Raw genomic sequence first — 45237 nt, forward strand, 5'->3', positions numbered from 1 at the left:
GTCATGTCACCCCACACCACTGCTTGATCTTACACTGACGTATCCTGACAACTCGATTGGCGGCGGCACGTGAATACAGACCAACGACTGACGCCTGCCGCGACAAACGGCGGTTTGGTTATAATGGTTACCGCGACGTCGCGCGCCGCTTTATGTTTAGAGCGCACGACAAGCCACACCATCCCATACGGTGAGCTCTTTCAGTTTCGTCGCGTATAGTCTAAATAGTCAGTCTCAATGATACTCTGGTCGTACGGCAACGATCACTTCATAGGTTAAAACATGGCAACGGGTACTGTAAAATTCTTCAACGATGACAAAGGCTTTGGATTCATCACGCCCGAAAATGGCGGACAGGATGTGTTCGTACATGTCTCTGCGCTGGAGCGGGGCAATTCGCTTCGAGAGGGTGACAAGGTAACCTTTGAAGTCGGGCAGGACCGCAAGACAGGTAAGTCCAAAGCTGAGAACGTTTCGGTAATCTAGGCAAACGAGCGACGGTATTTCAGTAACAGCCGACCTGGTCGTGAAACCTGGGCTATCTCCACCTTGGTTTCTCTATCTGGCCTTTTTTAACGCTCCCCCGCCCATAGCCTCCAGGACAGACCGATAGGTTGCCGGACGGCACACAATGACAGCTTGGTCCTACAAGGTATACCGTCCGGTAGCCCCTCGGCTTTTCTGGCTTATGGAGTTCTTCTTGCCACGGTCGTGGCACTACTGACGATAGTGCCGCGTTTCAACGTCCATTGATCTGTGTGGTTAGGATCGGTCTAGTCGATCAGGCCACGGAAGAGCACCTGCCCAATCAGTTCCTCGAGATCGGCACCTGGGACGCTCTGCGTCATCGCTGCAAGCCTGCCATCAATGATTAACGTCGCCAACCCGTGCATCAGGGACCAGCGGGTGCTCGCGACGATCAGCTTTTCAAGGCCGTTCTCTTCTAACATCTCTCCAGTACTTTGGCTCGAAAGGAGTGCAAAAGCCGCCAGGCCTGCGACTGACAAGGAGGGAGAACACCAATCTAGTCGCTCCGAGCGGAACATCAGCAGAAAGATGCCTGGATGCGCGCGAGCAAACCGAATGTAACCGCGTCCAAGCGCTGCACTATAAGCGGATGGCCCGGCCTGAGCGGCCGGGTTGTTTACCTCTGCCAGCACGGTTTCTCGAAGCCGCACGAAACCTGAGGCTGCCAATTCTGTCAGCAAACCGGCGAGATCGCCAAAGTGGTGGGCTGGCGCACCGTGGGAGACGCCCGCTTCTCGAGCGGTGGCGCGCAACGTCAGCCCGTCGATGCCGTCGCGGTTCACAATGGTCTCCGCGGCGTCCAGCAGAGACTGGCGAAGTGATCCGTGATGATAAGGCTTCATACGCAATCCTTACACTGACTAGATTGTTCTTGACCAGAGTCAAATTTGCTGCCATCAATTTAGACAGTGTCTAGATAAGGACGCTTGAATGTAGGCCGTGTGCTCATGCGGCACCGATCGGCTGGAAGGATGACAAATGACAATGGTCTACATATCGATCACCGGCCTTCGACTCAAAGGACGCCGCCATTTCTTCAAGTTCTGGTGGCACGCAATCAGATCAATGGCACAGGCGAGAGGAGCCGAAGGTAACATCGCCGCAGATGCGCGCCTGATCAATGGCGTCCATCACACCAGGACAGTTTGGACGGACGAAGGTGCCATGCGCCGATATCTCATCGCTGGCGCCCACATGAAGGCAATGAAAGCGTTCGGATCCATCGCGACAGGAAAGACACTTGGCTTTTATTCTCAGAGCGTTCCTGATTGGAGCGACGTGCATGAGACATGGCAAACAAGCGGCAAGCAAGTCAGATAATCAAAGACTACTCCCCCTGGTAGGCATCCGGCGAACCCTCCTTCCGCAAGAAAGTAACCGATGAACGCGTTTTCCACTTCATGCCCACTTCGCATCGCCGTGATTGGCGTTGGCGGCATCGGAAGCACTTTCGCCTTTCACCTGGCCAGTCGTGGTGGCCACGAGGTTATGGTCATTGCAAGACCAGGTTCCGACCGCCTTCGACAACTGCTGGCCGATAGCGGGATTGTCAGTACAAAGGGCGAGCATGTTGCAGTCGGCGTCAGTGACAAACTGGACGAAGATCAGCCCTACGATCTTGTCATCGTAACGTTGCTTGCCCATCAGGTCGATGCGGTGCTGCCGGCATTGCAAAGAAGTGCGGCCCGAAACATCCTCTTCATGTTCAACAATTTCGAACCCGAACGCCTCCAGGACGCGATCGGTACAGAGCGCAGCGCCTTCGGAATGCCCTTTGTGCAAGCCAGTTTCGATACTGATGGCAGACTGAAAGCCGTCGTCGGGGCCGCCGGACAGAAAACGAAACTGAGCGACCAGCGCTGGGTCGACCTGTTTTCGCAAGCGGGCCTCCCCGCCGTGCTCGAAACTGACATGCTGCTTTGGCTTCGATGCCACGCGCCGCTCTGCGTCGCATTCGAAAGCATCTCCATCGCAGGTGTAAGGCGTGGCACAGGCGCATCGTGGAAAGAAGCTTTGAACATCGCGCATGGCGTCTACGAGAGCTTCAGGCTGGTAAGAGGGCACGGCTACAGGCTCTATCCTTCGGGAAAGGCGTGGCTTGATAGAAGCCCGGCTTGGGTCCCCGCCAGTATGCTATGGTCCCTTTCGCGCATCCGTTCTTTTCGCGAACTTCTGGCCACAGGCGCAGGAGAATGCCGCGCATTGATTGATATAATGGCAGAGGCGGCTCCCCGCTCCGATAAAGCAATTTCTGTGGCAAAAATCCTGGCTATGAAACCGGCTGATGGCTGATCCGGGCGCGCGCAGACCTCACCACGGTTGAACTGTGAATAGTTCGGCTTTGATCACAAGTTCGGACGGCGTGTGCTATCGAACAGAAGCGGAAGCGTCGATCTTCAGCTCTCGCCATTCATCATCCCGCCGACAAAACGATATCTGGCCCCGTCAGTAAGACGGAGCCTAATCCGAACTCAGTAATTGGCACTGTAAACTAGCGGTACCCAGTCGTAGTTCACCTCGTCGCGCCGGACATGGCCAATGCCAGGAAAGGCGTGATGGGCGCCGCCCACGAGATATTCCTGATCGGCTGCCTCGGCAAAAGCAACGGAGCGTGCGGCGGCCGCCATCGTCTGGTCCACGTCGAAATCGACGGTGACCTCCGGATGGTCATATTGCAGCACGTCACCATGCGCGATATCACCCCAGAAGACGATCTTCTCGCCCTGACTTTCCACGAAGACGCCACTGTGTCCTGGGGTATGGCCAGCGCGCAGCACCGAGCCAAAACCAGGTAAAGGGGCGGCATCATCTTCAAAGGTTTTGAACTTCTTTGCATCTACGTAAGGGCTGACGCATAGCTCGGCCTGAGCAATCTGCGGACCCAAAACCTTGTCAGCCTTGGCTTGGGCATCGGCTTTCAACCAGAACTCGGCTTCGCGACGGTTGACGTGCAGGATCGCGTTTTCGAACACCCGCTTGCCATTGGCAATAAGTCCGCCGGAATGGTCAGCATGGATGTGCGTGAGGATGACGTCGTCAATCTGATCCGCCCTGTAACCCGCGGCCTCGATGTTGGAGACGAGTTTGCCAAGCGCCGGTCCCATAAGATCACCCGTGCCAGCGTCGATCAGAACGAGCCTGTCGCCGGTGTTGACCAGAAAAGCGTTGACCGAAATTTCCGAACCCGCCTGAAAATGACCGGCGAGATAGGTTTCTGCGTCACTTTCGGTGATGTGCTTGTATATTTTCGACATCGGCAGCTTCACCGTACCGTCAGAGAGCGCGGTGATCTCGTAGTCACCGAGTTTCATGCGATAAAAGCTGGCGGCTTGTTTACCAACCATTGGCGCCTTGGCCAAGGCGACGGCTGGCAAGCTGGTCATGGCACCTGCAGCAAGGGCTGCGCCTGCTGTGCTGATGAGAAGGGAACGACGGGTCTGCATGGGAACTCCTGGGCGCTGCGCGGCTTGTTGACGATAAGGTCTTGGAACTGACCTGCAGAGCACGTATGTATCGCGGCACCAGCAATCAAATCGATGTGGCTCATGACGACTATCGATCATTTCAATCTGCGTTCTTTTGATCTCAACCTTCTCGTGGCCTTCGACGCCCTCATTGCGGAGGGGAATGTCACCAAAGCCGCTCGACGGCTGAAGATTCAGCAGCCTGCTATGAGCCATTCCCTTTCAACGCTTCGGGTCCTGCTGCAGGACGAATTGTTTATTCGGGTCGGCCAGGTGATGCAGCCGACAGCTCGGGCGCGCAGCTTGGCCGCCCCTGTCCGCCATGCCCTTCGCCAGGCACAGATGGCGCTGACCGGCAACTTTGCGTTTGATCCTACGACGGAAGAACGGACGTTTCGCATCGCCATGTCTCCCGAAATCGAGTTGCTGCTGATCCCCGAACTGACGATGCGCCTGCGACGCGACGCACCCGGCATCAAGGTTCTGGCCAGGGTCTTTCCATATGAGGCGATGGAGCCTTCGCTCGAAGATGGCAGCATAGATGTCGCGGTCGGATGTACCTACACGAAGACGAGCCGACGGTATTTTGAGACACTCTACGAACCGGAAATGGCTTGCTGCTATAATCCAGCGTTGCTGGCCTTATCGAACCCGGTGGAACTCTCGGACTATTTATCAGCAGAGCATGCGACCATCTCCCAGAACGAGACATTACAGGGTTGCATCAAGGACGCCTTGGAATTGGCCGGTGTCGAACTGAACGTGATAACAGCAGCACCCGGCTACATGTCGGTGCTATCGACGGCGCAGGTCGCACCGGTGATTGCCACCGTGCCGAGCAGGATTGCAGATCGTTACGCTGCACTTCTCGGCCTCGAAGTCAGCCCGGTACCCGTGAGGCTGTCGTTTCCGGCGGTGAGAATGGTCTGGGCGAGCCACGCCGATGGCGATCCTGCAAACGGCTGGCTTCGGCATCAAATTCGCGACATCCTTGGCAGCACCGTAGACCGCCACCAGAATTCAGATGTCCCGGTTAGCGGTGACAGCGTCGTTCCCCATCATTCGTGAAATTGTCATGGTTCTCACAAAGATACGTCGCTTTCACACCGATAAGAGATAACAATATATCGCCTTGAATGAAATCGAACCGCCGACCCTTAGTTCAGTGGTTCTGTCTGTCTGAAATTTCGAATTTCCCAACTATTTGCTCTTCGAAATGGCCGACTTGGTTCGGCGATCTTCACAGCTTTGCGCCCATTGCGGTCATTGTCAGCAATGTCAAAACGCGCGAAGAAAGCGATATTTCGAAACGGAATTTTACATGAGGAAATGACAATGGGCCGCTTTAACGACAAACGGATTCTAATCACCGGTGGCACAAACGGCATGGGTTTGGCCGGGGCACGGCGCGTCATCGCCGAAGGTGGTACGGTCCTTTTGACAGGATTGAACGAGGAGCGTCTCACGTCTGCGAAACTGGAGTTTCAAGAAAACGCTGTAATTATTAAAAACGACGCTGCAGAAACGACGGCTACGGCTTTGGCGCAAGCTGTTGCTTCGGTGGGTCCGTTGGATGGTCTATGGCTCAACGCTGCTTTTGCAGCGCTCGGTTCGCCGGAAGAGTTGGTCGCTAGCGAGTTCGACCGTATGATGGCAACGAACGTGCGCGGCCCGATGCTTCAACTCGCCGCACTTTCTCCCCACCTTTCAGACGGAGCGTCGGTTGTCGTTACATCGTCCAGCTCGATCTACGAAGGTGCGGCAGCAACTGGTCTCTATGCCGCAACAAAAGGAGCAGTTGTCGCAATGGCTAGGTCGTGGGCTACCGCCCTCGCTCCGCGTGGAATTCGAGTAAACACGCTTGTGCCCGGACCGATTGAGACGAATTTTCGAAGCTTTCTTCCGGAGGAAGCACGACAGGGTTTCGAGAGCTTTGTCGTGAATCAAGTTCCTCTTGGCCGAGTTGGCACCCCCGAGGAGGCTGCTGCCGTCGCCCTTTTCCTTCTTTCCTCGGATTCGTCCTACGTCACGGGAAGCCAATATGCAGTTGATGGCGGGTTGATCATGCAATGACGGTCTGGGCCACAAGTCGTCATGGCCCGAATGCTTCAATGGAGACAAGGCTTCACATATTGATCTCGGTCGTAGGCCCCATCGCCGGAAGCGGTGGGGCCGATGATTGGTTTGCCGGAGGCGTTGGTGTCTCACGACTTTCGCCTGTGACAGCCGGGCTCCTGGCGCAAATCCTCGCGCCCTTCCGGAACAGGCGATCATAAGCGCGATGACGAGCAGAACGGTCAGTGCCCATGGAAACGCCGTAGGGCCATAGGCGTCCAAAAGAATGCCGCCCATATCGAGACAGCTCTGAGGCTTTCAGGACAGACGCAAACCGACAAGACGCACCCGCCAGGATGCCTAACGATCCTCGGGGGCCAGCAATTGCGCGCCGAAAAATCATCACGTAGATGATCTGTTAGCAGCCGACCGGATGCGAAATCGTGCGGCCATCGAAACTTGCATAAGGCGTGCGGTCGATGCGGGAGAGCTTGTCAGCAGCACGAATGTTCGGGCTGGCGAGCCTGTTTCATACCTTTCTAATGAGAATCGCACGTGAAGCACGTGACGGCGGTGATGGCGGCGATCTCACCGATGCCGTCACGGAACTGATGCAGATATGGGATTTGCACATGGCGGCGTGAAGGCTGGCCCTTAGCTTGGCCAAAGTGCCTGGGCGGCCGCCATCGTCGGAAAGATCATCTGATAGGCCAAGGTGACCCAGCACAGCAGGAGAGACTTTGGAAGTTAATCCATTGAACCTTGACGAACCAAAGTGGTTCAACGATATTCAAGGGGAACAAGAGGGTGTCTTTTCATGACCGCATTCACGATCCGCGTCCCAGACGAGGTGGCCAACCGCCTGAACGAGATTGCTCAAAAGCTCGACCGTTCCCGCTCTTACATGGCAGCGCAGGCCATTGAAGATTTCGTTTCACGCGAAGAATGGCAGCTTGCGGAAATTGAAGCCGGAATTGCCGAGGCGGACCGGGGCGAATTCGCAAGTGATGAAGACGTGGCACGCGTAATCGGTAAATATATCAAGGCGACTGCTCAGTCATGAAGCAGAAGCGCATTCGCTGGACAGTGCGCGCGTTGCAGCGTCTTGACGAAATTGGTGCGTACATTGAGCAAGAAGACCCCGATGCCGCTGCGCGGGTCGTTGCACGGATTGTAGCGTCCGTCGATATGTTGGCAGAGCATCCGACCGCTGGTCGTATCGGTCGCATAACCGGCACGCGCGAAGTTGTTTTGTCCGACATTCCCTATATCATCCCTTATCGAGTTCGGCAGGACATCGAGATTATTACAGTGATGCACGCCTCGCAGAAATGGCCGAAAAGGCTGTAGAAACAGTGCGTCACGTGGATGGACGTCGGCAGTTAGGATCTGCCAACGCCTTGAAAGGAATCGAACCGCAAACGTCTTAATCCGAAAGCTATCAGGCTTAGGCTAACTGGTTGAAAGAGCTTCAGGCCATTCCTGAGCCCCGTGCAAGACACGCAGTACTCGAACCGTAGCTTCTGTGATTGTGTACGCTGCGACGTAAGGCGTTCCGCTGATTACAAGCTCACGTGTCCCAGCAATTCTCCCGACTCTGCCACTTGCTGGAAAATCGATCAGGCGACGGACTGCGACGACGATACGTTCGTCGACCAAAATGGCGGCGGCCGGGTTCTCCAACTCGATAAAAGTAAAAATTGCATCGCGATCCGATAAGGCAAACGCAGACCAGGTTAGTCTCAAGACGTTATACCCGCCGCCTTATTGCGCGCAGTCTGCCGACGCTTTTCGAAATGAGCCTCGACTTCATCGTCGGAAATATCCGGCCTTGTATCATTCAGCGCCTCAAGCACCTTGGCACGAAACCAAGTATCATGAGCCTCGCTGCCTGAAATAAGTTCAAGCGGCAATACGCCCTCGTTGGCGGTTCTCGTCAGCAATATGCGAACCGCGTCTGACACCGTAAGTCCCATACCTTCAAGAACTAGGGACGCCCGGTCACGAACGTCAGCATCGATACGAGTTTGGACGAGCGCATTGGCAGCCATCACTATCTCCAGATTGATATCTAATAGTAATGCAATTGAATTACAAAATCTAGTGTTCGTCTTTTCGCCAATCTACTTTTTAAGTGCGATACCAAACTGCGACGATAGCTGCTCAGAAATATAAGCGACAGAAACTGCTTCGCGATCTCGAAGGTGCCTCCTCCCGCCTTTTTCAAAATAGCGTTGGTATGATCCCAAACATCTTTGCGTCTGACACTGTCTAGGAACTCGTGGCCGCTCCAACTCAGTCCACGAAAGGTTATTGAAATTGAAGGCTGCTTTTTGATCCTCAACGGCATAAGGAAACCGGCATCATCCAGCAAGTGTAGATGATAATGGACAACGTTGTCGCGGTACCCCTCAACGGCAACCTCAGGACTACTCCCCGTTAACAATAGACCGCCGGGCCATCAATTTCTGTGGTTTCTAACCTAAGCAAAAGCTCTCGGACCAGCGCCATATCGCGCGTCATGATTTCTTATCTCCTGCCCATAATGGTGAAGCTAGCACACCCGAAAACCTACTTAAACGGAAGTGCCTTCGTTCAAAATTGCGCCTCACATATATTCTGTTGAGCAATCTTAGGCTGTTAAGATCTCGTTAACCTCATTCCCTTAGCCAGCCGCCCCCGGGCCGGGCTGTCATCTGCAAGGGAAACCTGAATGAGCATAGATCAATCGGCAATCGTCTTTCGGCGCAAGATATCCAGCTTCTGCGACATGAAGTTGGCGCCGCTCACAGACGCAAGACAATTTCGCGCACTTTCAGAATACATGACCCGGCTTATTGACGACCGGATGCCTCCTCCAATGCTCGGCAGGCACGCCAACTGGGAAGAAATCTCGTTCGCATGCGGTCTTGAGCAAACATCGGCGAAGTTCAGAAGAGTTGCGCAGTACGGTTTCGATGCCATCTCGCGCTGGCTTGGTGATACGGGGCCAAGCCATAAAAAATCTTCAATCATCCGCAAGGAAACAAAGACATGCAGCCGCGCAAAAGGTCTCTCAAGCAAACGCACCCCTACGACGGCTAAAGCGAGAAATCGCCTGAAACCTGGTCCGAAGGCGAAACCCATTGAAGAGTTTCCCGAACCGCTCTTCGAGACTTACAACGAACCGGTGTCTTTTCAGGCAGCCCTCCAGTTCCATATCGACCGCTTCGGTGAGAGCTATTACCATTTGCATCGCGCCATATTCCGGGACGGCGATACTCTTGAAGCCACGACATTGCTGAGCTGGCTGAAGGGAACGAAAGTGCCACGTAGTGTGGCAAATCTGGAAATCCTCAATCGAATAGAACGCCGTTACCGATTGCCACTCGGTTATTTCAAGGAGAAGCTTCCGCATCAGTCTCGCGCCGGGGTCGGATATGACGTTGGTGACGATGTCTCGCCCGCAGAGCGTCGACGTCTCGCATGGCATATGCCAGATGATTTCAATTCATTACCGGAGGAAAAGCGTGCTGAAATTCTTGAATGGGTGAGGCGCGTGATCTTAACCGGTGCGACGGACTACCGTCGTTATCAGGCGCTGGCGACGAAGCAACGTTATGCCATCCGGTTTCCTGGCGTAACCTACGGCGGCTCTCATAGACCGATGACGTCACCACGCACTGTGATTGAAGAAACTAAAGAGGAACTGGAAGACCCCGATATGCTTTCAGGGGTAATCGACGCACCTGCCCAGCTTGCGCTCGAAATGGCCAATCTGATGTCATTCAAGACCGCGACCCTGACGGCAGTCGGCTTCAAACGCAATGGAGTATGGGGCGAGGAGACGGCTTCTCAGAAGCTAGAACATCTTGGCTTGATGTTTGGCGCTCTCGCTGCGTCACCTGAGGGCAAAGTTGCCGGTCGAGGCGTGCCGCTGAACGCATTGACCTTCGGCCTCCTGGTTTTTCCCGGTGTGTGGGATTGGTATCTACAGTGGCGTGAGCGGCGACGCGGCTTCTACACGGCTTGGGAAGCGGACATGCTCAGCATCTCATTATCGCTTACCCGGGAGGAAACCGGTTGGATCAGGCAGCATCCTGAACTCATCGAGCGCGTGGTGCTGGTAAGTGGCTTGGTTACAAAGGAACAGATTGCCTTCGCCCGGCGTGATTGGCACGCTTGCTGCGATGCGTTTCATTCCCATGCGAGAAATCGCATCAGGGAAATCCAGCGGGTCATGCGGGTCCACCGAGACCCGTTCGAGCCAATCATGTGCGTGCTTGAGGCGCCGAGCCCTCTTGCAGAATATCGCAAGATTACGGACGAAATCCTTCTCCGTATGCCCGACAAAGACCGCTACCCAAGAGCTGCAGCAGAATGCGTACGCTCGTTCCTCATGCTGCGATTGGGCCTCCATCTCGGCCTACGTCAAAAGAACCTGCGGCAACTCCTGTTTTGCCCGCGTGGACACTTCCCCACCTCTGAAAGGCGACTTGAAGAAATGCGGCGCGGAGAAATCAGGTGGAGCGAGAGAGAGCGAGGTTGGGAAGTATTGATCCCGTCGGTGGCGTTCAAGAACGCCAACTCGTCGTTCTTCGGATCGAAGCCATTCAGGCTGATCCTGCCTGACTTGCTCGACCTCTATCATTACATCAACGCCTACATCGGATGTCATCGTAAGGTTCTACTCGGTCAGGCTATCGATCCGGGTACTTTCTTCGTCAAAACCGTCAAGCTATCGAGCGCTGACGCGGCCTATAATCAGACAACATTCTATGAAGCCTGGCGTCTGATCATCCAACGCTACGGCATCTATAACCCGTATACGGGTCGCGGAGCGATCAGTGGCTTGCTGCCACACGGCCCGCACAATGTCAGGGACGTGTTGGCAACGCACATTCTGAAACTCACCGGCTCATATGAGCAGGCGAGCTACGCCATTCAGGATACGCCGGAGATGGTTAAGCAGCATTACGGACGTTTCCTTCCACAGGACAAGGCAGCACTTGCGGCAAAAATACTGAACCAGGTGTGGGAAGCTGCTTGAAGAGAAGTAGGCTGGCGATGCCGCAAACATCGCCAGCGTTTCAGTGATTAGATCCACTGATCCAGCGAACTGCTTTCTCACTGATTGCACTGCGAGCTATGGATAAGAAAGGGGCATGAACAGGGGTAGCTCTTGAAAGGGATCGAACCGAAGGCAAGATAGTTTATAGCCAAAAGTATAAAATACTGCTGAGTTTCTTTGTCATGGAGGTCAATGTAATTGGCGGCGGGGACTGTCCTCGCCGCCAATCTCTAAATCGTGACTGATTTTTTACATTGGCGGCACGACACCGTTTGTGCCGACCACGACGCGGCCGCTCGTCATCGAACCGTCAGCTGCCTTTTCCGATGGCACGAACACTGTAGCGCCTGCCTTGATATCGGTTTCCACGGCAGAGGCGAATGTGACGACCGGTGTGCCTTCCGGGATCGAAATCTTCTTTTCCTTGCCTTGATAGGTGACAGTAACGGTATGGCCGTCCACCGATTTGACCGCGTCAGCGACCGTGGCATTGGTCATGGAGCTGTTCGGTTTCAAATCCCAGGCATAGCTGCCTTCACCGGTGCCTTTCATGGCCGCCGGGAAAATCAGGACTTCGAGCGCGCCGTCACCCCCACTTGCGGTTGGCAGTGAAGCGATGCCGACAAAATCTCCGGGCTTGATGTCATCGATCGAGGCCTTGGCGACGCTGGAGACTTTCCAGTCGTCCTTGAGCATGATCTTGGCATCGGTGCCTTCGCGCGTTTTGACCGACAGGGTCTTGCCTTCGAGGCTTTCCACCGTGCCGCGAACGCGAACCTGATCGGCGGCATGGGCGGCAAAGCCGGCAGACATCGCCAGCAGAGTGCCTGCGATGACCGACGTACCGGTTCTGGAAATGACCTTGGAAATGGATAGCATATCTTCTTCCTTTCAGAGCCCTATCGTTTTAAACTGCCGGCTGATGCGGGTTGGAAATCTGCCGGCTTTTCACAAGGGATGGCGTGTCACGCCGCCCAGAGAACCAGATTGCTGAACATCAGATGCCAGCGTACCACTCGTAGCCGCGGTCTTCCCAGAAGCCGCCATTGCCGCCATAAAGGTTGGAAAGATCGGCGACCGCCTCGATGCGCAAGAGGTATTTGGCCTGCTTGTAACCAAGCTGCCGCTCGACCCGCAGCCGGAGCGGGGCGCCATGCGGCACTTCCAGGTCGTGACCGTTCATCGAATGGGCGAGGATGGTCTGCGGGTGAAACGCATCGACGAGGTCAATGCTTTCATAATACCAGCCACTGCCATCGAGGGACTTTTCGTATTCGTCCGCGCAGTGGAAAACGATGTAGCGAGCTTCCGGCTTCAGGCCGACCTTGTCCAGCAACGCGCCGAGCGGCACGCCCGTCCATTGGCCGATGGCGCTCCAGCCTTCCACGCAGTCGTGGCGCGTGATCTGCGTGCGCGATGGCAACGCTTTCAGGGCAGCCAGCGACAGTTTCGTCGGACGTTCGACCAAGCCACCGACTTCCAGCTGCCATTGCGAAAATTTCTGGGAAAGCAGCGTCTGATACTGCGCGCCATCGGGCATGCTGGTGCCGTTGGCGCGAAAGGTCGGCGAGATGTCGGCCGAGGTAAATTCGCGGGCAAGCGTGTTGTCACCCAGCAGCAAACGTTGGGTGCGCATCGTCAGGCCTTCTGCCATGCGCAGTGTCTGCTGGACCGTGGGACTTTCGACCAATGCATCGCAGCCGCCAAGGCCGAGCGCGGAGGCGGTGAATGTCGAGCCGATCAGGAACCGGCGGCGCGTGAAAAGACGGCTCATGGCTTTGGCTCCACATGAATAGTGTAACGACCGGTGATCATCGAGCGCATGTTGTTAAGAACGCCGGACACTAGAACCATGGCGACATGGACGACGACGAACGCGACGAGCGCATTGGCAGTGATGAAATGCAGCGTGCGGGCAGATTGCCGGCCGCCGAACACGTCGAGCAGCCAAGGGGCGATGGCGTCAAAACCCGGCGACATGGTGAGGCCGGTTCCGATCATCACGGGCAGTAGCAGGAATATCACCAGCAGATAGGTGAGTTTTTGCAGCACATTGTAATGGCGCGCCTTTTCACCCTTGGGAAAGCGCAGGCGGGCGTGGTCGGCAATCTCATGGCCGAGATAGGCGGGCGTCAGTTCATCTCGCCGCGGCAGCAGGTCGCGGCGGAAATGACGGGCGATAAAACCGTAAGCCATGTAAATCACGCCGTTGATGACGAACAGCCATGCGAAAAAGAAGTGCCAGCGGCGGCCGGTGGCGAGGTCCTGATAACTCGGCAACGTCGCCCAGGTGGGAAAGCCGCGGGCGGTCGGTACGCCATCGACATTGGAAACGCCGAGTACGCCGGTCGTGTTGAATGACAGGCCGCCAATATGGGTGACGCCCTTGACGGAATCACCATCCTCCACCGCTTGCATGGCAATGAAGGATGGATCATTGTCCGCACCATATTGACCCCAATAGAGGCTGGGATGGGCGTTGAATATTTGCAGGCCGCTGAACACAAGCACGGTCATGCACAGAACGTTGAGCCAATGTGACAGGCGCACGGTAAGGCTATGGCGACGGATGAGCTTACGTCTTGCGACGGGTGGCTTGACTGAGGCGTCCATGGCTCTTCCTCATGACGGCTTATGTGAATGTACGACGGTGCCCCCGCAAAAGTTGCAGGCTGCGGGAGCACCAGTCCATTATTTCATCGCGTCGCACGTCTTCATCATGTCGGACTTCTTCATATTGTCTTTTTCCATGCCAGCCTTGTGCATGCAGTCGGCCTTGCTGCCCATCTTCATGTTGTCTTTGCTCATCGTGTCGGTCTTCATCGCATCAGGCTGCTTCATCGAATCCGTGCTGGTCTGTGCCTGGACAGCGCCAGTCGAAAGCGAGAGGCCTAGAAGAGCTGCACAGGCCGCAGTGCTGAAAAGACGGATGGTCATGGTTTTTCTCCCAGTTGATGTGCCCGCCGCATGCCGCGGCTGTGGTTCACAGGAGATCATTCGCGCGTCAGCTAAAGCGGTTACACCAATCACGGCGATGTGATCGCATTTTCATTGATCGCGCGTTCCTCGCTTTTATTTCGGCAGCCATGTAACGATTTGTAGGCAGGACCGTATGAGCCGGAAACGACATGAAGCAGTTGACCGAGTCCGAACTGAAAGCGCTGATGCTCTTGTCCCTCGACGGGGACGAGTTGGCGTATCGCTGCTTGCTCGACATGCTGCGGCATCTACTGACCAATTACTATGCTCGAAGGATTGGCCGCTTGGCGGGGGCCGACGTGGACGATCTGGTGCAGGACACGCTGCTTTCGCTGCACCAGCGACGCATTACCTATGACCGGGAGCGTCCGTTCACAGCGTGGTTTTTCACCATCGCCCGTCACAAGCTGGTGGATCACCACCGACGGGTCGGTGGTCGGTCGTATCTTGGGCTGGAAACGGTCGAGGAGATCGAGGACGGGTACAGCGAAGATGCCGTTTCGGCCAGCATGGACGTCAACCGGCTGCTAGCAAGTCTGCCCGCGTGGCAGGGTGCAATGATCCGGCAGGTGCGGCTAGAAGGCCGTTCTGTGGCGGAAACGGCGGCCAGCGGCGGCAAGACGGAAGCGATGGTGAAGACTGGTATACATAGGGGCATCAAGGCATTGGCTGCGAGATTGAGAGGCGAACGTGGCGAAGATGGATGATTTCATGGATGGCTTGGCCAGGGATTTGCAGCCAGTACGCAAAGGCGCGTTGGGCAGACTGCTGGCCTTCGCGCTTTTGCCGGGCCTTGTGCTTTCGGCAGCGTTTATTCTGCTCGGCCATGGCCCGCGACCCGATCTTTCGACCGCGATGTCCCTGCCCGCTTTCTGGGCAAAATCAGCCTATCCTCTGTCTTTGGCTATCATTGGCGTCATAGCGCTGGTGAAAGTCGCGCGCCCCGGCGGTAGACCAGTCGGAAGCGGCTTTCCTGTGCTGATCATCTATGCGCTTCTGTTTGCACTTGGTATCACGCAGTTGAACGCCACTTCTTCACCGGAAGAGCAGCGCAGGCTGATCATGGGCATTTCGTACTGGTTTTGCCCGTTGATCATTCTGGCGTCCGGTGCACCGCTGATGGTGGCGACCTTCTGGTTCCTGCGGCGCAGCGCGCCCACCCATCCGCGTCTCGCCGGTTTCATCGCGGGCATCACCGCGGGTTCGATCGGCGCTTGGGTCTATAGCTGGGGCTGCATCGAGAACGGGCTGACTTTCGTTGCCCTGTGGTACACGCTGGGCATTGTGCTGTGCGGGCTAGTGGGTGGCATTTTGGGGCGGTCGCTGCTGCGCTGGTAAAGAGCAGGCCTGCGTTGCCCGATCAAGAAAGCCCCGCGATCAAAGGGTCGAATCTCGACCGCGGGTGAGACATGCTCAAGGTTATCGCTGTATGAAACAACATACCTTAGAGATCGAAAACCAAATCCAAATGCGAGCGTAGTTTTCCATCACACTTGTCGGCTGACGGTTAAGGGACACTGCTGGTTACGCCGCAAGACTTGAGTGTTGCCGGCCGTGACTTCTCGTGTCGTGTCCGGATTTTACAGAGTCCGTGTTGGCACCATTAAAATCGAACTGTGCAAGGAGAGCATTGAGGGCGGCGGCCTCACGGGCAAGCCCATGACTGGCCGCTGTCGATTGCTCGACCATGGCTGCGTTTTGCTGGGTTCCCTGGTCCATCACATTGACTGCAGTGTTGATTTCCTGAAGACCGGTCGACTGTTCAAGTGCAGCCTCAACGATAGCTTTGACGTGCTGGCTGATCTCCCGCACCTCTGATACGATCCTTTCCAGAGAGCCACCAGTCTGCTTCACGAGATTGACCCCGCTCTGAACCTGCGTCCCGGATGCGACGATCAATGCCTTGATTTCCTTAGCCGCCTTGGCCGAGCGCTGTGCAAGTTCGCGGACCTCTTGCGCTACAACTGCAAACCCTTTGCCTGCTTCCCCAGCCCGTGCCGCTTCCACACCGGCATTTAGGGCCAACAGGTTCGTTTGGAATGCAATTTCATCGATCACAGATATGATGCTCCCCATCTCGTTAGCCGACTTCTCTATTTCTTTCATGGCCGAGATGGCGTTCTGCATCAGTTGGCCGGAGTGCTCGACCCCTTCGCGGGCCTTGGAAACAAGTTTCCCCGCATCTTCTGCCCGGATTGTTGAATCTTTCACCGTTGTAGTGATCTGTTCCAAGGCAGCAGCAGTTTCCTCGACGGATGCAGCTTGCTGCTCCGTCCGTCTGGAGAGATCATCGGCAGCTGAACGTATTTCATTAGCACCGGCATCAATTCCCTCTGCATTTTGGCCAACGGACCGAAGAACGCTGTGTAGTTTTTCCAGCGAACTGTTGAAGTTTACACGAAGTCCATCCAGCGTCGAAACGAACGGCGTATTGATACGATAGCCGATCTTACCGTCTGCCAGGCGCTCTAGCCCCTTGGCCAGTGCTTCGACAGCAAAGCTCGTACTGGCGGCATCAGCCAGCTTTTGCTTTTCTCTTTCCATCCGCTCAGTTTCCGCAAGTGTGCGGTCAGCTTCGGACTGATTTTCCAAACGCGTTTTTTCAATTGCATTATTGCGGAATATAGCGACTGCCGATGCCATACTGCCAAGCTCGTCGCGGCGATCCGTACCAGGAACTGCATTCTCGATCTGGCCGTCCGCCAAGGACAGCATTCGCATTCGCAGACGCTCGATCGGTCCTGTGATCTCTCGGCGTGTAACAGCGACAGCCACAAGAAGTGCAGCGAAGAAAACAGCGGCGAGGCCAATCAAGGTATACAAGATCGTGGTGTCGGTCTTATCGGATAGCAAATCTGCTTTGACTTTGATGCTTGCGCTATAATTGTTGATCCAGGCTCTCATACTGGCAAGCGTGGTTGCAACCTGTTCGTCAGCCTGCATCAGCAAGGATTTTGCTTCGTCATCTCGGCTTGCTGATCCGGCGGCGACTGCCTTATCAGTGATATCGAAGATCGCTTGAGCCTGCCCCTGAAACTTTAAAAGCGCTTCCCTCTCTTCTGGAAGGGCACTTTCAGCGCTTGATAGCAGTTCTGCCATACGGGTCTTGCTGGCAGCATAGTCATCAGTTGCTCTCTTCATCCCAGTCGTCTGAGGTTCGTAGAGAAAGACCTGATACGCATCGTAGACAACGGCCACCATACGCTGACTGGCAATAGCCATGTCGATCTCCGACCCGCCATCTATGCTGATGAACTCCGAATATTCGGTGTCTGCGGCTTTGTAGTTCTGAGACACATATAGAGACCCTGCCAAGCCGAGGAGGCATGTAGGGACGACGAGAGCAAGGATTTTGCTGCGTATTCGCAAATTGTGCATAAGGGACATGGGATTGTATCCAGGCAAAGAGGTGAGAACATTTTGAGATCTCCTTCAGGGCGAAACATTCGTTTCTGCCGCAGAAGTGGCCTCCACCGCCTCCGCCCATCAAAACCCCTAAGATCACAGGGCAATATTTGCAGGAAGTATTTAAGCTCTCGTTAAGCTTATTCAGGGTTGAAAATGACCCGCTGTTTTAGTGATGCATTACAACTAATATACGCATTCCGCGTGCTCATGGAGACCACCTCCGGCTTCCAATAAGGATTGGATACCTCATCTGCCGCGTTCCCGCATACCGCAATTCACACAATCTGCGTCTTTTAGCGGCGTCGTAACTCGGGAAACCACCCGTACTCACCCCAGAACTGTACCGCGTCGCTTGAACCATGTCAGTCGCGCCGCGCTGTTCCCCTTTCCTTTCGCGTGACAACAGAAATCGACCGCGGTGTCTCCACCAACGGCGTGTCGGTTTTCAGGCCAGAGACCGCTCGTGTTGGAACGATGGTGTCGTTGTCTTCACTGATCGTCTTTCCAGAGCCTTGTACAACGATGGTCTCGAGTTGTGTCGTACCGCCAGCGGCATCTTGTGCGAACGCCATGCAAGGCGTAAAACCTGAGGCCATCGCACCCGCAAGTATTGTCGACGTAAGAAGATTGTGATTTTTCGGGAAATGGTCGAAAGAAAATTTTATTGCCCTGTCCTCTTCCGCAGGCGGAAGATTTCGGTAATGATCCGGAAGGTCACAGATGAAGGGGAGCAGCGACGAAGGTCGCCGAGAGGGATGTTCACCAATCCGACTTATAAGAACTGAGTTTATGACAATCACAAATATGATAAATGAAATAAACTTTTCTGGGGAAAGCTGCAAATTTCCCTGAGACGAGCCCAAACGGTGGTGGCCCAACTCGAGTGAGTATTTCCTACCTCATAGGCACGATAGCATAAACGCAAACTGACCAAGCCTCGACGGCGGTCCGATCTGCGCGCCTTGAAAGGAGTCGAGCTTATGACCCTTTTATTACTTACGAGCATTGGTCTGTCGGAAAAAGGCTGTTTTCCATCCTTGCAATTATGACGCAACAGCAACTGCATGCCCGGTGGTGGGATGGACCAGGACCTCCATTGGAAGCCCGTAGATTCGCTGCAACATTTGGGGCGTTATGATATTTTCCGGTCTTCCGCGCGAAATCATTTTAGCTGAATGCAGGGCGATAATATCGTCGCAGAATCGGGCAGCCATATTGACATCATGCAAGACTAACACGACAGAAAGCCCTCGTTCTTTAGAAAGCCTTTGCACCAGAGACAGAACCTCAATCTGATGGGCGATGTCGAGCGCAGAGGTTGGCTCGTCAAGCAGCAAACACTGCGCATCTTGCGCGACCAGCATTGCGAGCCACACGCGCTGACGCTCTCCGCCCGACAACGTATCGACCAGCCTATTGGCAAGCGGACCGGTATCGGTGAGCACTATTGCTTCTTCAACCTTATCACGGTCGACTATCCCAAAACTTCCAAGCGCACCATGCCATGGGTATCGACCCATCGCCACCAGTTCCCTAACCAGCATTCCGGACGTCGACGGCATCTGCTGCGGCAAATAGGCAATCTTGCGCGCTAGTTCACGAGCGCCCCAGTTGGGTAAAGCTTTCCCCTGAAACAGTATCCTGCCTTCACTCGGTCTGACTTGATTGGCCAGAATTTTTAACAAGGTCGATTTGCCAGAGCCATTATGGCCGATTAGCCCGATTGTTGTCCCCTTCGGCAACTCAAGCGAAAGGGTGTCGAGAAGAATTTTGTCGCCCGCACGCAGGCTGACGCCCGTCAGTTCGAAATTCATGTCACTTAATCCTGTTCGCTAATCTTCGTTCGCCTTTTTTTATGAGCCACAGGAGGCATGGCCCGCCGATAAATGCTGCCAACAGACCCGGCGACATCGGCCACGGCCATATGACATTGCGCCCCAGCCAGTCTGAAAACACCATCAGCAAAGCTCCGAACAAAGCACACCCGACAACAGAGTCTGCCGCTCGGCGAAACCCGGCCATGCGCACAAAATGTGGGATCATCAGACCGACGAAACTCAAGGGTCCGATGACGATGGTCGCAGCCGCTGTTGCAACAGAGGCGGTCAACAGCGACAACGCGCGCGATGTTTTCAAGGGAACGCCGAGACCCCCAGCGGTAGGATCACCAAGAGCGGACAGGTCCAACCAGCGATGACACATAATGGCTGATAAAAGCGCAAGTACCGCAACCACGCAGACCGCTACGGCCTCATCGATGCCAACACCACCGGTCGATCCCGCGAACCAACTGAGTAGCGCGGCAGCTTTCGGGCCGCCGCCAGCCAAAACCAAGATTAGTAGCGAATTCATCGTACTACCGAGACCGACTCCGATCAACAAGGTTCGCTCCGGTTGGAACGCGTTGCGCCACGACAAAACCACGACAAAACCGAGCACGACGATGGCTCCGATAGAGGCAACAGCGAATTTTGGCCAGATACTGGCGGCGGGCAGCAGAATGATTGCGAGAGCCAAACCAAGGCCTGCCCCATGGCCAATACCAAGCAGGTCGGGACTGGCAAGAGGATTGCGCAGAGTTCGTTGCAAGATAAAGCCGGAAACCGCCAGACACGCACCTGCGCCTGCACCCGCAAGCACACGCGGCAGACGCCACGTTACAGCAGACTCGAATTCGGATAGCATGACGATGTGCCACCCGGTTTGGGACTGCCCGACAAAGAACGCGAAAACGAGCGTCATAAGAAGAAGCGCCACCAATGACCCTCTCACCCTGGCCGTAGGTCGAAGGTCAACTGATGGAGATGTGTCAGTCTCGTTATGCGGTATCGAAGCTTTGCGGTGGCGGAGGGCGAGGACAACGAGAAGTGGCCCGGTTAGAAGCCCTGCTGCAGCACCGACTGGAATATCACCGGCAAACTGCGACAGAATGCGGACGAGCTGGTCCGCGAACAGCAAAAGCACCGCACCGGTTACAGCGGACCGCATTAGTCTGGCCTTGCTCTGCGGCCAAAGCGCTCTTGCCAGTGCAGGTGCTGCGAGACCTATAAAGCCGATAATCCCGAAACTTGCCGTAACGAATGCGGCAAGCATCGAGGCACAAGCTAGCGCAGACACCTTCATGGCTGCGGATGACACACCAAGAGATTTCGCCGTCCGATCCCCGAGCGAAAGGAGTGCCATGGGTCGCTGCATGAGAAAAATGGCAGCGGAAACGATGGCAACCTGCGGAAACAGCATCGTTACGCCGCCCCAGCCGCTTTGTTGCAACGATCCGGCCTGCCATCGCAGAAGATCGGTTAGAAAATCGTGGTTGAACAAGACGAGCAGCGAATACAACGCGCCGCAATACAAATTGACCACGACACCTGCCAGAATGAGGGTGTGGGACGCCATGCCACGGCCAAAGGCAACACCGAGAACCAGAACAAGCGCCAGTCCGGCACCTGCCAAGGCAACAATTTCGGGGCCGGAGCGCCACAAAAGGGGTGCATAGAGAAGGCTGGCGGCCAGAGCCAGACCGGCACCGGATGAGACCCCGAGAAGACCAGGCTCTGCCAGTTGATTGCCAAGGATCTGTTGAAAAACGGCGCCACCGAGACCCAGCGCGAAACCAGCGACGAGTGCCACAGTAATCCGCGGTAGCAACCCATAAAAAACCAGCGTTTCCGATGGCGTTGAAACCTTGGCGGAGACGACAACTTGCCACCACCGTAACGGCGGCAGGGACTGAGCGAGCCCGTGGAGAGAGAGTGCAGTTGCAGAAATCGCAAGCAAGAGAAAGATAATGGTGCCCTTTAACGGTGGGCGTTGGCGCATCACTACCGTGGCATCGCTCATTAGCCATCTCCTTCAAGCGCAGCAGTGATGGCCTCGGCGAGATGCAAAGCGGAAACGCAGCCGCCGAAGGGATAAAACTGTCCGATCCAATGCGTGCGGCCCTGCCTGACAGTCGGGAGCGCTTGCCACAAATCACTTGTCTCGAGCGCTCTCGTGGTCTGATGCCTTAGGGCGGGAATATCTATGAGGACGAAAATTGCTTCGTCGATATCAAACAGTGCATCAAACCCTGCCTGAAAAATGCCTGCTGCATTAACGGGCCCCTGCCAGGCGTTTTCCAGTCCAAGACGTTGCAACACAGCATCCGGCATGCTGCCTTTTCCATAGATCACGACACCTCGGCCTGTCTGGTCTGGTAACAGGACACAGATACGGCGTGATCGACCTGGCAGGCGCGCACGCAGGTTGGAAAAATGCTCAAGCCCCTGCGCGGCAACAGCGTCCATACAGAAAGTCTCTAGCCCTGCTGCCCTGCCCGCGTGTCGCAAAATCTCGATCGTAAGATCGTATCGGTCACCAGTGGCGATTTTTTCCGGCACGGTCTCGATACGTGCAATGCGAGCGATATCCGGGATCATGATCAGGCTGGAGCTGTTGATCAAAATGAGGTCCGGGGCAATGTCCGCAAGCAGTTCGCGGTTGATCTCCCAGAAAGGGCCCACATCAAGCACATCGTCCGGTAATGGTAGCGGCATTCTTTGGCGGAAGTATCCCTTATCAGAGACACCTGCGGGTATAACGCCAAGCGCCAGAAGCGATTCCGCCGCTGCCCAGTCTATTGCGACAATGCGAGCGGCATTGCTGGACGGATAGGCATCGCGGTGTGTGCCAAGCAGCGAAATGAGAGAAAGAGCCAAAAAACCCCTTCGCGAATGTAGAGTTTCTCCGGGCGGCGAGCCACCCGGAACCCTATCATGCGTCGCAGTCTTCAAACTCAAAAGTTCACCTTGAGACGGCCGATGACGCTGCGACGATCACCCTCATAGCAAGAAGCACTGTTTTCGCAGGTGGTGTAGTATTCCTTGTCGAACACGTTGGTGGCATTAAGCGAAACGGTGGCGTTCTCTGTCACCTTATAGCTTGCCCCTAGATCAACCAGGGTGCGTCCATCGACTTTTACAGTATTACCGTTGTCGCCGAAGCTGTCTCCGACATAGCGCACACCACCTCCGATCGAAAGGCCCTCGAACATACCGTTATTGACAGTGTAATTGAGCCAAGCGGATGCCTGATGTTCCGGCACGAGATAGGGGGGTTTTCCGACAAAACCGGAATTATCCCGCGTGATTTCGGCATCGGTCCAGGTATAGGAGCTGGTGAGGTCCCAACCCGTGGCAAGGCTGAATTTGCCTTCCAGTTCCAAGCCGCGTGACTGCACCTCGCCTGTCGCTACAGAAAACCCTGTTGCAACACCCGCACCATTTCGCTCGGGTGTCAGAACGTTAGACTTTAGAATATCGAACCAGGCAACGGTAAAGAGCGCGTCGATGCCCTCTGGCTCATATTTTACGCCCACTTCCCATTGGCGCCCAGTCGAGGGATCGAAGCTACTTCCAGAGGAAGATATACCCGTGTTCGGCACGAAAGATTGTGCATAGCTTACATAAGGTGAAAAACCCCATGGCGTTTTGTAAGTCAGCCCTGCCCGACCGCTGAAATTGCCGACGTCGACGGAGGGATTTGCACCCGAAAGTCGATTGTTGGTATCGATATCGACCCAATCGTATCGACCGCCAAGCGTCGCGATCAAATTATCCGTCAGATTGATGCGGTCTTGTGCGTAAAGCCCGATCTGCTGATACGTCTCCTTGTAGTCGGCAAACGCAGTGGTGGGCCGAGATATGCTCACTCCGTAGACAGGATTGTTAGGATTGAGCGTGGGAGCCGTACCACTGTAGCGTTTCACATCGGCGTCGGAGCGGGCATAATCCAAACCGAGAAGCAATTCGTGGCCAAGCGATCCGGTATCGAAGTTCGCCTGTGCCTGATTGTCTATCGTCAGCGCGCCAAGGCTCTCGTCGAACCTGCGGGTGCCGCGTGTCAGGTTGCCGGAAGCATCAATTCCAGTGGCCAGAACATTGTCGAGCGTGAAAGCGGCATGACCGTAACGCAGATTCTGACGAACGGTCCAGGTATCGTTGAACCGATGAGAAAACTCGTACCCAATCGTTTGCTGTTCCTGGACGCTGTTGTTGAAGCTGTGATCGCCGATCAGAGTATTTGTCGGCGTATACATAAGGACTGTGCCGCCGCTCTTATCGCGCAGCGCCTGTCCGCTGACGGTCAGCGATGTGTCTGAATCAGGTGCCCATGTCACGGAGGGCGCGATCATGAGCCGGTCATCGCCGATATCGGTACCATCGGGATAATCAAATTGCGTGTTGCTGTTACGGGCAACGCCGGTCACACGGTACATGACGGACTTGTCATCATTCACCGGACCGCCGATATCAAAGCCCACCTGCGCGCGCTGGTGGCTCCCATATTCAAGCTCTACCTCCCGCATAGGGGTATCTGTCGGTTTCTTCGAGACCTTGTTGACGATGCCGCCTGCGTCGCTTTGGCCGTAAAGCGACGATGATGGACCACGCAGAACCTCTACCGATTGAAGTTGATATGGATCGGTGCGGAAGAAACTGTATCCGCTCGAAATCTGCCGCAGACCATCCAGATATGAACTGGTCGACTGTGCGTTGAAACCGCGCATCATAATCCAGTCATAGCCTTTGGGATCGGGACCATAGGTTTCAATCGTAACGCCGGGGACGTAACGCAAAATTTCTGAAACCGATTGCGCATTCTGTGCTTCGATCTGCTTGCGGCCAACTACGGAAATTGATTGCGGCACTTCGGCCAGCGGTGCATTTGTTTTTGTTCCTGTCGCACTGCGTGTAACAACAAAGCTGTTTTCACCGCTTGTGGCCCCGTCAACCACGATGGTCTCCAACACCGTCGAACCGTCGGCTGCGACATTGGCACCCGAAGCCAGTGGTCCGGAGGCGGCAATCGCCACCGTCGTGGCATTGGGGAAGGAATGAGTCAGACCGGAACCCTTCAAGATACTGGCCAGAGCCTGTTCTCGTGTTCCATTGCCCGAGAAGCCAGGAGACGATTTTCCAGCGGCAATTGATGCAAGATAGGTGATCTGAAGGCCCGTCTGCCGACCAAAGGTCATCAGCGCCTGATTGAGGGGACCGGGACTGACGGAGAAATTCGTTTGGCCCGCAGCCTGCGCAAATGCCGCCCTTTGTGTCATGCCGATCGCAACGCCAATACTGGTGCTCATCATCAGAGCGGCTATCAGCGCCTTGCGCTTGCCACTAGTTTTATGTCCGTTCCCCGACAGCTGCATCGCCCACTCTCTCCTGCTCGATCATATTGCAGGGGTGCGTGCCGCAAGCTTACGAATTGCAACCCCTGTAGCTATTACAAACGGGGTGTCGTTTTTTTCTCTTTTTTCTGAATTATTTTCAGACCGGCGAGATGATCGTCAGATATGATGATACGCGTCTGACACGCGCTCCTGCCGGAAGTACCACGGCCTCAAGCGCGCGTTGTGGATTGCCGAGGTCAAACAAACCACTGACACGCTGCGATCCAATAAACGGGTCAGCAAAGACGATCCTGCCTGGATACCAACGACCGATTCTGGCAACGAGTGCAGCGACCGTTTCGCGCTCCGCGACAAGGATGTTGTCCCGCCAGATAGCAATCTGCCCGGGTTCGCGCGTGCCGCGCTCGATATTGTCGGAGGAAGGGTCAAAAGACATCCATTCTCCTGCCTTCAACCTCTCGCCAGTTCCTAATGCAGAGGCAGACGCGCGGGCTTCAACGATGCCACGGTCGACAGAGACGGTCAGAATACCTGAATCATTGGCAACATCGAATGCCGTGCCTATTGCTGTTGCTGTCAAGCCGCCGACCTCGACCGCAAACGGTCTGCGGCCATCTCCAACAACGTCGAAAAACGACATGCCTGAAAGAAGCACTATACCGCGCTTTTCGGGCGTATAGTTTACCGCGATCGCGCTGTCAGGCCCGAGCGTGGCGACACTGCCATCGATGAGTTCGAAACGGCGAATTTCTCCCTTTGCGGTGAAGTGATCCGCTTTTGCATGAACAATGAACGAGGGGCCATACACAGTCCCAGCAAGCGCTGCCCCCAGACCGACAGAGCCCGCGATGATGACATTGCGGCGTGTCAGGCCAAGTTTCTCCCGCCTCTCGGCTTTTGTGCGGTCCATCAAAATTTTGCCGCTCATGCCGTGAGCATCAGCAACCCTGGACCAAGCCTGCTCATATTCCGGGCCACGCTTGCGCCACGTCCTGATCATTTCGAGGGTAACGGCATTTCCAGGATCCACCTGTAAACGAATGACGAGATCGATAGCCTCGTCAAGCAATCTTTGGGGGTCTGATGGAGCAGCGGTCATTCGTATGGTTCCGGTTTCAGGCGCCAACGGGAACGTCAGCATGCGTCGCCCTTACCATTAGTACAAACGAACGGCCGCGATTTTCTCTTGTGCAATAAAAATAGACTAAATCCCGTCGGTTCGCATGACAATGTGCCGATAGGCATCGCGGATCAAAGCCCAGGTTCGCGTGGTGGACAAACCTATTTCCTGACCGACTTGATTGATGGTGAGATCGCCCAGTCTGTGCAATTCGAATGCCCGACGCGTGCGCTCCGGTAGCTCGGCGAGAGCAATTGCCGTCAGTTTCAATCTTTGACGATCGAACACGACAGTGTCTGGCAACGGATGGGGGTCAACTATATTGGCAATCGTGTCATCGCAAAGGTCAACCCTGTCCATTAATTGTTCACGTCGCTGGTGGTTTATGCCCAAGTTGCGCGACACCTGATAAAGATAGGCGGCTGGATTGGAGTTGGTAACAGTCTCCGTTGGTGGCACCATCAAGACTCGGAGAAAAGTGTCCTGGGTGATGTCCGCAGCGGTCTCTTCGCTCAGGCCCCTCCGGCGCAAAGATCGGGTAATACCACTTGCGTGGCGAAGGAAAAGTTTGTGCAAATCCCAAGCCAATTAGTGAAGGCCTTCTTTTGCAGAGCGCATACCATCCGCTGACAACTTCCCGGAAGTGTCTGGAGCCCAGAGGACGGGCCAATGTGGATTGAGCCCATTATCAAGCGTCATTTTACCCATAAAAGCACTTTTAGTCAGCATCTCGCCGTTATGGCAGGAGCGGTCGAAGTGCTTTAATCCCAAAGGAAAATGTGACGCAAGCATCGTTGGTTAGATTGATTCTAAGGACCCAGATGGAGCTTGTTTCTTGCCTCATTTAAATATGCCAATAATACTCATGTTTTCCCTGCAGATAGGTGATTATGAATATAAAAAACTTTGCCGTCGCGCGAAGTCTTCGACCCCTAAAGGTCCCTTGTATTTCTATGGGAGTGTTGTATTTTTGCAACTAATTTTTAGCGATACACGCCTTGGTCGGCGCGAGAACAAGAGAAGCTTCAGCGCCTTGAACGAATACGAACCTACGATCCGTGAAACATGAAGATATCAGCTGCACTCAACAGGTCGTAGATTTCCGCACCAAATGGTGCTATACGAGCTACTCATTTACGGGAGTTAGAATATGCGATCGACCATAAATCTCGACGACAATCTTATGGAGCGGGCCAAGTCCCTCACGGGCACCAAGGAAACAGCAGCTCTCGTCCGACAAGCGCTGGAGACGCTTGTGCGTGTGGAATCCGGCAAACGCTTGATCGCGCTAGGCGGCTCTATGCCTGAGGCTGAAGCATCGCCTCGCCGACGGAGCGACGTGGCCAAGTGATCCTGGTAGACACCTCGATCTGGATAGATCATTTTCGATACGACGACGCAGAACTACGAAAAATCATCAATGATGACCAGTTGCTTTGCCACCCATTCGTTGTCGGCGAACTGGCGCTCGGTAGCCTAAGAGAAAGAGGCGCAGTTTTAGCTTACCTAGCAGCTCAACGCGAAGCAATGATCGCGACCCACGCAGAGGTAATGACGATGATTGATCGCCATTCGATATTCAGCATGGGGATTGGTTACACAGATGCCCACTTACTGACTTCAACGTTGCTCGACCGGCGATCAAGCTTGTGGACAAGAGATAAGCGCCTAGCGGCCGCAGCGCAAAAAGTTGGTGCGGCACTTTATCCGCACGCGCACGCCTCTCATTAGAACAATAACGCAGGACCGCTCAGCAATATTGAGGGGAATCGAACCCGAGCTATAAAATGGTTAAAGGGATTGCAAGTGCTGTGACTTGTTTGGCGAATGGCTTACTGTAGCGGGACGCAACTGTTCGATATGAGAGGATTAAAAAATGGCCGAAGATGCGGGCGTGATAGCTGTGGACCATACGGGGTTCTCGGTCGCCTCGTTGGAGGAGGCGATCCAGTTCTGGACTGAGGCGATGGGTTTCGACCTTACTCGGCGAGGAGAGATGGGTGGGGAGTTCCTACGGGAGGCCACGGGGGTTGACGATCCGCGTTGCCGAATGGCGCTGGTGACTGCTCCAAATGGCTACCCTATCGAGCTTCTCGAGTATTCGACAGGCCGTACGTTGGGCCAGACACCTCGTAGCGCGGGTGCGATCGGCGCCGCGCACATCGCCTTCACGGTTACGGATATCCGCACGGCCATCGCGCGGGTTGAGACGGCGGGGTGGGCAGTGAAGGGTTCGCCGCAGCCGATACCAGCCGGCCCCCGATGCGGAACAATGGTCGCGTACATCTCCGGCCCGGATGGTATTACCATAGAGCTGATGCAGCCGCCTGTTGAACATTCCCGCGTCGTGTAACGCCCCTTCGGTCCGGGAAAGCTGAACCTTGTGAGGGTTTTCCGTTCCATTGCTAGAGCCCTCTACGCCTACTGGGTTTTTCGCAGCAAGATCGATCCTGACGAAGGATACCACGAATGGTGCCCTTGCGTTCAAAGCGACTATTACGGTTCGTCAGCATCTGGCTGGCGAACTTGTTTTTTCTCAGTGTTTCCTCATTCGCGATCAGAGTAACGATCTCGGAAGAAGGCGTTATACAAACGCCTTGAGAGGATTCGAACTATCGGGCCGCGCTTCTTTCTTACCATGCACGCGCTCTGTGGATGGCGTTGTGGAGGTCGACTTCATGATAGCCAGCGCTGATGGTTTTCCCGAATAAATACGTCCGCTGATTTCGGTGCCTGTCTCGTTAGCACAAACACACAGTCGGTGACGCGGTCTTCATTCCCGTCCTCTATCCACTTATCCATTGAAGCGAGCGTCTGCGCATAATCCTTATCCAGACCACCCGCGTGATATCGCTCGGCAAGTTGATCGACGTCGAGATTCACATGTCGGATGTTACGGCCAAGAATGCTGCTCAGCTTGGACGCAATATCCGCGTAGGACAACGTTTCGTGGCCCGTCAGAATGAAATACCTGTTCCAGGATTTGTCTTCCAGCAGAGCGCTGACAGCCGCTCTGGCGATATCGGTTGCGTCAATGAAGCCAACCCGGCCCGATCCAGTTGCCGAGTAAATGGCATTCTCTTGCCGGATGGTGATCTGGTGCTGTTGGTGAGAAAAGTTCTGTAGGAACCAGGTGGGGCGCTAAACTGTCCACTCTGGAACGTTGTCGGTAAGATAAGCGTGGATCTGCCCCATCATCGGCCCACCGGCTTCCAACGACGACGCGCTGAGCAGGACAAAGCGCCGGACACCGCAGGAGCGCGCAATATCGAGGACGGGCGGGACGACTGCACCATGGTCGCTCGTATTTGTCGGAGCGACAATGTACACCGCATCTACCCCATCAAAAGCTCTCCGCGCAGTTTCCGGCTGCTGCCAGTCAAACAGAACCTCGCTTTCGCGAGACGGAGTGCGCGTGCCTATCTCTGGAATGATCCCCCGCTCTCTCAAGCCCTCCACAACCAATCGTCCGGTGGTTCCGGTTCCGCCTGTCACAAGGATTTTCGCTGACTTATCTTTCTCCATCATTGAGCCTCCGTCGTGACAGGTGAAGGTTTCGTTGCCGAGAGAAGGATAAGCGGGTTCCAGTAATCGCGGTAGCGCGTAATGAGCCCGCCCTTCAAATCGACCACCGAGACATAGATTTGATCGTAGCGTGCGCCTGTCTCGTTGGAATATCCCTTGCAGCTAAATTCGATCGTGGCTGCCTCAGAACCGGTGGCGACGATAACCCGATTTAGGTTCATCGATTCAATTATCAGCAAATCGGCCACAGTTGGAAGATAGGCCTCAAGGGCTGGTTTGCCGACAAGACGCTCGGTAAATCCCTCAGGCGCGTAGGGAAACTCAAAAACGATATTGTCATCGCACATATCGAGAAACGATATCGCTTCAGACGAAACTAGATCGCCCAGAGCCTGCCTCAAAAGAGACGACAGACTTGGGAACAGGTCAGCGTTATGGGTCATAGTGCTTTACTCCTCATGAATGGAACGCTATCGTTCCGTCCAACACATATGGAGCGCCTTGGATGGAACGCAAGAGTATCGACGAAGAAAATCGACGTAAGCCCAGCGGCGCTGCGGTCATGCGTACTGATCTGACGCAAGCCTTGGTTCGGGCGTTCTTTGAAGATTGGGCCCTCTACGGCTACGGCGGAATAAGCCTTGAGCGGGTCGCGATGCGGGCAGGCGCGGGCAAGGCGGCCATATACCGGCGCTGGCCATCAAAGCTTGCACTGGCTTCAGACGCGATAGAAGAGCTTGGTCTGAAGCTCACTGATGTTTCCGCGAGAGGCAGTCTCATCGAAGAACTCGAAGCTTATCTGCTGACGATGAGGCGCGCCCTCCGTCATCGGCTCGTGCGCAGGATATTGCCTGATATTTATGCAGAAGCCGCTCGCGAAAGCGAACTCGTTGTCGCATTGAAGAGGCTGGCTCAGGCGCGTCGCGCTGCGGGATCTGCCCTGATCGAGCGTGCTATCGCACGCGGCGAGCTCAACACAAACATCGACGTCGAAATGGCGCTGGATATGATTCCATCCGCCCTCTATTGGCGCATGATCGTGACAAACCGCTCGATGACCAGAGCCCAAATCAAGCGACAAGCGAGAGCCCTCAAAGCTGCGATGCAATGCCTCTGAGGTTGTACGAGACAAGCGAGCCATAAAGTCCTCTGACAAAGAATTCACATCGCCTACAATTCGAGTTGCAAACCCTCCTCCCCTTGTGCAGGAACCGAACAGCAAATCAGCGCCTCGCCATCTGCTACCGCATAGCCAGGCTCGGAGAGATAACTGACGTCACCCTTGACGATCTTCGTTCGGCAATCCCCGCAGTTTCCAGCTCGGCAGCCATAGGGCGGGCTGAGGCCACTTTGCTCTGCGAGTTCCAGCAAGGAGCCGCCGTCCGGCTCCCACTGCGCCTGATTTGACGATTGAGTGAAGACGACAGGCGTCGGGACCGAAGCGGCAGGCTTGCCCGGCTTCGTCGATACGTGAACGGCGTGGTCGCGCTTCAGGCCGGAGGGGCCGAACGCCTCCGCATGGATGCGACCGTCTGCGATATTCAGCGTGCGCAGCCCGTCATACATCGACTGCATGAAGGACGACGGTCCGCAGATGTAGAAGTCGTAGTCGCCGAACGGCAACTGTGCCTTCAACAGCGTCATGTCGATGCGGCCGATTGCATCAAAAAGGCCGTCGCTGTCGACATCTGGCGCACCGAGCACCTTGATTTCCCGAATCGTCCCTTCGCTGCGCGCGACCAGTTCGCCGATTTCGCGGTCGAACGCTCTTTCGGCAAAGGTGCGTGACGACCTGAACAGCCAAACCTGCCGACGATAACGCGTTCTGTCACCTGTATGGACGACATGACGCAGCATCGACAGCAAGGGCGTTATGCCGATGCCAGCTGCAAGGAGCACAGCCGGACGGCTGCGTTCCATGGCATCGATTGTGAACGCTCCAGCGGGCGATAGCGCCTCGATCTCGTCGCCTTCCCGCATTTTGTGCAGGAGCGTGGATGCCCGGCCCTCTCGCTTCACACTCAGCCGGTAGAAGCCATCCGATGGAGCACTCGATAACGTATAGCTGCGGCGGATCGTGTCCGTCCCCTGCGTGATGCTGATCGGCAGATGCTGGCCTGCCAGATGCTTGATGAGAGCCTCGCCATCGACGGGCGAAAGGTGCAGTGAACGGATCGTCGAGCTTTCCTCGATAGCCCGCTCCACGCGGAAGCGCCTCCAGGTTTTTGCCTGGGCCGCGACCTTCAAGCGACTTGCTGCCTCGCGCCAGTTTCCCGTCATCAGGCTGCTTGGTGACATGCCGTCTTCAAGAAAGCGCCAGCGCAGCGGCAGTGCATCTTTGCGCAGCACGACCTTTTCCGGCATGACGCGCCAAAGCCGCTCGGCGCCCTCGAAGGCCGCGATCTCGGGTGAATCCAGGATGATCTCGACGCTTCCAGCGATCTGCAGCATGTCACCCGTCTCATGATCGACGAACAGAAGCCCGGCGCGCGGGTTGACGGCGAAATTGCCGAGCGTGTTGAAGAACAGGTTGCCGTTAAAATCCGGCACAGTCAGGCCACCGTCGGCATCGACACGAACGAAACCGCGTCGGCCACCACGATGGGAGGCATCCACCTGCCGTCCTTCACCGTCGAGGTCCACGTAGGACGCAACGAAGAAACTGTCGGCGGCTTCGATGATGCCACGCTGATGCGCGTCGAGCCGATCTGAAACGATCACTTCGGAAGACTGCGGCGTTGCCGGATCGCGCACGAAGCTGAACTGACGATGCTGGATGTAGCGTGGACAGTTGCCGAAGCTCTGTCCAACGGCGACGGAAAAACGGTCGCTGCTGCTGCGGATGACCGTACCGTTCATCCTGTTACGTCGGCGCGTGATGAGATCGACCCCGACTAGACCGATCGGGTCGCCGTCTTTCATCCCCGCTTCAGCGGGATCGTTGGGATCACTGATAGCATCGATATCCAGTGTATGGGAATCAGGCGTCTGCAGAAAGCCGGGCTGTCCGCTACGGATCGTCGCCCACGGAGTTCCATCGCCATCCACAGCGCCGATGACGATAAACGGCAGCACTGGATAGAACTCTCGATGCTGATCAAGCATGAACGTGCGCAAAACCTTACGCCCGACCGGGTCCATTTGCTCGAGCACACCGGCGTGGCGCTGTATTTCCAGTTCGCCTGCATGCCAAGGTGATGATGAGAGTTCTTCAGCAGGCATTGAAACCTCCAATAAGAAACGGCGGCCAGGACCAGTAGCCCCGGCCGCGAGGCGATGTCAGACTGCGAGGCCGATGGCCGTTTTCGGAAGAGCGACGAAACCGGGCAAAGCTTCGATCCGCGCCAACCAGTGACGGACCTCCGGGTACGGTGTCAGATCGACATTGCCCTCCGGCGCGCCCGCGATGTAGCTGTAGAGCGCGACATCCGCGATGGTCGGTGTGTTGCCGATGATGAAACGGTGATTTTCGAGTTCGGCATTGATGAGGCCGAGAATCCGGTGAGCGCGGGCAATCACTTCGTCGGCGCGGAAGTCTGCTCCGAATACCGTGATCAGGCGGGCCGCGCACGGACCATACGAAATTTCTCCGGCGGCAACGGAAAGCCATTTCTGTATCTTCGCGACAGAGGCGAGATCGTCGGGCATCCAGTCCTTGCGGCCAAGCTTCGTGGCAACATAGACAAGGATCGCATTGGAATCATTGACGACAACATCCCCATCGACGAGCACCGGCACTTGGCCGAACGGGTTGAGCTTCAGGAATTCGGGCGTCTTGTGCTCGCCGTTCGCCAGATCGAGGTCGATGATCTCAGCCTTCACGTTCAGCAAAGATAGGAAAAGACGAGCACGATGCGCATGGCCCGAAAGCGGAAAGTGATAGAGTTTCATGGTTTGCTCCCTTGAGGTCCGGACACCTTCGTCCGTTAACGTGAGAAACCTAGCGGGAACCATATTTTTAGAGTAGACGGTTATTTATGTAATCACCCTCTCGTTTTATGGAAGGCAAAGATGGACCGTCTCGACGCCATGGGTGTTCTCTTGTCAGTGGTGGAACATGGTAGCCTTTCCGCCGCGTCGCGCGCCTTACACTCGCCGCTACCGACGGTCAGCCGCAAGATCTCAGAGTTGGAGAGCCTTCTCGGCGTTCGCCTGTTCACCCGTACCAGCCGCAGAATGTTGCTCACAGAGGCTGGACAGAGTTATGTCAGTGCAGCGCGCGAAATTCTCGAGCGGGTAGAAGAAGCCGAACGCCGCGCCACCGGAGAATACGTCGCACCAAAGGGAGACCTGACGATGACGGCGCCAATCGTCTTCGGTCGCCTGCATGTCCTGCCGGTCGTCACGGATTTTCTGAAAGCCTTTCCGGACATCAACATCAACCTGATCATGAGCGACCGGCCGATCAGTCTCGCCGACGAACATATCGATGTCGCGCTGCGCATCAGCCGCCTTTCGGACAGCAGCCTGATGGCTATCCGCCTCGGCTCCACGCGCACGACCGTCTATGCCAATCCCGACTATCTGAAGCGGCATTCCCCTCCGTCCCATCCTGACGAACTCAAGCAACACGATTGCATCGCGTTCGAAGGCGTGCTCTCGACACGGTTCTGGACGTTCCACGATGGCGCAAAAGATATCGCGGTGCCGATCCGGACGCGCCTTTCCGTCAATACGGCGGAAGCTGCGGTCGATGCTGCAGCATCCGGTCTCGGCATAACGCGGGTCATGGCCTATCAAGCAAAGCGCGCAGTCGATGCTGGCTTGCTGGTGCCGCTGCTGGAAGATTTCGAACGAGAGGCGTCGCCGGTCCATCTCGTCCATCTATCGGACGGCCTCATGCCACTGAAACTCAGGACGTTTCTGGACTTTGCGACGCCACGGCTGAGGGCATTGTTGAAATAGACAAATCCCTTGGGCAATTTTTACATCACAGTCTCGATAAGCAACTCAGCCCAGGCAGGGTGAATAACGATGCGCTGTAAGTGGTGAATGCTGGAATCCCCCGATCAACACATTCATGTGCTGCTCAGGGCTCACATTGTGAACCACGAAAGGTTCTCTTCTGGCATTATCGCGAGGAGAAGCTGCGGGTGCGCAGGCGCGGCGGTAGGGAACGAGCGATAGGCACACGAGCGCCGATGGCAGCCAGTGATAGTTGGTCACACGACTTTCTCTCGGATCGGCTCACCGATTGGCGCAGGTTGCGGTTTCTGACCGTTGTCGATGATTGCACAAGGAAGTGCCTGACGCTCGTTGCCGATAGATCGCTTTCCGATCTTCGCGTGCTTGACAGACAACACGTCAACGAACATTGTACTGATCGGTAAAATAATTACCGATCAGTACAATTCGACGAAGGATCCACCATGTCACGCCCTCCACTCCCACCCTTCACCCTGGAAAGTGCAATAGAAAAGGTTCGGCTAGCCGAAGATGGCTGGAACACGCGGGATGCTGCCAAGGTCGCTCAGGCCTATACGCTCGACACCCGTTGGCGTAATCGCGTGGAATTCTGCACCACTCGCGACGACGCTCAGGCATTTCTGACACGCAAGTGGAACAAGGAGCACGACTACCGCCTCATCAAGGAGCTTTGGGCTTTTGCCGGCAACCGCATTGCAGTGCGGTACGCTTATGAATATCATGACGATAGCGGTCGCTGGTTCCGCGCTTACGGCAATGAGAACTGGGAATTTGCCGAGGACGGGCTGATGGCGCATAGACATGCCAGCATCAATGAAATGCCGATCTCCGAAAGCGAGCGCCTGTTCCAATGGCCGCTCGGCCGTCGGCCGGATGACCACCCTGGCCTCAGCGATTTGGGTCTCTAGTCATGGCCCGCATGGTTGCCGAAAGATCTGACACCATAGCTCCCCTCGCCGAAGTGTTCCGTGAACACGGCTATGAAGGGGCAAGCCTTGCTTTGATTGGCAAGGCTACTGGCCTCGGCAAGGGCAGCCTCTACAACTTTTTTCCTGGTGGGAAAGAAGAGATGGTGCGGGCTGTCCTCACAGAAATCGAACAGTGGTTCGAAACTGCGATATATGCCCCCTTGCGGAACGGGAGCGATGCCAATGCTGCTATCAATGCGATGCTTGATGCCATCACGGATTACTTCAAATCTGGCAGGCGTGTATGCCTGGTTGGCGCCTTGGCCGTCTCCAATACACGAGACCGCTTCTCCCAGGCCGTTCGGGGTTATTTCGCAAGTTGGGTAGACGCGTTGCAAGCAGCGCTCGTTCGGCAGGGCCAGCACGATGAACGAGCGCGTATCCTCTCGGAAGATGCCGTGCTTTCCATACAGGGCGCAATAGTGTTGTCGCGCGCGCTGGACAACCCGGCCGTGTTTCAACGCGCCATGGACCAGCTCCGGAGGCGACTAGTGGTTGTTGAAATATGACCGCTCTGCTCAGTTACTGTTGAAAAACTAAGAATTGTTGGCGCCCGGCATCAATTCTCGAACTTCACCTGGGGCCACAGCTCCAATGAGAACCGAAAACACCTCCTCTGCCTCAGCAGCAGAGCAATTCCCGCGCGTAACTGCGGTTGTTAGCGCGTCTCCTGCTGCAACCAAAGCTGCGGAAGCCAACGCCAACGATTCCGGCCGTAAGCTTGAGTGAAGCCGTAGAACTTCCACGAACATTTCGATCACAGCGTCGACTAACTCCTGGTAAACGCCTGCTTTCTCTTCGCTTCCTGCAAGCGCCGCGCCGACAGCATGAAATTCGTCACCCTGGTCGGTTCCGCAAGCCAGATAGGTTGTTGCCAAAGCCGCAACAGTCTCTCTCGCCGGTCGTTTATCCTGAGCCATAAGCGTGCGAAACGCGGTGATGCGTTCGGTGTCTATCCAACGATAGAGTTCAATTAACAGACCCGTTCTGGTCTCGAAATGCTCGTAAGTCACAGGCTTGGAGACGCCCGCACGGACTGCCAGATGGCCTAACGTCAGCCGATCAGCACCTTCCTCCCGAACGATCAAGCGCGCCGTCTCCAGGAGTTGCTGACGCCGCTTGGGCTTTGAAAGACGGCCCGCCGTCCTGTTGTCGACAGCGACTTTTGGTTTTTCCACTTGCGTACCTACTTTTAGTAACCTACCATATGTAGGTATTAGTAAAACATAGGTGTCGCAATGTTTCAAGATTCTGAAAGTCTTCACGACCCAATCCTGATTATCGGCGGCGCTGGTGAGGTCGGGCGCTGGGCTACACGCTTCTTGCGTGACCAACATCCTGATGTACCAATCCTCATTGGCGGTCGCGACGAACAACGGGCGATACGAGCAGCAGCAGCTGTCGACGGCGCGTCTGCGGTGGTCGTGGACCTCACTGCGTCCGACTTGGGGTTAGGCGAGCGGCGTGTCTCGGCAGTCGCAACGCTTTTTACCGATGAGACCGGGGCAGCTCTCCGCTGGGCCCAGCAAAAAGGTGCCGGGTATATCAACATCTCGCCAAGCATCAGCGAACTCGGTTTGGAAACTGCGACATTCATGCAAAACCCTGCCGCCGCGCCCGTCGTTTTGGGTACAGAGTGGCTGGTTGGTGCGACAAGCGTACCGTCGCTCTTGTTCGCCCGAGAATTTGGTCGTCTGGAAAACTTTCACATCGAGGCGGTGCTCGATGAGCAAGATGCGTTTGGACCTGCGGCAAATGCAGACCTTGAACGCCAGATGTATGCGGGTGCTGCTGCTCTTATAAGAACGGCTGGCGCGTGGCGGTGGTGCCATGGCGACGAAACCAAGTCAAAGGTTCGCGCAATCGACGGTACCGAGTTGAACGCGAACCTGTTTTCGCCGAACGACGTCCTGTTGTTGGCAAACGCAACCGACGCACCTGATATTCGGTTCGACTTGGCCATTGGAATGAGCTCCGCCCGCCGGAATGGCGGACCGGTATCGACGGAAATTATCATCAACCTTTCGGGCCTGGATCACGCCGGGCAGCCGCTTCGGAAACGTCACGCGATCGTTCACCCCGGTGGGCAGATGCCGCTCACGGGTTTGGGTGTCGCGCTCGTTCTTGAACGCCTGGCTGGTCTCGAAGGCGATGCGCCTCGACCGGGTCTCTACTTCCCGGCCCAACTCATCGACCACTCCACATACCTTGAAAGGCTTCGCGCTTCAGGTGGTGAAGTCATGGAATTGGAGCCGATCCAACACGCGCCGCAAGGCTCGCATCAAGCATAAATTGGAGCAGAAAATGAGCCATCCTAGTTTACTATCAGCCGCCACGGATCATCCCGTACTTCATTCGCAAATCGAGGCCAACGGTGCCTCTTTCCATGTCGTTGAACAAGGCCTTGGTCCAGTCGTGCTTTTCTTACATGGTTTTCCGGACACGGTGGAAACGTGGCGTAGCCAGATGCAGGTCGTCGCACAAAACGGGTACCGCGCGATCGCGCTCGACATTAGGGGTTTTGGCGACAGTTATTCCCCGGACGATCCAGCATTGTATAGCGGAGCCTTCATTGTTGGCGACCTGATTGGCATCCTCGATGCTTTGCAGGTACCGACCGCAACGATCGTATCGCATGATTGGGGAGCAGATCACGGCCAGCGGGCAATGGTCATGCGACCAGATCGTTTCAATGGGATCGTAACGCTCGGTATCCCGTTCCTGCCACGTGGCGAGCTGAGCACATGGGACATGCTACGCAGTCGCGGTCTCGGCGATCTCTATTATGCTTTCGACATGATGAAGCCGGAGACGGATGACCGGATCCGTGATGCCAGCAAGTCTATTCCCAGTGCACTTTATTGGCTCTCGGGCGAGCCCGCCGAAGGAACCGGCTGGGACCCCATCGACGCAAAACGAGATATGTTCCGACCTGCACCTGACGTGCTGCCGAGCTGGGCCGATCCAGCCTATGTGAAGCACAACATCGAAACGTTCCAGCGAACGGGATTCAGAGGCGGTCTGAACCAGTACCGTGGCGTGCAGGCGACGTTTGAGCATCTCGCTGCCTACAAGGATGTGCTGATCAAGCAGCCATCGCTTTATATTTGGGGCGATGCAGACGGGTTGTGCCGACTGTTCCACCCCGTCCCACCGACCGTGGAAGAGATGCGGGAGACAGCGCCGGGGCTCGTCGATGTCGTGCGCCTGGAAGGTGTAGGTCACTGGCCTCATCATGAGGCCCGCGAGCGCGTGAATGCCGAAATCATAAAATTCCTGAACGGCCTGAATGCCACCGTTTCAGCAACTGCCTAATCGATCAGGAACATAAGATAATGATATTTTCTCACGCACTGCGTACAGGCGATCTTGCTTCGGTCAAAGGCGCCATCGACGCCGGGGTCGACGTCAATGCTCGAGGCCCCGATGGTCTAACGCCGTTGATGATCGCGTCTGCGCTTGGGCAGGCACAGGCTGTTGCTTTGCTCTTGACTGCCGGGGCGGACGTGCTGGCGGTGGAACCTCGAATGGGAGCAACGGCACTCCACAAGGCGGCACAGTCCGGCAGCGCCGACGTGATCGGGATGCTCTTGGACCATGGAGCCTTCATCGATCAGCAATCGCCTGTTCTTGGTAACACAGCCTTGATGGATGCCGTGCTTCACAAGCACGAATCTGTCGTGCGAGTTTTGCTGTCGCGGCGCGCGCGGACCACTATACGGAATTACTGGCAACAGACCGCGCTCGAAATTGCCAAGTATGACGACCTGCAAGCAATCGCAGCGCTTATTGAGGAACGAGATGAGGCGGATGAACAGCACATCGCCAGCTTGTCGATCGTCTCATCAGTCAAGGACGGAAATATTGAGGAGGTGAAGCGGCTGATCGCAGATGGCGCGGATTTCGAGGTTCGGGTGCCGATAACCGGGACGTTCGATGACGACTACACGCCTCTCGGTCTCGCAGTTCGCGAAGGTCATGCCGAAATCGTGCGCCTATTGTTGGATGCTGGGGCAGATCCCCGCCGTACGATCGGTCTCATGCGCGGTTCGCCACTTCACGATGCCGCTTACTTCGGAAAGGCGGATCATATCGATATTCTGACCTCATCAACAAAGCAGGGGGCCACACAGGTTGAGCTTGATGCGCAGGGTCCTTACAATGGTCTAACCGCTTTGCATGATGCCGTGTGGCATGGATATGTGGATGCCGTCGCGTCTTTGGTGTCAGCCGGTGCTCGCCGTGATTTGAAAACTCACTCGGGAATGACACCACTGAGACTCGCTACTTTCTACGGCTATGACCGGATCGTTGAAATCCTGAGCAGCGACAGCCAGCAGGCTGCCTGATCACGCCACATCGGAAATTGCGTTTGTCGCAGCAAGTGCTGCGGCGACGCATAAAGGGGCGATGAGCATAAGCACGAATTCTCTGCCGGGATTGTTAGCAGCTCTTCATTGCGTACAGCGCTAGGAGGAGGCGTCCTCTCAATCTCAAGCCCGGCGTCGCAACCGCGTTGCAAGCGCTGATGCCGCGATGGAAGGAAGCGACAAGGCGAGCAAAAAAGGGAGGCCAATCATTATTGAAGTGTCGTTGTTTGCAACGATCAACGCAGGCAACTGCGCGAATGTGATGATCGCTCCTGCGTACCACATTTTTCCTAAAAACCAGGCGATTAGTCCAGATATGATCACTGATAACGGATAGGCGGCGTGCCAGTACGCACTGGCATCCCAAGGTTCATTAACGTCTCCTAGATGACAAACAAGCTACCAGAAGAATATGCCAAAGATCAACGTTGCGGCTGGTCCTCTCCATCGCGGGTTCATCATCATTGGAATTAAAGGCACCTTATCGAAATCAAAATCTCGGTTGATAGAGACCTTATGAAGCCCATTGTAAAGTGGTTCTCGTCGATCATCTCGCCGACTTCATCGTGGATACGGAAAAATACATTAGCATGGCGTTACCGTTTGAGTGAGTAAGCGATTATGTTCCCACTCCGTCAGTTTGAATATGGTGGGCTTCGAGAAGTACGATCATCTCGTCTGCCTCGTCTTCTGTCAGTGCATCAATAGGAAGGTCATCGACTGTAGCCGGACTTGCCGTGACAGAGTCAATGACGGTCCAAAATTCATCATGAATGTTTTTTCGTTTTTCAAACCGGCTCATGGCGTAATTTCGGCAGAATGACTTCGCTGGTCAATACGACCTCTTGCGACCGATAATTTCCAGTCTAGCAGATACCGAACGCATGACAGTGGTGGTGAACGGTATCAACTGAAGAGACTGCGACGGCCGATGGTCGAGCTTCGGTATGACGGCTATACGGTCGATAGGTGGCAGTCGCTGATCCTCGGTGAATTTTGTTTCGCTACCATATCCATTGGGCAGCGGGCCGTGTGCTCTAATCTGTTGCCAAGGTGGGAGGAGATGTGAAAGCGTCACAATGCCGCGTGTGATGTTTTGGCACGCGGTAATTTGGCACGCAGCCGTCCAGCACAAACAGGAATAGAACGACAAGCAATCTCGTGCCTTGATGGAGGTCAAATTGTTTGATGGTTTCAGTGCGGAGCTTCTGGCGCGCATACAGTTTGCGTTTACAGTTTCCTTCCACTTTATCTTCCCGGCCTTCTCAATCGGCACCGCCAGCTATCTTGCGGTGCTGAATGCGCTGTGGCTGTGGAAGCGTGACCCGGTCTATCTGAAGCTCTTCGAATACTGGAAACCGATCTTTGCCATCACCTTCGGCATGGGTGTCGTGTCCGGTATCGTGATGAGCTATCAGTTCGGCACGAACTGGGCGGTGTTTTCCGACAAGGTAGGGCCGGTGATTGGCCCGCTCATGGGCTATGAGGTTTTGACCGCGTTTTTTCTCGAGGCCGGATTTTTGGGCATTGCCTTGTTCGGACGCAAACGCGTGGGCGATGGCCTGCATATGTTTGCCGTTGCCATGGTCGCCGTTGGTACACTCATCTCCGCCACATGGATATTGTCGGCCAACAGCTGGATGCAGACACCGCAGGGTTTCACCATTGGTGAGAACGGGCAGTTTCTGCCCGCGGACTGGTGGAAGATCATCTTCAACCCGTCCTTTCCCTATCGCCTCGTTCACACCGTGCTGGCGGCATTCTTGACCACGGCTTTTGGCGTTGGCGCTGTCGGCGCTTATCACCTGTTGCGAGACAAGAGCAATCGGCAGGCACGGGTCATGTTTTCCATGGCGATGTGGATGGCAGCATTTGTCACGCCAATTCAGATTTTCGTTGGGGACCTCCACGGCATCAACACGCTGGAGCATCAGCCAGCCAAGATCGCAGCGATGGAGGGGCATTATGAAACGCATCGTGGCGCGCCGCTGATTCTCTTCGGTATTCCGGACGATGAGGCGGAGGAAACGAAATACGCAGTCGAAATACCGAGGCTGGGATCACTGATCCTGACCCATACGCTGGATGGCGAAATCAAGGGTCTCAAAGAGTGGAATAAAAGCGACCGCCCTAGGGCGCTGATCCCGTTCATCACCTTCCGCGTCATGGTCGGGCTTGGCGTGCTGATGCTGCTTGTTGGCCTTTGGTCACTTTGGGCGCGGTGGAGAGACTGTCTCTATGACAATCTCCTGCTTCACAGAGCCGCTGTCCTGATGGGGCCATCTGGGTTCGTTGCGGTGCTTGCGGGTTGGTACACGACCGAAGTGGGCCGCCAACCCTATACTGTCTATGGCCTATTGCGCACGTCCGATAGCCTCTCACCCGTCGCAGCACCCGCCGTCGGCGCGTCGCTCGTCGCTTTTATCATCGTCTACTTTCTGGTGTTCGGGTCTGGCGTGTTTTATCTGCTGCGGCTGATGCGACGCACACCCGTGCTTGATGAGGATCATGAGTTGGATCACGCCCCAACCCGCACCGCGGGGATAACGCCTGGTCCCACGCAGAGCCTTTCTGGAGGCCATCATGATGTTTGATCTTGCGTTTATCTGGGCAGCCATCATCGCCTTCGCTGTGCTGGCCTACGTCATCCTCGATGGCTTCGATCTCGGCATCGGCATCCTGTTTCCGTTTTTCCCTAAGAGGCATGACCGGGACGTCATGACGAATTCCATCGCTCCTGTCTGGGATGGAAACGAAACATGGCTGGTGCTGGGCGGTGGCGGGTTGATGGCTGTCTTTCCTGTTGCCTATGCCACGGTACTGCCCGCCCTTTACATGCCTATCATCCTCATGTTGCTGGGGTTGATCTTTCGCGGCGTTGCGTTCGAGTTTCGCTGGCGAACGACGCGCGGCAGCATCTGGTGGGATTGGGGCTTTTGCATCGGCTCGACAATCGCCGCCATGATGCAGGGAATCGCTCTGGGCGCTCTAGTTCAAGGCATCCAAATCACCAACCGCGCCTATTCCGGCGGGTGGTGGGACTGGCTGACGCCATTCAGCATCACAACCGGACTGGCCGTTGTCGTGGGTTACGCGTTGCTGGGTGCAACTTGGCTCAACCTGAAAACAATTGGCGAATTGCAGGCACGTGCAAGAAAGATTGCCATGGTGGCTGCAGCCGGTACGCTTGCACTCATCGGCGCGGTCAGTCTCTGGACACCATTCATCAACCGCGTTTATTTCGAGCGCTGGTTCGGCTGGCCCACAGCATTTTTCTCTGCCTTTGTGCCGCTGCTGGTCGCGGTATGCGCAGCAGCACTCTGGCAAGGCTTGAGGCAGGACAAACACCTCCAGCCGTTTCTGGCCGCGCTTGGCATCTTCGTCATCTGCTTCGCAGGTCTCGGTGTCAGCTTCTATCCCTATATCGTACCGGGAGCATTGACGATATGGGAGGCTGCCGCACCAGATAGCTCTCTGGCGTTCCTGCTGCTGGGTGCAAGCGTGCTGATACCCATTATTCTAGGTTACACGGGATATGCCTACTGGGTCTTTCGTGGCAAGATCGATCCCGACGAAGGCTACCACTGATGCCAGAAACTCTCTTCAAACGATTTTTGTGGTTCGTCGGCCTCTGGTTTGCGAGCGTGCTCGTTCTTTTCGTCGTCGCATACGTAATCCGGCTGATGATCTTGGGATAGACCAGTCTGGCCCTTCGCCTTGAACGGATTCGATCCAATGGCACGCTCGCCAAATGAACTAAGCCTCTGAAAAGAGGGCGTAACGCCTATTTATGGAATTTGAGGGAGTGCTCCCAGGCTGGAAGCCGTGCGGTGGGACTTGAGATAGGTTAGATCAATCATGACGGTCTAGTGTTCTGCAGCTTCAGGCACCGCCAGGCCGTCATCATCTGGATAAAAACGCCCTTGTCTCTCCAGCGGTTATACAGCGTTTTCGCCGGGCCGTATTCCTTCGGCGCATTGCACCACCGGAGCCCGTTGCGATTGACGAAAATGATGCCGATCACAACGCGACACGGCGTAGCGGTCTCGCCACGCGCCTTCTTACATAGATAAAATTATCCTTGCAATTGCGGAATATAAATCCATAAATACAAGGATGATTGAGCGAAGAATTGAAGCTGAACTTCAGCATCTGGTAAACGAAAGCCCTGCGGTTGCGCTTTTGGGCCCTCGTCAGGTCGGTAAAACCACATTAGCGATCAATATTGGCGAAACCCGGCCCTCCATTTATCTTGATTTGGAATCGGAAGCAGACCGGGCCAAACTGTCGGAGCCGGAGCTCTATCTTGCAACCCACGGCGACAAGCTGGTTATCCTTGACGAAGTTCATCGTCTTCCAAACGTGTTTCAGACACTGCGGGGCCTAATTGATCGCAACCGACGCGCCGGACGGCGAACCGGCCAATTTTTACTGCTTGGATCCGCTTCAATCGATCTCCTCAAACAATCTGGGGAATCGCTGGCTGGCCGCATTGCCTATCTTGAAATGCAGCCTGTTGATGGATTGGAAGTGCCAGAAGAGGCGCTCGAAAGACTTTGGCTACGGGGTGGTTTTCCCGATAGTTTCCTCGCTTACAGCGATCGTGGAAGTCTGCGCTGGCGGCAGGATTTCATTCGCACCTATCTCGAACGAGATATTCCGCTTCTTGGGCCGCGCATCCCCGCCGAGACGCTGAGGCGGTTCTGGACTATGCTGGCGCACCACCAGTCCGGTCTCCTTAACGCAGCCGAACTCGCCCGCTCCCTGGGGGTAGATGGCAAGACCATCGCTTCTTACCTCGATCTTCTTGTCGACCTGCTACTGGTGCGTCGTCTCGAACCCTGGCATGCCAATGTCGGCAAGCGATTGGTCAAATCACCAAAAGTCTATGTCAGGGATAGCGGCATTGCCCATGCGTTGCTTGGGCTCGGAAGCGCTGAACAACTACTTGGTCATCCAATTGTCGGCTCCAGTTGGGAAGGCTTCGTGATCGAAACACTGATCGCGTCCTCACCTCATGGCACTGCAGCCAACTTCTACCGTACAGCTGCCGGAGCCGAAATCGATCTCCTGCTGACCCCTCCAGGTGAAAAGCCTTGGGCGATAGAGATCAAGCGAAGCCTTACGCCGAAACTCGAAAAAGGGTTTTATCATGCCTGCGAGGATTTGCAGCCGCAAAAACGGATCGTTATATATCCTGGTCGAGAGTCCTTCCCTCTTCCGAACGGTGTAACGGTAATGGCCCTCTCTACCGCAGGTCGCCTATTGCTTGACCGATAGCCAAATTCTCGCTGATGGGTAAAGCGTGCGGGCCAGCGTAACTCCTCGACACTGGTTTTCTATAAGCGTCCGATAATGCGACATGTTGCGCATTATCGAGAATGGCCCAAATCATCGAGCAAAAACAGCGAAATCGCGTCAAGGAGACCTCAGCGCCATCTCTCAGAAGGTCTTCTGGCGCTGATGTTTCCGGGCCGGGGGTGCTATACGATAGCCCCTTCCCTCTATAGCCGTTGAGGATTCGACGTCTGCCCACCTCATAGGCCTCGCCGATCCCGCCCGGGGTTATGTCGAAGCCGCCAGTTCCGCCAATACCCGCAAGGCTTATGCATCGAGCTCTACAGGACGCCCAAACAGCGCTCCGGCTCATTGACGGATGGATTGAGGATT

50 protein-coding genes and 3 pseudogenes are annotated in these 45237 nt (G+C 55.5%); 28 read left to right on the forward strand and 25 right to left on the reverse strand.

Annotated elements, in window-relative coordinates; genetic code table 11:
• Positions 1–282 precede the first annotated feature (282 nt).
• Complete coding sequence (locus RRU01S_RS23510) at positions 283–486, forward strand: cold-shock protein (RefSeq protein WP_045232669.1); 204 nt, start codon at positions 283–285, stop codon at positions 484–486.
• 287 nt (positions 487–773) lie between these two features.
• On the opposite strand, the gene RRU01S_RS23515 is transcribed toward RRU01S_RS23510, so the two are convergent.
• Positions 774–1370, reverse strand: a complete 597-nt coding sequence (locus RRU01S_RS23515; RefSeq protein WP_052816233.1) for a TetR/AcrR family transcriptional regulator — start codon at positions 1368–1370, stop codon at positions 774–776.
• Positions 1371–1506: 136 nt separating this feature from the next.
• Here RRU01S_RS23515 and RRU01S_RS23520 point away from each other — a divergent pair, with 136 nt between their 5' ends.
• Entirely contained in the window at positions 1507–1848 is a 342-nt protein-coding gene (locus RRU01S_RS23520) for a hypothetical protein (RefSeq protein WP_202032952.1), read from the forward strand.
• A gap of 60 nt (positions 1849–1908) precedes the next feature.
• Entirely contained in the window at positions 1909–2820 is a 912-nt protein-coding gene (locus RRU01S_RS26810) for a ketopantoate reductase family protein (protein WP_045232671.1), read from the forward strand.
• A 179-nt stretch (positions 2821–2999) separates the two neighbouring features.
• On the opposite strand, the gene RRU01S_RS23530 is transcribed toward RRU01S_RS26810, so the two are convergent.
• Positions 3000–3971: an MBL fold metallo-hydrolase gene (locus RRU01S_RS23530; RefSeq protein ID WP_045232672.1), complete on the reverse strand. Its 972-nt coding sequence runs from the start codon at positions 3969–3971 to the stop codon at positions 3000–3002.
• 102 nt (positions 3972–4073) lie between these two features.
• On the opposite strand from RRU01S_RS23530, the gene RRU01S_RS23535 reads away from it, so the two are divergent.
• The 5 genes from RRU01S_RS23535 (at position 4074) to RRU01S_RS23550 (ending at position 7397) form a co-directional block, all read left to right on the forward strand.
• A complete protein-coding gene (locus RRU01S_RS23535) occupies positions 4074–5060 on the forward strand; it encodes a LysR substrate-binding domain-containing protein (RefSeq protein ID WP_045232704.1) in 987 nt (328 codons plus the stop codon).
• 267 nt (positions 5061–5327) lie between these two features.
• Complete coding sequence (locus tag RRU01S_RS23540; protein WP_045232705.1) at positions 5328–6065, forward strand: SDR family oxidoreductase; 738 nt, start codon at positions 5328–5330, stop codon at positions 6063–6065.
• Between the two features lie 461 nt (positions 6066–6526).
• Positions 6527–6691 (forward strand): hypothetical protein, encoded by a 165-nt coding sequence (locus RRU01S_RS26285; protein WP_165572268.1) that lies wholly within the window; start codon positions 6527–6529, stop codon positions 6689–6691.
• Positions 6692–6864: 173 nt separating this feature from the next.
• Entirely contained in the window at positions 6865–7110 is a 246-nt protein-coding gene (locus RRU01S_RS23545) for a CopG family ribbon-helix-helix protein (protein WP_045232673.1), read from the forward strand.
• Complete coding sequence (locus tag RRU01S_RS23550; protein ID WP_045232674.1) at positions 7107–7397, forward strand: type II toxin-antitoxin system RelE/ParE family toxin; 291 nt, start codon at positions 7107–7109, stop codon at positions 7395–7397. Before RRU01S_RS23545 ends, RRU01S_RS23550 begins: the two co-directional genes overlap by 4 nt.
• Positions 7398–7499: 102 nt before the next feature.
• Here the strand turns inward: RRU01S_RS23550 and RRU01S_RS25615 are convergent, their stop codons facing one another.
• The 3 genes from RRU01S_RS25615 to RRU01S_RS26815 are packed head-to-tail and all read right to left on the reverse strand — an operon-like array spanning position 7500 to position 8493.
• Positions 7500–7793, reverse strand: coding sequence for a type II toxin-antitoxin system RelE/ParE family toxin (locus RRU01S_RS25615; RefSeq protein WP_081880185.1), 294 nt, complete (start codon positions 7791–7793; stop codon positions 7500–7502).
• Entirely contained in the window at positions 7790–8098 is a 309-nt protein-coding gene (locus RRU01S_RS23555) for a type II toxin-antitoxin system RelB/DinJ family antitoxin (protein WP_045232675.1), read from the reverse strand. The genes RRU01S_RS25615 and RRU01S_RS23555 overlap by 4 nt, the downstream gene beginning before the upstream one ends.
• Before the next feature lie 20 nt (positions 8099–8118).
• Positions 8119–8493, reverse strand: coding sequence for a DUF2513 domain-containing protein (locus RRU01S_RS26815; RefSeq protein ID WP_052816235.1), 375 nt, complete (start codon positions 8491–8493; stop codon positions 8119–8121).
• Positions 8494–8760: 267 nt separating this feature from the next.
• Here RRU01S_RS26815 and RRU01S_RS23565 point away from each other — a divergent pair, with 267 nt between their 5' ends.
• Complete coding sequence (locus RRU01S_RS23565) at positions 8761–11076, forward strand: hypothetical protein (RefSeq protein ID WP_045232676.1); 2316 nt, start codon at positions 8761–8763, stop codon at positions 11074–11076.
• 270 nt (positions 11077–11346) lie between these two features.
• On the opposite strand, the gene RRU01S_RS23570 is transcribed toward RRU01S_RS23565, so the two are convergent.
• From RRU01S_RS23570 to RRU01S_RS23585, 4 genes are all read right to left on the reverse strand, one after another.
• Positions 11347–11976, reverse strand: a complete 630-nt coding sequence (locus tag RRU01S_RS23570) for a hypothetical protein (RefSeq protein ID WP_045232677.1) — start codon at positions 11974–11976, stop codon at positions 11347–11349.
• 118 nt (positions 11977–12094) lie between these two features.
• Complete coding sequence (locus tag RRU01S_RS23575; RefSeq protein ID WP_045232678.1) at positions 12095–12871, reverse strand: molybdopterin-binding protein; 777 nt, start codon at positions 12869–12871, stop codon at positions 12095–12097.
• Positions 12868–13710 carry a cytochrome b/b6 domain-containing protein gene (locus RRU01S_RS23580; protein WP_045232679.1) on the reverse strand — a complete coding sequence of 281 codons (843 nt, stop codon included), beginning with the start codon at positions 13708–13710 and terminating at the stop codon, positions 12868–12870. Before RRU01S_RS23580 ends, RRU01S_RS23575 begins: the two co-directional genes overlap by 4 nt.
• A gap of 78 nt (positions 13711–13788) precedes the next feature.
• Positions 13789–14034, reverse strand: a complete 246-nt coding sequence (locus RRU01S_RS23585) for a pentapeptide MXKDX repeat protein (protein WP_045232680.1) — start codon at positions 14032–14034, stop codon at positions 13789–13791.
• A gap of 191 nt (positions 14035–14225) precedes the next feature.
• Between RRU01S_RS23585 and RRU01S_RS23590 the strand changes: the two genes are divergently transcribed.
• Positions 14226–14783 carry a sigma-70 family RNA polymerase sigma factor gene (locus tag RRU01S_RS23590; RefSeq protein WP_045232681.1) on the forward strand — a complete coding sequence of 186 codons (558 nt, stop codon included), beginning with the start codon at positions 14226–14228 and terminating at the stop codon, positions 14781–14783.
• Positions 14776–15414 carry a DUF1109 domain-containing protein gene (locus RRU01S_RS23595; RefSeq protein WP_052816237.1) on the forward strand — a complete coding sequence of 213 codons (639 nt, stop codon included), beginning with the start codon at positions 14776–14778 and terminating at the stop codon, positions 15412–15414. The genes RRU01S_RS23590 and RRU01S_RS23595 overlap by 8 nt, the downstream gene beginning before the upstream one ends.
• A gap of 186 nt (positions 15415–15600) precedes the next feature.
• On the opposite strand, the gene RRU01S_RS26595 is transcribed toward RRU01S_RS23595, so the two are convergent.
• The 8 genes from RRU01S_RS26595 to RRU01S_RS23635 form a co-directional block, all read right to left on the reverse strand.
• Positions 15601–17298 (reverse strand): methyl-accepting chemotaxis protein, encoded by a 1698-nt coding sequence (locus RRU01S_RS26595; protein ID WP_276325044.1) that lies wholly within the window; start codon positions 17296–17298, stop codon positions 15601–15603.
• A 548-nt stretch (positions 17299–17846) separates the two neighbouring features.
• Positions 17847–18056, reverse strand: a complete 210-nt coding sequence (locus RRU01S_RS23605; protein ID WP_045232683.1) for a hypothetical protein — start codon at positions 18054–18056, stop codon at positions 17847–17849.
• Between the two features lie 471 nt (positions 18057–18527).
• Complete coding sequence (locus RRU01S_RS23610) at positions 18528–19298, reverse strand: ATP-binding cassette domain-containing protein (RefSeq protein ID WP_045232684.1); 771 nt, start codon at positions 19296–19298, stop codon at positions 18528–18530.
• A 1-nt stretch (position 19299) separates the two neighbouring features.
• Positions 19300–21324 (reverse strand): Fe(3+)-hydroxamate ABC transporter permease FhuB, encoded by a 2025-nt coding sequence (fhuB, locus tag RRU01S_RS23615; protein WP_045232685.1) that lies wholly within the window; start codon positions 21322–21324, stop codon positions 19300–19302.
• Positions 21324–22181, reverse strand: coding sequence for an ABC transporter substrate-binding protein (locus tag RRU01S_RS23620; RefSeq protein ID WP_234936253.1), 858 nt, complete (start codon positions 22179–22181; stop codon positions 21324–21326). Before RRU01S_RS23620 ends, fhuB begins: the two co-directional genes overlap by 1 nt.
• Before the next feature lie 77 nt (positions 22182–22258).
• Positions 22259–24676 carry a TonB-dependent siderophore receptor gene (locus RRU01S_RS23625; RefSeq protein WP_045232686.1) on the reverse strand — a complete coding sequence of 806 codons (2418 nt, stop codon included), beginning with the start codon at positions 24674–24676 and terminating at the stop codon, positions 22259–22261.
• 118 nt (positions 24677–24794) lie between these two features.
• Entirely contained in the window at positions 24795–25757 is a 963-nt protein-coding gene (locus RRU01S_RS23630) for a FecR family protein (RefSeq protein ID WP_045232708.1), read from the reverse strand.
• A 105-nt stretch (positions 25758–25862) separates the two neighbouring features.
• Entirely contained in the window at positions 25863–26366 is a 504-nt protein-coding gene (locus tag RRU01S_RS23635) for a sigma-70 family RNA polymerase sigma factor (protein WP_045232687.1), read from the reverse strand.
• Between the two features lie 562 nt (positions 26367–26928).
• Between RRU01S_RS23635 and RRU01S_RS23640 the strand changes: the two genes are divergently transcribed.
• From RRU01S_RS23640 to RRU01S_RS23650, 3 genes are all read left to right on the forward strand, one after another.
• Positions 26929–27129 carry a type II toxin-antitoxin system VapB family antitoxin gene (locus tag RRU01S_RS23640; protein ID WP_007597733.1) on the forward strand — a complete coding sequence of 67 codons (201 nt, stop codon included), beginning with the start codon at positions 26929–26931 and terminating at the stop codon, positions 27127–27129.
• Complete coding sequence (locus tag RRU01S_RS23645) at positions 27126–27509, forward strand: type II toxin-antitoxin system VapC family toxin (protein WP_045232688.1); 384 nt, start codon at positions 27126–27128, stop codon at positions 27507–27509. The genes RRU01S_RS23640 and RRU01S_RS23645 overlap by 4 nt, the downstream gene beginning before the upstream one ends.
• Positions 27510–27654: 145 nt before the next feature.
• Positions 27655–28131: a VOC family protein gene (locus tag RRU01S_RS23650; RefSeq protein WP_042618634.1), complete on the forward strand. Its 477-nt coding sequence runs from the start codon at positions 27655–27657 to the stop codon at positions 28129–28131.
• A gap of 323 nt (positions 28132–28454) precedes the next feature.
• Here the strand turns inward: RRU01S_RS23650 and RRU01S_RS26865 are convergent, their stop codons facing one another.
• Positions 28455–28775: a Rossmann-fold NAD(P)-binding domain-containing protein gene (locus RRU01S_RS26865; RefSeq protein ID WP_439644728.1), complete on the reverse strand. Its 321-nt coding sequence runs from the start codon at positions 28773–28775 to the stop codon at positions 28455–28457.
• Here RRU01S_RS26865 and RRU01S_RS26600 point away from each other — a divergent pair.
• Positions 28662–28904: a hypothetical protein gene (locus RRU01S_RS26600; RefSeq protein WP_234936252.1), complete on the forward strand. Its 243-nt coding sequence runs from the start codon at positions 28662–28664 to the stop codon at positions 28902–28904. The genes RRU01S_RS26865 and RRU01S_RS26600 overlap by 114 nt on opposite strands.
• 15 nt (positions 28905–28919) lie before the next feature.
• Here the strand turns inward: RRU01S_RS26600 and RRU01S_RS26605 are convergent, their stop codons facing one another.
• Together RRU01S_RS26605 and RRU01S_RS23660 are read right to left on the reverse strand one after the other, a co-directional pair.
• The gene (locus RRU01S_RS26605; RefSeq protein WP_234936251.1) at positions 28920–29306 is read right to left on the reverse strand and encodes an NAD(P)H-binding protein; all 387 of its coding nucleotides are present in this window, start codon (positions 29304–29306) and stop codon (positions 28920–28922) included.
• The gene (locus RRU01S_RS23660; RefSeq protein ID WP_045232689.1) at positions 29303–29746 is read right to left on the reverse strand and encodes a nuclear transport factor 2 family protein; all 444 of its coding nucleotides are present in this window, start codon (positions 29744–29746) and stop codon (positions 29303–29305) included. The genes RRU01S_RS26605 and RRU01S_RS23660 overlap by 4 nt, the downstream gene beginning before the upstream one ends.
• Before the next feature lie 62 nt (positions 29747–29808).
• Here RRU01S_RS23660 and RRU01S_RS23665 point away from each other — a divergent pair, with 62 nt between their 5' ends.
• Positions 29809–30420: a TetR/AcrR family transcriptional regulator gene (locus RRU01S_RS23665; RefSeq protein ID WP_045232690.1), complete on the forward strand. Its 612-nt coding sequence runs from the start codon at positions 29809–29811 to the stop codon at positions 30418–30420.
• A 53-nt stretch (positions 30421–30473) separates the two neighbouring features.
• Here the strand turns inward: RRU01S_RS23665 and RRU01S_RS23670 are convergent, their stop codons facing one another.
• Positions 30474–32525, reverse strand: coding sequence for a 2Fe-2S iron-sulfur cluster-binding protein (locus RRU01S_RS23670; protein WP_045232691.1), 2052 nt, complete (start codon positions 32523–32525; stop codon positions 30474–30476).
• Positions 32526–32582: 57 nt separating this feature from the next.
• Positions 32583–33194 carry a glutathione S-transferase family protein gene (locus tag RRU01S_RS23675; RefSeq protein WP_045232692.1) on the reverse strand — a complete coding sequence of 204 codons (612 nt, stop codon included), beginning with the start codon at positions 33192–33194 and terminating at the stop codon, positions 32583–32585.
• Positions 33195–33314: 120 nt separating this feature from the next.
• Between RRU01S_RS23675 and RRU01S_RS23680 the strand changes: the two genes are divergently transcribed.
• The 4 genes and pseudogenes from RRU01S_RS23680 to RRU01S_RS23690 all read left to right on the forward strand — a co-directional run bounded on the left by RRU01S_RS23680 (position 33315) and on the right by RRU01S_RS23690 (position 35706).
• Positions 33315–34208 carry a LysR family transcriptional regulator gene (locus RRU01S_RS23680; protein ID WP_045232693.1) on the forward strand — a complete coding sequence of 298 codons (894 nt, stop codon included), beginning with the start codon at positions 33315–33317 and terminating at the stop codon, positions 34206–34208.
• Between the two features lie 105 nt (positions 34209–34313).
• Positions 34314–34600: pseudogene (locus RRU01S_RS25620) on the forward strand (IS3 family transposase); the annotation flags it as partial.
• A gap of 72 nt (positions 34601–34672) precedes the next feature.
• The gene (locus RRU01S_RS23685; protein WP_045232694.1) at positions 34673–35137 is read left to right on the forward strand and encodes a nuclear transport factor 2 family protein; all 465 of its coding nucleotides are present in this window, start codon (positions 34673–34675) and stop codon (positions 35135–35137) included.
• Positions 35138–35139: 2 nt separating this feature from the next.
• Positions 35140–35706 (forward strand): TetR/AcrR family transcriptional regulator, encoded by a 567-nt coding sequence (locus RRU01S_RS23690; protein ID WP_045232695.1) that lies wholly within the window; start codon positions 35140–35142, stop codon positions 35704–35706.
• A gap of 27 nt (positions 35707–35733) precedes the next feature.
• Here the strand turns inward: RRU01S_RS23690 and RRU01S_RS23695 are convergent, their stop codons facing one another.
• Positions 35734–36462, reverse strand: coding sequence for a TetR/AcrR family transcriptional regulator (locus tag RRU01S_RS23695; protein WP_244446100.1), 729 nt, complete (start codon positions 36460–36462; stop codon positions 35734–35736).
• On the opposite strand from RRU01S_RS23695, the gene RRU01S_RS23700 reads away from it, so the two are divergent.
• Genes RRU01S_RS23700 through RRU01S_RS23710 form a run of 3 tightly spaced genes read left to right on the forward strand, consistent with a single transcriptional unit; the run spans position 36436 to position 39546 of the window.
• A complete protein-coding gene (locus RRU01S_RS23700) occupies positions 36436–37488 on the forward strand; it encodes a hypothetical protein (RefSeq protein WP_045232696.1) in 1053 nt (350 codons plus the stop codon). The two genes, RRU01S_RS23695 and RRU01S_RS23700, sit on opposite strands and share 27 nt — an antisense overlap.
• A gap of 13 nt (positions 37489–37501) precedes the next feature.
• Positions 37502–38512 carry an alpha/beta fold hydrolase gene (locus RRU01S_RS23705; protein WP_045232697.1) on the forward strand — a complete coding sequence of 337 codons (1011 nt, stop codon included), beginning with the start codon at positions 37502–37504 and terminating at the stop codon, positions 38510–38512.
• A 20-nt stretch (positions 38513–38532) separates the two neighbouring features.
• A complete protein-coding gene (locus RRU01S_RS23710; RefSeq protein WP_045232698.1) occupies positions 38533–39546 on the forward strand; it encodes an ankyrin repeat domain-containing protein in 1014 nt (337 codons plus the stop codon).
• Between the two features lie 640 nt (positions 39547–40186).
• On the opposite strand, the gene RRU01S_RS23715 is transcribed toward RRU01S_RS23710, so the two are convergent.
• Positions 40187–40369 carry a hypothetical protein gene (locus RRU01S_RS23715; RefSeq protein WP_045232699.1) on the reverse strand — a complete coding sequence of 61 codons (183 nt, stop codon included), beginning with the start codon at positions 40367–40369 and terminating at the stop codon, positions 40187–40189.
• 379 nt (positions 40370–40748) lie between these two features.
• On the opposite strand from RRU01S_RS23715, the gene RRU01S_RS23720 reads away from it, so the two are divergent.
• From RRU01S_RS23720 to RRU01S_RS25625, 3 genes are read left to right on the forward strand one after another with little or no spacing between them, the layout of a single operon-like run.
• Positions 40749–42161 (forward strand): cytochrome ubiquinol oxidase subunit I, encoded by a 1413-nt coding sequence (locus RRU01S_RS23720; protein ID WP_108722727.1) that lies wholly within the window; start codon positions 40749–40751, stop codon positions 42159–42161.
• A complete protein-coding gene (gene cydB, locus RRU01S_RS23725; protein ID WP_045232701.1) occupies positions 42151–43155 on the forward strand; it encodes a cytochrome d ubiquinol oxidase subunit II in 1005 nt (334 codons plus the stop codon). Before RRU01S_RS23720 ends, cydB begins: the two co-directional genes overlap by 11 nt.
• Positions 43155–43265: a DUF2474 family protein gene (locus RRU01S_RS25625; RefSeq protein ID WP_081880188.1), complete on the forward strand. Its 111-nt coding sequence runs from the start codon at positions 43155–43157 to the stop codon at positions 43263–43265. The genes cydB and RRU01S_RS25625 overlap by 1 nt, the downstream gene beginning before the upstream one ends.
• 171 nt (positions 43266–43436) lie before the next feature.
• Here RRU01S_RS25625 and RRU01S_RS25630 read toward each other — a convergent pair.
• Positions 43437–43597, reverse strand: a pseudogene (locus RRU01S_RS25630) (transposase); the annotation flags it as partial.
• A gap of 86 nt (positions 43598–43683) precedes the next feature.
• Here RRU01S_RS25630 and RRU01S_RS23730 point away from each other — a divergent pair.
• Both RRU01S_RS23730 and RRU01S_RS26610 read left to right on the forward strand, forming a co-directional pair.
• Positions 43684–44847 carry an ATP-binding protein gene (locus tag RRU01S_RS23730; protein WP_045232702.1) on the forward strand — a complete coding sequence of 388 codons (1164 nt, stop codon included), beginning with the start codon at positions 43684–43686 and terminating at the stop codon, positions 44845–44847.
• Positions 44848–44948: 101 nt separating this feature from the next.
• Positions 44949–45181: pseudogene (locus tag RRU01S_RS26610) on the forward strand (integrase); the annotation flags it as partial.
• Positions 45182–45237 lie beyond the last annotated feature (56 nt).

The sequence above is a fragment of the Agrobacterium rubi TR3 = NBRC 13261 genome, assembly GCF_000739935.1.
GTDB lineage: Bacteria > Pseudomonadota > Alphaproteobacteria > Rhizobiales > Rhizobiaceae > Agrobacterium > Agrobacterium rubi.

What these genes read in the sequence shown, in the direction of transcription:
- RRU01S_RS23510 (WP_045232669.1), top strand. Translation starts at nt 283, where the DNA reads ATGGCAACGGGTACTGTAAAATTCTTCAACGATGACAAAGGCTTTGGA.
- RRU01S_RS23515 (WP_052816233.1), bottom strand. Translation starts at nt 1,370, where the DNA reads ATGAAGCCTTATCATCACGGATCACTTCGCCAGTCTCTGCTGGACGCC.
- RRU01S_RS23520 (WP_202032952.1), top strand. Translation starts at nt 1,507, where the DNA reads ATGACAATGGTCTACATATCGATCACCGGCCTTCGACTCAAAGGACGC.
- RRU01S_RS26810 (WP_045232671.1), top strand. Translation starts at nt 1,909, where the DNA reads ATGAACGCGTTTTCCACTTCATGCCCACTTCGCATCGCCGTGATTGGC.
- RRU01S_RS23530 (WP_045232672.1), bottom strand. Translation starts at nt 3,971, where the DNA reads ATGCAGACCCGTCGTTCCCTTCTCATCAGCACAGCAGGCGCAGCCCTT.
- RRU01S_RS23535 (WP_045232704.1), top strand. Translation starts at nt 4,074, where the DNA reads ATGACGACTATCGATCATTTCAATCTGCGTTCTTTTGATCTCAACCTT.
- RRU01S_RS23540 (WP_045232705.1), top strand. Translation starts at nt 5,328, where the DNA reads ATGGGCCGCTTTAACGACAAACGGATTCTAATCACCGGTGGCACAAAC.
- RRU01S_RS26285 (WP_165572268.1), top strand. Translation starts at nt 6,527, where the DNA reads ATGCGGGAGAGCTTGTCAGCAGCACGAATGTTCGGGCTGGCGAGCCTG.
- RRU01S_RS23545 (WP_045232673.1), top strand. Translation starts at nt 6,865, where the DNA reads ATGACCGCATTCACGATCCGCGTCCCAGACGAGGTGGCCAACCGCCTG.
- RRU01S_RS23550 (WP_045232674.1), top strand. Translation starts at nt 7,107, where the DNA reads ATGAAGCAGAAGCGCATTCGCTGGACAGTGCGCGCGTTGCAGCGTCTT.
- RRU01S_RS23555 (WP_045232675.1), bottom strand. Translation starts at nt 8,098, where the DNA reads ATGGCTGCCAATGCGCTCGTCCAAACTCGTATCGATGCTGACGTTCGT.
- RRU01S_RS23565 (WP_045232676.1), top strand. Translation starts at nt 8,761, where the DNA reads ATGAGCATAGATCAATCGGCAATCGTCTTTCGGCGCAAGATATCCAGC.
- RRU01S_RS23570 (WP_045232677.1), bottom strand. Translation starts at nt 11,976, where the DNA reads ATGCTATCCATTTCCAAGGTCATTTCCAGAACCGGTACGTCGGTCATC.
- RRU01S_RS23575 (WP_045232678.1), bottom strand. Translation starts at nt 12,871, where the DNA reads ATGAGCCGTCTTTTCACGCGCCGCCGGTTCCTGATCGGCTCGACATTC.
- RRU01S_RS23580 (WP_045232679.1), bottom strand. Translation starts at nt 13,710, where the DNA reads ATGGACGCCTCAGTCAAGCCACCCGTCGCAAGACGTAAGCTCATCCGT.
- RRU01S_RS23585 (WP_045232680.1), bottom strand. Translation starts at nt 14,034, where the DNA reads ATGACCATCCGTCTTTTCAGCACTGCGGCCTGTGCAGCTCTTCTAGGC.
- RRU01S_RS23590 (WP_045232681.1), top strand. Translation starts at nt 14,226, where the DNA reads ATGAAGCAGTTGACCGAGTCCGAACTGAAAGCGCTGATGCTCTTGTCC.
- RRU01S_RS23595 (WP_052816237.1), top strand. Translation starts at nt 14,776, where the DNA reads ATGGATGATTTCATGGATGGCTTGGCCAGGGATTTGCAGCCAGTACGC.
- RRU01S_RS26595 (WP_276325044.1), bottom strand. Translation starts at nt 17,298, where the DNA reads ATGGCTATTGCCAGTCAGCGTATGGTGGCCGTTGTCTACGATGCGTAT.
- RRU01S_RS23605 (WP_045232683.1), bottom strand. Translation starts at nt 18,056, where the DNA reads ATGGCGTTCGCACAAGATGCCGCTGGCGGTACGACACAACTCGAGACC.
- RRU01S_RS23610 (WP_045232684.1), bottom strand. Translation starts at nt 19,298, where the DNA reads ATGAATTTCGAACTGACGGGCGTCAGCCTGCGTGCGGGCGACAAAATT.
- fhuB (WP_045232685.1), bottom strand. Translation starts at nt 21,324, where the DNA reads ATGAGCGATGCCACGGTAGTGATGCGCCAACGCCCACCGTTAAAGGGC.
- RRU01S_RS23625 (WP_045232686.1), bottom strand. Translation starts at nt 24,676, where the DNA reads ATGCAGCTGTCGGGGAACGGACATAAAACTAGTGGCAAGCGCAAGGCG.
- RRU01S_RS23630 (WP_045232708.1), bottom strand. Translation starts at nt 25,757, where the DNA reads ATGACCGCTGCTCCATCAGACCCCCAAAGATTGCTTGACGAGGCTATC.
- RRU01S_RS23640 (WP_007597733.1), top strand. Translation starts at nt 26,929, where the DNA reads ATGCGATCGACCATAAATCTCGACGACAATCTTATGGAGCGGGCCAAG.
- RRU01S_RS23650 (WP_042618634.1), top strand. Translation starts at nt 27,655, where the DNA reads ATGGCCGAAGATGCGGGCGTGATAGCTGTGGACCATACGGGGTTCTCG.
- RRU01S_RS26600 (WP_234936252.1), top strand. Translation starts at nt 28,662, where the DNA reads ATGTCGGATGTTACGGCCAAGAATGCTGCTCAGCTTGGACGCAATATC.
- RRU01S_RS26605 (WP_234936251.1), bottom strand. Translation starts at nt 29,306, where the DNA reads ATGATGGAGAAAGATAAGTCAGCGAAAATCCTTGTGACAGGCGGAACC.
- RRU01S_RS23660 (WP_045232689.1), bottom strand. Translation starts at nt 29,746, where the DNA reads ATGACCCATAACGCTGACCTGTTCCCAAGTCTGTCGTCTCTTTTGAGG.
- RRU01S_RS23665 (WP_045232690.1), top strand. Translation starts at nt 29,809, where the DNA reads ATGGAACGCAAGAGTATCGACGAAGAAAATCGACGTAAGCCCAGCGGC.
- RRU01S_RS23670 (WP_045232691.1), bottom strand. Translation starts at nt 32,525, where the DNA reads ATGCCTGCTGAAGAACTCTCATCATCACCTTGGCATGCAGGCGAACTG.
- RRU01S_RS23675 (WP_045232692.1), bottom strand. Translation starts at nt 33,194, where the DNA reads ATGAAACTCTATCACTTTCCGCTTTCGGGCCATGCGCATCGTGCTCGT.
- RRU01S_RS23680 (WP_045232693.1), top strand. Translation starts at nt 33,315, where the DNA reads ATGGACCGTCTCGACGCCATGGGTGTTCTCTTGTCAGTGGTGGAACAT.
- RRU01S_RS23685 (WP_045232694.1), top strand. Translation starts at nt 34,673, where the DNA reads ATGTCACGCCCTCCACTCCCACCCTTCACCCTGGAAAGTGCAATAGAA.
- RRU01S_RS23690 (WP_045232695.1), top strand. Translation starts at nt 35,140, where the DNA reads ATGGCCCGCATGGTTGCCGAAAGATCTGACACCATAGCTCCCCTCGCC.
- RRU01S_RS23700 (WP_045232696.1), top strand. Translation starts at nt 36,436, where the DNA reads ATGTTTCAAGATTCTGAAAGTCTTCACGACCCAATCCTGATTATCGGC.
- RRU01S_RS23705 (WP_045232697.1), top strand. Translation starts at nt 37,502, where the DNA reads ATGAGCCATCCTAGTTTACTATCAGCCGCCACGGATCATCCCGTACTT.
- RRU01S_RS23710 (WP_045232698.1), top strand. Translation starts at nt 38,533, where the DNA reads ATGATATTTTCTCACGCACTGCGTACAGGCGATCTTGCTTCGGTCAAA.
- RRU01S_RS23715 (WP_045232699.1), bottom strand. Translation starts at nt 40,369, where the DNA reads ATGAGCCGGTTTGAAAAACGAAAAAACATTCATGATGAATTTTGGACC.
- cydB (WP_045232701.1), top strand. Translation starts at nt 42,151, where the DNA reads ATGATGTTTGATCTTGCGTTTATCTGGGCAGCCATCATCGCCTTCGCT.
- RRU01S_RS25625 (WP_081880188.1), top strand. Translation starts at nt 43,155, where the DNA reads ATGCCAGAAACTCTCTTCAAACGATTTTTGTGGTTCGTCGGCCTCTGG.
- RRU01S_RS23730 (WP_045232702.1), top strand. Translation starts at nt 43,684, where the DNA reads ATGATTGAGCGAAGAATTGAAGCTGAACTTCAGCATCTGGTAAACGAA.